Origin of the sequence: Kocuria tytonicola (genome assembly GCF_003687175.1) — a bacterium.
Classification (GTDB): domain Bacteria; phylum Actinomycetota; class Actinomycetes; order Actinomycetales; family Micrococcaceae; genus Kocuria; species Kocuria tytonicola.
Map to the genome: position 1 here is coordinate 57,672 of NZ_RDEX01000003.1, position 56,323 is coordinate 113,994.

A 56,323-nucleotide genomic window follows, 5' to 3' on the forward strand; every position below is an offset into this window, starting at 1 on the left:
GCGCCTGACCAAGGCCACTTTCACGTCCGTCCAGTCCATCACCGAGGCCGTGGAGGCGATCCGGAATGACTGAGTCCACCGTGCTGACAGAGGCACCCCGTGCACAGGACACGCCCGAGGACCGCGTCGAGCGCAATGCCGCCCGCGCGGAGGCAGTGGCCCGTGTGGCCCGCGAGCACGCCGAGTCCGTGGACGAGGAGGGCCGCTTCCCGCGGGAGGCGATCGACGAGGCCCGCGCCCAGGGCCTGCTGGCCGCTCCCGTGAGCGAGGCGGACGGCGGGCTGGGCTACAGCATCACCGAGCTGTGCCGCATGCTGGAGCGCGTGGGCCGCGAGTGCACGTCCACCGCGATGATCCTGGCCATGCACCATTCCCAGACGCTGTGCCTGACCCGGCACGCGGACACCGAGTACCTGCGCGAGTTCACACGACGGGTGGCCACCGAGGGGCTGCTGCTGGCCTCGGCCACCACCGAGGTGAACATCGGCGGCGACACCCGCACCTCCACGTGCGCGGTGCGCCCCATCGGGGATGGCCGCGTGCACCTGCACAAGACCTGCCCCGTGATCTCCTACGGCGCGTACGCGGACGCGATCCTGGTGACGGCGCGCGCGAGCGAGGACGCGGCGTCGAGCGACCAGGTGCTTCTGGTGGTGGAGGCCGCCCACCTGGAGCTGGAGCGCCAACGGGGCTGGGACGCCCTGGGCATGCGGGGCACGTGCTCCGAGTCCTTCGAACTGGACGCCACCACGCGTGCGGACGCCATGTTCGAGACCCTGTTCGAGACCATCTCCGCGCAGACCATGCTGCCGGGCGCCCACTGCCTGTGGGCCTCCGCGTGGCTCGGCATGGCCACCCAGGCCGGGCTGACCGCCCGTTCCGTGGTGCAGAAGGCCGCGCGCAAGACCCCGGGGACCACACCGCCGTCGGCCCTGCGCCTGGCCGAGCTGGAGGTCCAGCTGCAGGCCATGACGGACGTGGTGCGCTCCTCCGTGGCCCGCTACGAGGCCGCGTACGACGATCCCGCCGCGTGCGAGTCCATGCAGTTCGCGATCGCCATGAACACGCTGAAGGTCTCCGGGGCGGAGGCCGTGCGGCGGATCGTGGGGGACGCCCTGGTGATCGTGGGGATCACCGGGTTCGCGAACCGCTCGCCCGTGAGCCTGGCCCGGCTGTACCGGGACAGCATCGGGCCCTCGCTCATGGTCAACAACGACCGCATCCTGCAGCACACCGCCACCATGCAACTCGTCTCGAGGGGACAACGATGACCATCATGGACACCCACCAGGACCTCGCCACCCAGCAGGACACGTTCCGTGCCGGGCTCGAGGCCAACGACTGGCTGCTGCCCACCCTGGGCGACGGTGTGACGGGGCTCGGCCCGCAGGCCGAGGACGTGGTGCAGGGCATCGCCTCCGCTGCACGGCGGATCGCCGCGGAGCTCTCCCCCGAGGTGGGGACCCGCCGACTGCGCTTCCCACCGGTCAACGGCACGCGGCTGCTGGAGCGCACCGACTACGTGGCCTCCTTCCCGCAGCTGCTGGGCACCATCTCCGCGTTCGAGGGGGACAACACGGCGCACCGCAAGCTGCTCGCCATGTTCGAGGACGGCGGCGACTGGTCGGGCGAGCTCGCCCCGGCGGGCCACGCCCTGGTCCCGGCGGTGTGCCACCCGCTGTACGCGTACCTCGAGGGCTCGCAGGTGGACGGCACCGTCTTCGAGCTCACGGGCGAGTGCTACCGCCACGAGCCCAGCCCGGACCCCATGCGCTTCGTGACGTTCCGGATGTTCGAGGCCGTGCGCCTGGGCACCCCGGCCGAGGCCCGGGAGCACCGCGAGACGTGGCTCGCGGCGGGCACCGACCTGCTGCGCGCGCTGGGTCTCACGGTCGAGGCGGACACCGCGAACGACCCGTTCTTCGGCCGCGCGGGCAAGCTGCTCAGCGCCGGGCAGCGCGAGGCGCAGCTGAAGTTCGAGATCCTCACGGAGGTCTACCCGGGCCACCCCACGGCCATCGCCTCCGCGAACCTGCACGAGGACCACTTCGGCGAGGCCTTCCACATGCACACCGCCGACGGCGCCGTGGCCCACTCCGCGTGCTTCGGCTTCGGCCTGGAGCGCGTGGCCCTGGCGCTCGCCGCGCAGCACGGGTTCGACGTCGCCGCGTGGCCGGCCGCCGTGCGCCAGGAGCTGGGTCTGTCATGACCACGCTCACCGAGAACCGCGGTGGCGCGGCGGGACAGGAGCTCGCCGACGCACCGTTCGGCACCGAGGTCCTGGCCGTGCGGGGGTGCGAGTCGCTCACCGCGGTGGACGCACCCCGCTCCGTGCTGCACGATCCGGCGGAACCGTGGTCACCCACCAACTGCTACATGGACGTGTGGATCGGGCTCACCACGGTCCTCGGCCTGGACCCGGTCCCCATGCTGGGGGCCGCGTTCAGCGCGGACTTCCTGGGGGACCAGTGGGAGTTCCTGAAGCCTCGCCAGGAGGACATCGAGGTGCTCTACGGGCTGACGCTGGGCGAGTACGACACGTGGCGGCCCCTGGGCGAACACCTGCAGTGCGCCATGTCCCGGGGGGACGCGCTGGTGGTGGAGGTGGACGCGTTCCACCTCCCGGACACCGCGGGCGTGTCCTACCGCACGAGCCACACCAAGACCTCCATCGTGCCGCTGCGCCTGGACCCGGTGGCACGGGAGCTGGTCTACCTGCACAACGACGGCGTGCACGTCCTCTCCGGGGAGGACCTGGAGAACACGTTGGGCCCGGGGGCCCGCTCCGGCCTGGTGCCGTTCCCATACGTGGAGCTCGTGCGCACGCAGGACGTGAAGCGGCTCGAGCCGCGCGAGCTGTGGCAGTGCGCCACGGGGCTGGTGCGGGCGCACGTCCGCAGGGCTCCGGCCACGAGTCCCGCGCAGCGGCTGGTGGCGGCGATCCGCGCCGAGCTGCCCGCGCTCGCGGAGCGCGGCATGGACTACTTCCACGTGTACTCGTTCGCCACCACGCGCCAGGCCGGTCTCACGGCGGGTCTTGCGGCCCACGCGTGCCGCTACCTCGCCGAGGGCGCGGAGCGCTGGCCGAGCGATCTCGACGCGATGCAGCTGCTGGCCGCGGCCGAGTCCCTGGACGCCGCCGCCGCCGCGGCGAAGACCCTGCAGTTCCAGCTGGCGCGTGCGGCCCGCGGGCGGACCCCGCGGGTGGCCGCCTCCGCGGAGGCGTTCGTCACCGGCTACGACACGGGGATGCAGTGCGTCCGCGACGCGGTGGGCATGGGGGAGTGACTCCCGTGGCGCAGGACGTCCTGGCCCGCGCGTCGTGGCGGCTGCACCTCGTGGGTGCCGCTGCCGGGGGCGGCTGGGGTGACGGGGTGGCGCTCGACGCCGCAGCCTCCGGGGCGGAGGCGCCCCGCGAGGCGACGTCCCCGGGGCGCGACGCATGCCACCACGGTGGTCCTCGTCCCGGGGAGCAGGCTCCAGCCGGTGGACGGGCTGCCACGAGCGAGCGCCCGACGGCGACCTGGGGTGCCGCGCTCGCCGAGGGCATCACCGCCCGCGTGCCGGGCACCGTGACCGGGGCCCTGCGCGACGCCCTCGGCGAGCAGGCCGTGGACCGTGTTCTGCAGGCCGCCGGCCCCGACGCCGTGTGGGAGTACCGCACCCGCGTGAGCACCGCGGGCGGTCCCCACCGGTTCACCTCCACAGGGGTGGCCACCGTGGCCCGCCTGCTCGTGACAGGTCACGAGGTCCACGCCTGCGACACCGCGTTCCTGCCGTGGGACGTCACGGTGGAGCTGCCGCCCGGTCCCTGCGAGATCGTCCTGCGGCTGCTGCCGCTCGCCTCGGTGCCCGTGCCGCGCACACCGCGGGCCCGCTGGCTCTCGCCACTCGTGCCCGACCGCTCGTTGCGCTGGCGCCGCACGCCGCTCGTGGGTGCCATCGACTGGCCCGGCGCCCGTCCGGTCCTCGGTCCCTGGGGCGGGCTGAGCGCGCACCCTGAGCCCGCGCCCCACCACCCCGCGGCGCCGCCATGGCAGGAGGCCGCGTCGGACGACGCCGCCGCATCCGGTTCCCGGCACGCGGAACCCGTCGCGGTGCGCACCCGCGTGGCCGAGAACGGTGACGGCGTGGTCACCGTGCGGTGCGCCGGGGCGCGCCTTTTCCCGGGCAGGACATCCTCGAAGAACCGGGACGCCGCCCTGCGTGAGACTTCGGCACCGGAAGCACCGGAAGCACCGGAAGCACCGGCGGCACCGGCGACACCAGAGACACCGGAGCGGCCTGACGACGCCTCGGGTGCCGTCGGTGCGGTGGACCCCGGTGGGTCGTCGGTCCGGGTGCAGATCGACGTCACGAGAACAGGGAGCGGCGGCGTCACCGGGGCACTCTCAGACCCCCGATCCCGCGAGCCGAGCGCCGCGTCCGGGGACCAGGCTGCTGACGAGGCCGGCGTCTCGTGCGAGCACACCGTCTCCCCGGCGGACGTGGACGGCTCCGGGACCGTCACCTTCGAACTCACCGTGCCGCGCCCCGCGCTGTGGTGGCCCCACGGCATGGGGGAACAGCCCCTGTACCGGGTGCGCGTGCGGGCGGCAGGAGTGGAGCACACCGCGACCGTGGGGTTCCGTACCCTCGAGGCCGCATCTCGGGATGCCGGGCACCATGGGCTCGGCCTGGAGATCAACCGTGTTCCGTTGTTCGTACGCGGTGCCGTGTGGACCGGTGCGGACCCGTTCGAGGTCGCCGCGCCCGCGGACCGTCTCCGCGCGGTCCTCACGCGCCTGCGGGACGGCGGCGCCACGATGGTGCGGATCCCGGGCACCGGCTGCTACGAGACCGAGGACTTCCACCGGGCCTGCGACGAGCTGGGACTCCTGGTGTGGCAGGACGTGGCCCTCGGCCCCCTGGACCCGCCGGACGAGCCGGGCTGGCGTGCCGGGCTGCGGGACGAGGTGCGCGCGCTGGCCTCCCGGCTCGCCGTGCACCCCTCCACGGCGGTGGTCTCGGGCGGCACCGAGGTCATCCAGGCGCCCGTGCTCGCGGGGCGCCCCACCGAGCAGTGGGCTCCGGCTGCGGTCCTGCACGACGTCCCCACCGCCGTGGGAGAGGCGGACGCGGACGTGGTGGTGGTCCCGTCCTCGCCGTGCTCGGACGCGCACCTGGACACCGCCCACGCCGCCCACGACGCCGCCCGGCGCCGGGTGCACGAGGGGGACGTGGAGCCGGACAACGGAGTTTGCCCGGACGGCGCCGCAGGCACGGAGGAGGCCAGTGCGGCGTCGTCGAAGGGGATTCCGGACCGCTCTCCCGTGGACGCCGCGGACGGGGTGTGCCACTACTTCGGGGTGGGCGCGTACGGCCGCCCGCTGGAGGACGCGGTGACGCGCGGTGTGCGCTTCGCCGCCGAGTGCCTGGCGTTCGCGGTGCCGCCCGAGCCCGCCGTGGTGCGCGCGCAGTTCGGCACCGGGGGACCGCTGGACGCGGCGGAGTCCGCCGGGGCGTGGCGCCGCGGTCTGGCCCACGACCCCGGGGCGGCGTGGACGTTCGAGGAGACCACGGTGACCTACGTGCACCGGCTCTTCCTGGACCGGGACTCCGACCCCGACGCCGGACTGGCCCACCCGGCGCGACCGGCCCCGCAGGACGTCCTGGGGGACCACGAGCGGCTGCTGGAGCACGAGCGCGCGGCACTCTCCCACGTGTTCCAGCGGACCTTCACCCAGTGGCGTGCCTCGTCCTCCGCGTGCCGGGGTGCGCTCGTGCTCTCGGCCGCGTCCACCGCGCCGGGGGCGGGGTGGGGTGTGCTGGACGTGACCGGGCGTCCCACCGCGGCCTGGTACGGGATGCGCCGGGCGTGTGCGCCCGTGGCCCTGTCCTTCCTGCCCGCGGGCGGGGACGGGCTGGCCCTGCACGTGTTCAACGACGCCCCGCAGCCGCTGCACGGGAGCGTTCGGCTCACCGTGGCCACGGTCCGCGGCAGCAGCCAGCCGCCGCTCGACCTTCCGGTGGAGGTCCCCGCGCACGGCGAACTCAGGCTGCGCGCGGACCTGGCGGACGGCACGTTCCGGGACCTCGACCACGCCTACGGCTTCGGGGAGCGGGAGTACGACGCCGCCTCGGCCGTCCTGCTCGATGCCTCCGGCCGTGTGCTCGCCCGGGACGCCCACCTCAGCGGCGGACCCCGGCGCAACAGTCTCGGGGATCCCGGTCTCGCCGCCCGGTGGGAGTGCACGGAGGGTGACGCCTGGAGCGTCGCGGTCACCGCCGCGGGTCTCGCGCGGTTCGTGGCGCTGGACCTGCCCGTCAACGGGCCCTGCGGGGAGGGGGCAGCCGCGGCCGAGGACGGCTACGTGCACGTCCTGCCCGGCGAGACGGTGCACCTGCCCGTGAGTGGCGCGGTCACGGAGGCGGTGCGGCGGGCAACCCGCGTGCGGGCCCTGGACACCGAACCCGTGGTGGTGGGCCGCTGACCTCCCGCGCGGACCGGAGGCGGACCCGACACCCCGTGAGCGGGGCCGCGGGCCCGGCCGTGTTCGGGTCAGCGTCCCGCGGGCACCGGTGTGGAGACCTCGTCCACCACGTACCGGCACAGGGTGTCCCGGGAGGCGGTGGCGAACACCGAGTGGTCGAGCGGTTCCAACAGGACCAGGGCTGAGCGCGCGTCCTGGTGGGCGGCCGTGACACCGCAGTGGGCGGCGTCGGCGGGACCGAACACCGCCTTGACGGTGAGCCCGGGAATGCGTGCGAGCCGACGCAGCGCGGGCCGGGGAACGTCGATGATGCCCACGGTGGCCGCCAGGGAGTTCACGCGCGGTGAGGCGTCATGGGCCCTGGCGCGCGTGCCCCGCACCACGGTGCGGCCCACGGTTCCCACCCGCGAGACGAGCGTGCGTGCCAGGGAGCGGGAGGTCGGCGTGGAGCCGCCCTGCGCGTCCTGCGGCACGGGGGTGGGGGAGTCCTCGCCCGGCAGCCGGGGTGCGAGGGGCCCGCTGCGCAGGCCCTGGCGCCAGTACCGCCACGGTTCGCGCTGCCACGCCACGTTGTTGACCACCTGCAGGGTGAGCCGTCGCGTCACCTCTGCGGGGAGCTCGGGTGCGGCGGCCACGAGACCCCACGCACCCAGGCAGATGCCCGCCGCGGTGAGGGGGCCGTCCGTGAGGGCGGCCAGCTGCGTGACGATCTCCCGGCTCTCGGCCACCGTGTGCCGGGCGTAGGGGTTCGAGTCCCGGGTGAGGGACGCGTCCACCAGCTCACCGGTGTCCGTGCGCTCCGCCAGCAGGCAGACCGCCCCGCGGCTCGAGGCCAGCAGCGCGGTGCGCAGCCACAGCCCCCCGGCGGCCTCCATGACGTCCGAACCGGGGGACACCAGCGCGAGGCCGGGGGCCTCCGGGCTCCGTTCCACGGGTTCGGTGATGATGGCGGGGCGCTCGGCCACGCCGCACGTGGTGCGCGTGAGCCGCACGTCCGTTCCCCGGACGTCCAGGGTGATGGTCCGCGCGGGACGGGGCGTGGCGGCGTCGTGGGCCTGGGCGCCGCGCGTGGGTGCGTGCTCCCCGAGGGCCGCGACGACGGTGTCCGTGAGGCCGCTCGGCACGGTGGCCACCCGGGGGTGGACGTCCAGGGGCAGGGGCCCGGTGGCATCCTCCGTGAGCACACGGATGCAGCGCGCGGCGTCCTGCTCGGGGCCCGGAACGGCCTTGACCGCCGCGGCGCCCTCCGCCGAGAGCTGCAGGTCCATCAGCTCGGTGCCCTCCGTGACCCGGGGCGGCAGGTCCTTGCCGGCCATCCGCCGCAGGGCGCTCTGGTGGCGCAGCCACTGCTTGCCGGACACGGGCGCGAGCAGGAGGCGCTCGCTCCACCCGGAGTCCTCGTCGGCGGCCATGTACGCCCCCGCCACGCTGAAGGCGACGCCGCGCACGGGCTGGTCCGCACCGGCCCAGTCGCGCACCACGCGCAGGTCCTCGGCCCACAGCCGGGCGTCGCACGTGTCCTCGAGCGAGGGGCTCTGCCCGGTCCCGGACCAGTCGAAGCGCACCACACGCCAACCGGCAGCGGCGAGCGCGCGGGCGGTGTGCACCACGGTGCGGGTCATCGTGACCCGCTCCCGGCCGGGAGGGGCGGCCAGCACCACGGCGGCCCCGCGGGAGGGTTCGGAGGGTTCGTGGACGTCCACGGCGATCCAGCGGTCCGCCGCGGGGATCCACCCGTGGACCACGGTGGCGTGGGCGCTCGCGCCGGTGGTCCTCCCGGCCCCACGGGATGACCGCGGCGAGCGGTTCGGACGTGACAAGGTGCGCAATGAATTCTCCCCCATGGACGTTCTGTCCCCCGTGTCCGTGCCCGTGCCGCGTGGACCGCCGCCGTTCTCTCCCCGGGCGGCGGTGGCGCGTGTTCGGACACATGTACTTTCCCACCCTAACCGTCTGGTTCCAGGCGCGAGGAACGGATCGTCGCCCCCACTTTGGGGGTGAGGGGCCCACACCCGGGGGCGAGGACAGGGGGAGGTGACGACGCCGTGGGGGTGCCGTGGGCGGCGTCGGCGGGTGCCTGTGGTGACGGTGAGGGGCCCGTCCCCTAGGATCGGCCCATGGCCGCCGCGACGGCGCCAGCCCCTCCGCGGGGCGGGCGCGCGGGCGGTCCCGGCCCGCGGGCCGGCGCACACCACGACGGACTCACCGGGGACGGTCACACCATGAAGCACAGCGAATCACCGCGGCAGCCCGCGCAGTACCGGCGCCCGCCCGAGAAGGTCCAGGGCCGCCGCTCGGGTCTCGGCATGGACGTGGTGGAGAACATCTTCTTCGGGGTGGTGATGGTCCTCATCTTCGTCTTCGCCGTGGTGATCCTGCGCAGCGCGGGCAGTGCGTGGAGCCTGATCGGCTACAGCCTCGTGTTCTGGGCCCTCATGGCGTACCTGGCGCTTCCGCGGCTGCACCGCACGCTGACCTCCATCTACGTGCCCTCGTACTTCATCGGCCGCACCGTCACCCCGGACGGGCTGCTGGGGGATCCCGTGAACCTCGCCGTCAACGGGTCTGCGGAGCAGATCCACACGGCCATGAAGGCTGCGGGGTGGACCCTCGCGGATCCCGTCACGCTGGGTTCGAGCTGGGGGATCGTGAAGTCCTCGGTGACCCGCAAGAGCTACCCCGAAGCGCCCGTGAGCCCGCTGCTGCTCTTCGGGAGGATCCAGGAGTTCGCGTACCAGCAGGAGGTGGACGGCAACGCCGCGCAGCGCCACCACATCCGCTTCTGGCGCTGCCCCGAGGGCTGGCCCCTGCCCGGCGGCGGGCACCGCGTCCAGTGGCTGGCCGCGGGAACCTACGACCGCGCGGTGGGGCTGTCCCTGTTCACGCTGCAGGTGACCCACAAGATCGACGCGGACATCGACGTGGAGCGCGACTACGTGGTGGACTCCGTCCTGCACGCGGTCCCGGAGGCGGAGGTGGCCGTGATCGAGGACTTCTCCACGGGCTACCACAGCCGCAACGGCGGCGGGGACGCCGTGCGCACGGACGGCGACTTGCCCGTGCTGCAGCTCGAGGCGGTGCCCGTGACCCAGTCCGTTCCCGCGGCGTCGGACACGGCAGGGGCCGCGTCCGCGCACCCCAGCTCCGCGGAGGACGTGCTCAAGGACGTGGCGCGCCGCCCGTTCTCGATCGTCGCGGCGTGGGCGCTCATGCTCGTCTCCGCGCTCGCATTCGTGGCGGACCTGTTCCTGCACCCCACCGACATCACGGGCGAGATGGACCTGGACGGGCTGCCCGAGGGATCCACCACGGTCGTGACGACCCTGGCCATGGGGGTGGTGGTCGTGATGCTGCTGGCCATCCTGTTCCTGGCATGGCGCACGTTCCAGGGCAGCCAGCGCTCGCGGCTGATCCTGATCGCCATGGTCACGCTCTCCCAGGTGGTGCAGATGGCGGCGTTCTTCCAGGGCGGGCGACCGAGCGCCGGTGCCCTGCTCTCCTCGTCCCTGGACCTGCTCACGGTCTACGCCCTGACAAGTCTCTCGGCTCGCGCGTGGACGCGCGGCGGAGCGGAGCGCGCCCGCGGGGAGGGCGCTTCATGATTGTGGCGTTCTCCGTGGTCCTCCTCGTGGTGATCGTCTGGTCCGTGGTGGCCAAGCGGGTGGAATCGATGTTCATCACCCTCCCGGTTGCCCTGATTGCCGCAGGGGTGCTGGTGGGATGGGAGAGTTCCTCTGCGATCTTCGAGCACCTCAGTGACCCGCGGCTGGAGCGCTCGGTGGAGGTGCTGCTCGCCCTGCTGCTGTTCCTGGACGCCACGGAGGTCCGCGCGATCCACCGGTGGGACGTGGGCGTGCTGGTGCGCCTGGTGCTGGTGGGGGTTCCGCTGTCCCTGTTCACGGCCGCAGTGCTCACGGGCTGGCTGTACCCGGAGATGCGGGTGGCCCTGTGCTTCATCCTGGCCTGCGTGCTCGTCCCCACGGACATGGCTCCCGCGGCCTCGGTGGTCAAGGACCGGCGACTGCCCCGGCGGCTCCGGGATGTCCTCAACACGGAGAGCGGCTACAACGACGGCGTGGTGGCCCCCTTCTTCCTGGTGGGGGTCGCCTTCCTGGCCGGCGGTGTGGACGGCCCGGAGAAGGGCGCGGAGGCCCTGGTGGACATGCTCCCGGCGGCCCTGTGGGCCGTGGGCATCGGCGGGGTCGTGGGCGCGGGGGCCGCGTACCTCTCGCGCCTCTCGCAGCGCCACGGGTGGACGACGGCGCGCTGGCGCTCCCTCGGGATCCTCGCCACCCCGCTGCTCGCCTACACCCTCACCATCGCGGTGGACGGCAACGGTTTCGTGGCGGCGTTCGTGGCCGGTCTGGCACACCGGGCGGTGTCCGGGCCCGAGGCCCACGAGACCCTGGGGCTCTCGGAGGACGTGGCCGCGTTCGCGCAGATCGTGATGTGGTTCGTGTTCGGGCAGCTGCTGGAGTTCTCCGTCCGGGAGGGGCTGGATCCCCGGGTCCTGGTGCTGGCGGTGGCCGCCGTGACGGTGGTGCGGGTGCTGCCGGTGCTCTTGGTGCTGCTCGGCTCCACGGTGCGCTGGCGGGACCGGTTGCTGATCGGCTGGCTCGGTCCCCGCGGGATCGCCTCCATGGTGTTCGCGCTGCTGGCCATCCAGCACCTGGGTGGGGAGGACTCGGTGCTGCTGGTCCAGGTGATGAGCGTGACCGTGGTGCTGTCCGCGGTGGTGCACGGGATCTCCGCACCGCTGATTGCCCGGCGCCTCTCCCGCCGCGGTGGCAGGCGCGCGGCGGAACCCGCCGGGAACGGCGCCGCCCCCGCGCCAGGGCCCGGGCCCTCACCGGCACCAGGCGAGGGCGCGCACTCGAGCACGCCTGCGCGGTAATTCAACCGCCGTCAATTCGCAGGAAATGTAGCGAGTGAAACAAATTGCACGGTCCATCTTTTACCTTGTGTGAGTCCGGACATATTCCACCCTCTGCCGAATTACCCGCGTGCTAGCATTTCTTGTCCCCTCCTGACAAAAGGAAAGGAAAGCGAAGAATGCAGTTGAGCCACAAACTGCCCGCGGCGGCGCTGGCCGTGCTGGCCGCCGCCACGTGGGCGGTTCCCGCCGCGGTCGACAAGGTGGTGCCGGAACCGCAGTCGGTCACCACGGCCGCGGAGAAGGCCACGCTGGAGGCAACGGGCGGCTCCGTCCTGGAGTTCCATGCCCCCGAGGGCTGGTCCACCATGCCCACCCAGAACCGCGCCTCGGTGACCTACACCAAGCCCCAGGACGACCAGGAGCTGACGATCTCCGTGATCGACCAGAGCAAGAACTTCGACACCACCGCGGACCGCGTGCTGCGCCAGCAGGCCCTCGAGGGCACCTCCGCCGCGTTCGACGGCGGCACGGTCAGCTCCGCCGGCGGGTTCACCGGCAAGAGCTGCGTGGCCATCAAGCCGAACGACCAGGCCACCGGCAACTGTGCCGTGGTCCACAAGGACGACCTCGTGGTGGCCGTGACCGCCACGAGCTCCGGCAAGGACCAGGCGCCTGACCTGCAGCCCCTCGTGGACAGCTTCCGCGTGGTCACGAGTGACGAGAACCAGACGGACGGAGAGAGCGGAGCATGAGTTCAGTGAGCACGTCGTCCCCGACCGCCCCCGCTCCCGCGGCGAGCGCTCCGGTACCGGCGCGGACCACGCCCGGCTACCCGGCGTACGGCCGTGAGTTCTTTCAGCCGCGCTCGGCGGTGTGGTGGGTGTTCTGCGTCCTCGTGGCCCTGGGCGCACCCGGTGTCACCCTGGCGGTGGCCCAGTCCTTCACCGCGGCGAAGGACTCGCTGCTGACCATTGCACCGATTTTCCTGATCACCCTGGCGCTGTTCGCCGTGATCGTGCTGTGGGCGGACCCCTACCGCGCTCGCCGCGGCTGGATCCTGGTGGTGGCCACCGTCTTCGGGATCACGGTTCCCACGTGGCTCGGCATCCACGCGAACGGGCACCTGGGCTCGATCACCGCCAAGCTGCTGCCCAGCGGCATGGGTGCGGACTGGGGCGCGGCCGTGTCCGGTCCCACGAGCGAGGAGTTCGGCAAGATGCTGGGCGTGGTGATGATCATGCTGATCGCCTCGCACACGCTGCGCCGCCCCATGCACGGCCTGCTGGTCGGCGCTTTCGTGGGTCTGGGTTTTCAGATCTTCGAGAACGTGTCCTATGCCGCGAACAGTGCGCCGTCCAATGCCAACGACGACCTCACCGGTGCCTTCGGTGTGACCCTGCTGCGCAGTGCGATCGGCATTTCCTCGCACTGGCTGTATTCCGCGATCGTGGGGGTGGGTGTGGCTTTCCTGCTCGGCCGCACCGTGCAGCGTCTCTCCCTGGTCCAGCGCATTGCGGGATTCGTGGGATTCTTCGCGCTCGGATGGGGCCTGCACTTCTGGTGGAACTCCCCCTCGCCCCAGGCGGCGGCCGCCGTTCTCATGCTCGTGAAGATTCTGGTGGCCCTCACGTGCTTCATCCTGGTGGCGCGCCTCGCGTGGCGTCAGGAGCGGGAGTTCCTGTCCCGCGCGGACGGTGAGCTGCGGCAGTCCCCGCAGGCGCGCGGCGTCGCCGTGGACCTGGCGGACCCCGCGGTCACGAGCGCCGCCGGCACCCGCAGGCAGCGCAAGCAGGGTCTCAAGGAGGCCCGCAAGCGCGGCGGACGCGCCCTGAAGAAGAGCGTCAAGAAGGCCCGTCGGGTCTACCTCGACGCGTTGCAGGCGTGGGGCCGCCGCGGCACCGGGGTGGACGAGCTGCCCACGGTGTCCTGACGCCCCGAGCGTCACACGCACCACCGGGAGGAGCCCGGGTGGACCAGGAGGTCCACCCGGGCTTTCCTCATCTCACGTCGATGCCGAAGACCCGCTTGACCGCCGTGACCACGTGGCGTCCGTAGCGCTGGGAGGAGGGCGTGGAGGAGAACGGCAGGAACCGGCCGGGGACGTCCGGGTGGGTGATCTTCCCGTGCGTGGGTCCGGAGGTGGTCACCTCGAACCCCGCGGCGCGCAGCCGCGACAGCAGCTCACGGCGGTTGGTGGGGTAGCGGGTGCCGCCGCCACCGGGCTTCGCGCCCGTGCGCTCCAGGGAGTCGGGGGTGTCCGCCCAGGTCTCGTCCGGGCGGCGCGCCACGGCCCACCCGCTGCGGTAGATGCCCACCACGCGGTGCTCCGCGCGGGACACCTGCACGCACAGTCGCCCGCGCACGTAGTAGTCCGTGCGCCCGAGGTCCGCCGTCCAGGTGTCCTCGGGCTGGGCCACGACCGCCCGCAGCGCGTCCTCGGTCACGTTCCACACGCCCTGCACGTGCACCCCGTCCGCGGGAACCTCCAGCTCGTGGGCGCCGTCCCGCCCGGCGGAGTCCACCGTGTAGAACGCGTTCTGCGGTGTGGCGGTAACGGGGGTCACCCCGGCACGCAGCCGTTCCACGAACTCGAGCAGTTGCGGGTCCACGGTGAGCTTGCGGGCCGTGGCCTGCCGGGCGCTGTGCGGGGCGGCCGTGCCGCGGGGCCCCGGACCGGGTTTCGGAACCCCGCCGGGGGCCACGTGGGCCGCAGGGCCGGGCCGCGCGGACGACGCCGCTGCCTCGCCCGGCGCCGTCCGCCCACCAGCTGACCGCGGCGCGCCCCCGGCGGAGGCTGCGCCGCGCAGTGCTCGGGGGCCGGGAACCGGTGACCCGGTGGCGGAGAGTGCCGGGCTGCCGTCCTGCTGTCGGGCCGCGGGGCCCCCGCCCTCGGACGCGCTGGCACCGTCCCGAGCACCGGGGGAGGGGCGCCACGATGTGTAGTCCACGGGATGCACCCCCCGGGCGGGGTTCTGGCGGCCCCGCATCACGGCGGGGGTGGGGCGCGGGGTGCTCATGGCTGGTGTCCTCGAAGGTGGTCGGCGGCTGTCCCTGTCACGGTGCCACGATCCCCGGGGCCGCGCCACACGCGGACCGGGCGGGGCGGGACGGAAAGGGACGGCGCAGAAAAGGGTGAGGTGGCACAGGACGGGGCGCAGAGCCGTGCGGCGCGGTGGTGCCCCGGAGGGACGGGGCGCGGAGTCGGCCGTGCGGCGTCGTCGTGCCCCGGAGGAAAGGGCCCGGGGGCCACGCCGCCGTACACTCGGACGGGTGGAATGCGGATACTACGACCGGGACCTGTGCCGGTCCTGCACGGTCATCGAGGTGCCCTACGAGCAGCAGCTGGCGCGCAAGCAGGAGCTCGTCCGCGAGCTGGTCGGTGCGCACGGGGAGCCGCGCTGGCTGCCCCCGGTGGCGTCCGCGCAGGCGGGGTTCCGCAACAAGGCCAAGATGGTGGTGGCCGGGCGCGTGGGGGAGCCCACCCTGGGCATCCTGGACGGCACGCGCGGCGTGGACCTGCAGGACTGCCCGCTGTACCCCGAGCCCATCACCCGGGCGCTGCACGGGCTCGCGGAGTTCACTGCGCGGACCCGGCTGCTGCCGTACGACGTGGCGAAGGCGCGCGGCGAGCTCAAGCACGTGGTCGTCACGGCGAACCCGGCCGGGCGGCTCATGGTGCGCTTCGTGCTGCGCAGCACGCGGCAGCTGCCCAAGATCCAGGAGAACCTGGCCGAGCTGCGGCGCCTGGTGCCCGCGGCGGACGTGGTCTCCGTGAACCTGCAGCCCGAGCACAAGGCCGTGCTGGAGGGCCCCGAGGAGATCCTGCTGAGCGAGCAGGGAGAGCTGTCCATGCCGGTCAACGGGATCGACCTGCGCGTGCGGCCCCGCTCGTTCTTCCAGACCAACACGGGGGTCACGGCCCAGCTCTACCGCCAGGTGCGGGACTGGGTGGACGCCGTGGACCCCACCACCGTGTGGGACCTGTACTGCGGTGTGGGCGGATTCGCGCTGCACGTGGCGTGCCCGGACCGGGAGGTGGTGGGCACGGAGATCTCCGCCGAGGCCGTGGCCTCCGCCCGGGACACGGCCCGCGCCATGGGCCTGCCGCAGCGCGGGCCCGGTTCCGTGCGCTTCCTGGTGGCCGACGCCGCCGCGACCCCTGCGGACCTGCCCGGCACCCCGGACCTCGCCGTGGTGAACCCGCCGCGCCGGGGCCTGGACGCGAGCCTGTGCGCGTGGCTGGAGGGCTCCGGCGTGGGCCACGTGGTCTACTCCTCCTGCAACGCGAAGACCCTGGCCCGGGACCTCGCCCGGATGCCGTCCCTGGAGCCCGTGGAAGCCCGGCTGCTGGACATGTTCCCCCACACCGGGCACTACGAGGTGGCGGTGCTGCTGCGGCGCCGGTGACACCCGCGTGCCGGGCCCGTGCGGCCCGGGCCGAGCAGCACGGGCCAGTGGGGCTCAGGACTGCGCGGCGGAGAGCGCGCGCAGCCGGGTGACGGCCTCCCGGACCATGTCCGGCACGGGCTGGTCGATGTCCAGCACGTAGCCGCCCTCCTCCTGGGTGAGCGGTTCCAGGGTCTCGATCTGCGACTGCAGCAGCGTGGCCGGCATGAAGTGCCCGCTGCGGCCCTCGATGCGCCGCGTCAGCACCTTCAGGGTGCCGTCCAGGTGCAGGAACAGGGCCGAGGGTGCCTGGGAGCGGATGCGCTCCCGGTAGCTGCGCTTCAGGGCCGAGCACGCCACCACGAGGCCTTCGCGGCGCTCGCCGTACTCGTGCAGGGTGCGCCCCACGATCTCGAGCCAGGGCCAGCGGTCCCCGTCCTCCAGCGGGGTCCCTGCGGCCATCTTCTCCACGTTCTCGAGGGGGTGCAGGCTGTCCCCGTCGGTGAACTCCACCCCCAGCTCGTGCGCCACGAGCGTGCCGATGGTGGTCTTGCCGGAGCCCGAGACCCCCATGACCACCACGAGCGGCGGCAGCTCGGGGCGTGCCGCCCCGCTCATTCCGTGCCCTCCGCCGGTGCCGCGCGGTGCGCAGGGGTGGTGCTGGTGCGGCCGCGGGGGTGTCCCGCGAGCACCGGTGCGGTGCGGGAACGGCCCGCGCGGGCGTCGTCGTCGACGTGGTTCATGGTGGTCCTCTCCGGAAAACTGACCTGTGGGTCCGTGGAGAACGATGCCACGAGTGTCCGACCCCGCGCTGGGGGCCGGTGCCGGGCCGGCTCAGGCGCCGTCGTACCGGGTGCCCCGTTCCGCCCGGCTCCGGGTCCGGGAGGCAGCCCTTGCGGTGCGGGGGGACGACGGCGCCCGCGCGTGTCCCGCGGGGGCGCATACTGTGCGGGTGTTCACTCTCGTGCTCCTGCTGCTCGTCGTGGGATTCGTCTACGCCGTGGAGCACTCCTGGCCGGGATTCCACCGCATCGGCGCGTGGTGGGTGCGCCGCGGCGAACCGGTGAGGTGCTGGGTGCGGCGAGCACCGCTCACGTACGTGTACCTCACGGTGATCACGTTCACCACGTGGCTGCTCGCGAACACGAGCGAGCCGCTGCGCAAGGCGTTCCTGGCCGAGCAGTCCACCAACCTGCACGAGCTGAGCACCAACCCGGTGACCGTCCTGCTGCGCAGCGCCATGTACGTGTCCCCCGGGGAGCTGGTGGTCTGGTGGGTGGGGTTCAGCCTGGTGGTGGCGCCCCTGGAGCACCGCTTCGGGTGGCAGCGCGTGCTGGTGGGATTCTCAGTGGGGCACGTGCTGGCCACCGTGGCCGTGGCGTGGCTGCAGGTGTGGGCGATCCGGGCGCAGAACCACCCGAACCCCTCTCGTGTGCTGATCGACGTGGGGGCCAGCTACGGTTTCTCCGCGCTCGCGGCACTGGCCACGTACCAGGGTTCCCTGCGGCGTCGGCTGCTGTGGGCCGGGGGGATCGTGGTGCTGCTCGCGGCAGCCGTCGCCGTGGACCTGGACTGGGCCACCGTGGGCCACTGCGTGGCCGCGCTCGTGGGGTTCGCGAGCTTCCGGCTGGTGCGCCCCGACGCGGCGGTGCACCACGAGGCGCGCGTGCGGGCGCGGCGGATCTACGAGGCGGAGCTCTAGAGGGCATGCCCGGGCCGCCGTCGCGCGCGCCTGCACGGGTACCGACGGGGCCGCGTCGGACGGTTACCGGTGAGTTTTGTGACGCACCGCACCCTGCCCTAGCATGCAACGAGTACGAGCGGGGCCGCATGCACCGGCTCCGCGCGATCCCCGAGGGCAACAGCGAGGGAATGACGTCATGAGGTTGAAACCCTGGATGAGGGTCAGTTCCGCACTGCTCGCGGTGGCCTGGGGAGGCAACGAGTTCACCCCGTTGCTGGTCATGTACCGCACGGTGGAGGGCTACCAGCAGGTGGCCGTGGACATGCTCCTGGCGGCATACGTGCTGGGCATCGTCCCGGCGCTGCTGATCGGTGGGCCGCTCTCGGACCGCCACGGGCGGCGAACGCTGATGATTCCCGCGCCGGTGCTGGCCATGGTGGGGAGCATCCTGCTGGCCGTGGGCGCGGAGAGCCTGTTCATGCTGTTCGTGGGCCGCGTGTTCTCCGGGCTCGCCCTGGGCCTGGGCATGGCCGTGGGCACGTCCTGGATCAAGGAGCTCTCCGAGCGGCCGTACGAGGAGCACCCGGAGCGGGTCTCCGGTGCCCGCCGGGCGTCTCTCTCCCTGACGGCGGGCTTCGCGCTGGGCGCCGCGTTCGCAGCAGCTCTGGCGCAGTTCGCGCCGCTGCAGACCGTTCTGCCGTACATGATCAACCTGCTCATCTGCCTGCCCGCGGTGTTCCTGGTGGCCGGGACTCCAGAGACCCGCCGGGCCGGTGCGCCGCGGACCTCCCTGCTCTCGGACCTCAAGATCCCGGCCACCCGCCAGCACCGCTTCTGGTTCGTGGTGGCCCCCTCCGCGCCGTGGGTGTTCGGGTGCGCGGCGTCCGCGTACGCGATCCTGCCCGCGCTCATGGCGGATGTGGTGGGGCCCCGCTACGGCATCGCGTTCTCCGGGCTCATGTGCCTGGTGGGCCTGGGCTTCGGGTTCGTGATCCAGCCCCTGGGCAAGCGCCTGGACCGGGACGGCTCCATCCGTTCCCTCGCGGTGGGGATGTGTGCCGTGATCCTCGGCATGCTCGCCGCGGTGCTCGCCTCTGCGACCCTCAGCCTGCCGCTGGTTCTGCTGGCCTCCGCGGTGCTCGGCTGCGGCTACGGCCTGGTGATGGTCTCGGGGCTGCAGGAGGTGCAGCGGATCGCGCGCCCGGACGATCTCGCCGGGCTCACCGCCGTGTTCTACTCGCTGACCTACATCGGCTTCTTCGTGCCCATGGTGCTCGCGCTGGTCGCAGAGTTCACCACGTACCCGTGGCTCTTCGTCTCGGGCGCGGTAATCGCCACGGTGTGCCTGGGGATCATGGTCTACGGCCGCCGCCACGAGGTCCGGGACCTGGACCTGCTGGAAGCCCACGACGCCGCCCGGTCCTGACCTCCCCGCCGCTGCGCGCGTCCCTGCCCGCGGTGTCGGCCACTGTCGCACGGTGCGACGAGGGCCTGCCCCCCCGGTGTGCGGGTGGGGCCGGGCCCTCGCGAGGCGGCGTGCGGCGTCGTCGCCCGGGGAGTGGCGCGCCTCAGACGCGGGGCTCCTCCGACCTCTCGGCGCTCAGCGAGCGGTGGTGCGCCATGAGCCGCTTCTCGCGCGGCAGGACGCACAGCAGCAGCACGATGGTGAGCACCACGGAGATGGTGAGCAGCCCGTAGGTGGCGCCCCAGCCGAACTCGTGCACCACCCAGCCCACGCCCGTGGAGGCGAGCGTGGCACCGAAGACGTAGCCGAACAGACCGGTGAAGCCCGCCGCGGTGCCCGCCACGTGGCGCGCGGACATGTCCAGGGCCTGCAGGCCGATGAGCATCACGGGCCCGTAGATGAACGCGCCGATGAAGAACAGGAACACCATGAGCAGCCAGTACGGGGTGCCCACCGGGGCCAGCCAGTAGGCCACCAGGAACACGCCCACGCCCACCATGAAGGTGATTCCGGTCCAGCTACGGTTGCCGTGGAAGACCCTGTCCGAGACCCAGCCGCACGCGAGCGTGCCGAAGATCCCGGCGAGCTCGAACAGGGAGAAGCCCGCGATGCCCTGCGCGAGGGACATGCCGTGGTGGTCCGCCAGGTAGGTGGGGGCCCAGGAGAGCACGCCGTAGCGCAGGGAGTAGATGAACACGTTGGCCAGCGCCAGGAACACCATGGTGGGGTTCAGAAGCACGTGTTTGACGATGATCCGCCAGTAGGAGCTCTCCTGCAGCTCACCGAGGTCCGTCTCCACCTTGGGGGGATCGTTGCGGTACTCCTCGATCGGGGGCAGTCCCACGGCCTCGGGGCGGTCCCGGACCAGCACGAACGCGATCACGGCCACCACCAGGGCTCCAAGGGCGGGAACCCAGAACGCGGACTGCCACGAGTCGCCGGTGATCGCGAGACCGAGCGCGGCGAGCGCTCCCACGCCCATGCCGCCCACGTTGTGCGCCGTGTTCCAGATGGCGGTCTTCCAGCCGCGCTCGTTCGTGGAGAACCAGTGCACGAGCACTCGCCCGCACGGCGGCCAGCCCATGCCCTGCACCCAGCCGTTGAGGAACATCACCGTGGCGAACAGCGCGACCGATGCGGACACCGCGGGGACGAACGCGACCACCAGGTTTGCGACGGCGGACAGCGCCAGACCCACCGGCAGGAAGTACCGGGCGTTGGAGCGGTCCGAGATGGTGGCGGAGAAGAACTTGGAGAACCCGTAGGCCAGCAGCACGGCGTTGCCGATGATGCCGATGCCCACGGTGGTGATGGTGCCCTCGTCCAGCAGCAGCGGGGCGATGAGCGAGATGTTGTTGCGGATCAGGTAGAAGCCCGCGTAGCCCAGGAAGATGCCGATGAACACCTGCAGCCGCGGATAGCGGCGGCCGATCTCGGCCTCGGGCAGGCGCGGCGCCGCGGCGGGTGCCGCGAGCCAGCGCAGGCCCCGGCCGGGACGTCCGGCGGGGGCTGCCTCCGGTGCGGGGGGGGGAGTGGATGACGGGGAGAACATGCAGGACACCTCTCGGGGTCGTGAGCGAGTGGTGCGGCCCGGAGCGCCGGGTCGGCCGGGCCCGGGGTCCGCGGATCCCGCAGGAACCGCGGGAGAGACGTCCATGCTACTCACAGGCGGGCATGATGGGTCGGCGCGTTGCGCCCGACGCGGTGGTTCGCAGGCGGCCCGGGGCGCCCGACCCGCGTGCGCGGGGAGTGGCGTCGTCCCCTCAGCCCGCCAGCAGCGTGAGCGCCCCGCAGACCACCACGACGACGCCGCCCGCGGCCGCGAGCCCCATGGCCAGTCTCTGCGCGGTTGCCTTGCTCAGGTGGTGGGAAAGCCACGTCCCCACCGCGATGCCGGCCAGGACCGTGGCCACCAGGGCGGCCAGCGCCACCACGGCGGGGACCGGGAGGGAGAAGTGCACCCCGGCGGCGAGCTTGGAGGCCGTGGAGAGGGCACCCATGCCCATGAACACGGGCTGCATGGTGGCGACGAAGCGCACCTGGTCCCACCGGGTCACGCGCGAGTAGATCACCATGGCCGGTGCCGCCACACCGGCGGTGGCGTTGAAGAAGCCGCCGACCACCCCGGCGGGAACCGCCGTGGCCCGGCGGGAGGCGTACGGGGTGGCGGGGGAGAACTTCGTGATCGCGAGCCCGGCGAGCACCACCAGGCCCACGGCCACCTGCAGCCACCCGGCGGGCACCACCCGCACCACGAAGGCACCCGCCACGATGCCGGGCACCGCGGCGGCCACGAGGACGGCGGCGTGGCGCCACTCCACGAGCTTCCGCACGGACAGGGTGATGAGGAAGCCCGAGCACGTGGTGGCCGCGTTGGTGGCGAGGACGCCCGCGCCGGGTCCCATGAGCAGGGACAGCACCGGCGCGACCACCAGGCCCACCCCCGTTCCGGACACCCGTTGCAGCACGGCGCCCACGAGGACCGCGGTCAGTGCCAGCAGCAGGACGGTCACGGGTGCTCCTCGTGGATGCGCAGTGGGAAATGTGGTGCGGGTGTCTTGTACCCGCCCACCAGGGCCTTACCCTCGGCGCCGGGCGCACCGGTGCCTGCGGGACGGACGAGGATGGGGCTGCGTTCATGGTGCCAGATCCCGGGCCCCGTAGCCTGGGGGCATGGTGGAGCAGAGCAAGTGGATGGCCCAGGTGGAGCGCAATCCCGGGCACTCGCAGTGGTACATCGACAGGTTCAGGACCATGGCGGAACGGGGCGAGGACGTGGTGGGCGAGGCCCGCCTGGTGGACGCCATGGTGCCGCGCGGCGCCCGGATCCTGGACGCCGGGTGCGGTGCCGGGCGGCTCTCCGGGTACCTGCACTCCGCCGGGCACCGCGTGGTGGGCGTGGACGTGGACCCCGCGCTCGTTCGGGCCGCCCGCGAGGACCATCCCGGCCCCGACTACCGCACCGCCGACCTGGCCACCCTGCCGGAGCTCGAGCTGGGCGCGCCGTTCGACGTGATCCTCTGCGCCGGGAACGTGGTCACGTTCCTCGCGGAGAGCACCCGCCGGGACGTGCTGTGCGGGTTCCGCGCGCACCTGGCCCCGGACGGTCGCGCGGTGGTGGGCTTCGGCACGGGCCGCGGCTATCCCGTCGAGGACTTCCTCGCCGACGCCGCCGCGGCGGGTCTCACACCCCAGCTCACCCTGGCGGGCTGGGACCTGCGGCTGTGGCATGAGGGCAGTGACTTCCTGGTGGCGGTGCTGGGTCATGAGACCAGCTCGCCTGGACGACCCACTCCTTGGCCCTCGCCCTCTGCATTATGAGGTGACGCGCTCCACGGCGGCCCGCAACTGGTCGCTCAGACCGTAGATCTCTTCCAGCGCAGCAATGGGATTCCTGGTCTCGGCCTTGTTCTCATCCAGGATCCCCACATACTTCTGGCTGCGGTTGAAGTGCAGACGAGCAATGGTTTTCCGGTTGTTGTTGTCCAGGAGGATCGCGCAGTACGACTTCGCGTCTCGGTAGGAAACCCTGGACATGTCCACCTGGTTGCAGACAATGGCGCGAACAATGTTGAACGCTGTCAGTTCCTCTGCCGTGGTCACGATGTCATCCTGCGCCTCGATGAGGTCGCGCTCCGCTTCCTCCCGACTGCTGATGCCGTCCGCGGCATCATCTGCAGGGGGCAGGGACGGGGGTACGGAGCTCGCCCCGAGGGCGGTCGTCAACCGGTTGTTGACCTGTTCGTTGAGGAACTGCTGAGAGGCCTTGTTGACCAGGGGCGTGAACTGTTCCCGCACCTTCTGCGTGAAAGCACCTTCGTAGACCCGGTTGGTGAAGAACCGGACCCAGTCGTCCGAAGGCTCCTTGAACTCCGCTGCGATGGCTCGCTTGATCTGCCCCACGTACTTGAGCTCGCCAGCGGCGCTGATAATCGAGTCCAGGTCGAACTCGTTCTTGCTGAGCTTGAGAAGTTCGGGGATGAGAGTCGCGTCGATGTCCGTAAGGTCGAGCACCAGGAACGGCTTGGCGTCCATCCGGTTCGGCGCATCGAGGTCCGTGTAGAAATGGTACTTCTCACCGTTGGTGAGGATGGCAATGCGGGCGTTGGTCACAGCGAAGTACCGGTACAGCTGCGAGGCATGTTCCAGGGACAGGGGTGCCCCGATGTGCTTGCACTCGATGAGCATCTGGATCTGCCCGTCCTGGACAATCGCGTAGTCGATCTTCTCACCCTTTTTCACGCCTACGTCGGCCGTGAACTCTGGGACGACCTCGGCGGGATCGAAGACGTCGTACCCGAGGATCGTCGAGATGAAGGGCATGACGAACGCGTTCTTGGTGGCCTCTTCGGTCTCGATGGAGGCTTTCTGGTGCGTGACCTTGCTGGCCAATGCGGCCAAGCGTTCTGTGAATTCCATGTTTTCTCCTCGGGAGCTGAGGCAGAATCGCGCAAGGGCGCCGTGCCTCTCCAGCTGCTGGATCGTGTGCAATCGAAGCCACTTTACAGAGGTGAATGCATGTCGCGGCATGACCCGCCGCGCACGCCGCAACATCCGCGCTTCGGACGACAGTTTGCTGTGGTGGGTGGACCTGGGCCAGGACTGCCAATCAGGTAGTTGCGCGGTGCATGGCGTTGCATGGAGATGATGGCAGGAAGCGCGCTGAGGCTGGGCGGTGGAGCCTCTACCCTTGACTTCACAGATCCATAAGACCAAGCGTAAAGAGGTACTCGCATGTCCGCTGGACTTGCCGCACTGCTGGACGACATCGCCGCGCTGGCCAAGCTCACGGCCGCGAGCGTGGACGACGTCGCTGGGGCCGCCGGGCGCGCGAGCGCCAAGGCTGCGGGCGTGGTGGTGGACGACGCCGCCGTCGCCCCCCGGTTCGTGGAGGGGGTCACGCCCAACCGCGAGCTGCCGATCATCAAGAAGATCACCATCGGGTCGCTGATCAACAAGATCGTCATCATCCTGCCGGTGGCTCTGCTGCTGAGCCAGTTCGCACCCTGGGCCCTCACCCCCCTGCTCATGCTGGGCGGCACCTACCTGTGCTTCGAGGGGGCGGAGAAGATCATCGAGCACTTCTCGCCAGGGGAGCACGGGGAGGACAAGCCTGCTCCGGACCGCGGCCCGGAGGCGGAGAAGAAGATCGTCTCGGGTGCCGTGCGCACGGACCTCATCCTGAGCGCGGAGATCATGGTGATCTCGCTCAACGAGGTGTCCCACGAGCCGTTGCTGGCCCGCACGATCATCCTCATCGCGGTGGCCATCCTCATCACCATCGGCGTGTACGGCGTGGTGGGTCTCATCGTGAAGATGGACGACATCGGGGTGGCCATGGCCCGCAAGGACTCCGCGGGCGCCCAGAAGTTCGGCCTGGGGCTGGTGAAGGCCATGCCCAAGGTGCTCGCCGTGATCTCCGTGGTGGGGGTCATCGCCATGCTCTGGGTGGGTGGGCACATCATCCTCACCGGCATGGCGAACCTGGGCTTCGGCCTGCCCTACGAGTGGGTGCACCACCTCAGCGAGGGCGTCCACCACGTTCCGGCCGTGGGCGCCGCTCTGGCCTGGCTCGTGGAGACGTTCTTCTCGTTCGTGCTGGGTCTCGCGTGGGGCGCAGTGATCGTGGGCATCGTCCACGTGCTGCCCTTCGGGAAGAAGCACGAGGGCGAGGCAGCCGAGGGCGGGAGCGGCGTCGAGCCCGGAGGCAAGACCGCGCCCGCCGGGGCCGAGGGCACGGGGCCGACGGCAGGCGCGACACCGAACGCCGAACACCACGCAGAAGGTGGCGGATCCACCGCAGCGACGAGCCCGGACAAGGGCTGATCTGCGAGGCGGGCGTCGAAACCCGCAGACGAAGGAGGATGCCGTGAACGACAACCAGCGCAGTGGATCGCGCGGATGGCTGCTCGCCTCCTACGCGTCGATCCCGCTGGTCGTGCTGCTGACCCTCGCGCTGCTCGACTGGGACGGCACAGGGACACCGCGGCCGTTCGTGATGTTCTTCCTTCCTGCCCTCGTGGGAGTGCTCGGAGGACTGGCCGGTGCCAAGGCCGGGCGCCCGGCCCTGGCGGTGTGCGTGGGGCTGCTCGGGATCGTTGCGGTGCCGACGGCCCTGCAGGTGGTGTTGCTGGTCGAGGGGCCGTGACGTCGGGGGAGGCGCGCGCACGGTGCGCGGCGAACGGCCAGCGGACGGTCGGGAGAACACCGTGAACGGCAGCGACGCATCGGAATGGCGGATTGCGGACATCGACGTCCCCGCCTACCTCGCCGCCCTGGGCATCGAGGCGGAGGCACCAAGCCTCGACCTGCTGGAACGTCTGCACCGCGCGCACGTTCTCACGTTCCCCTTCAGCAACGTGGAGGTGCTGCTCGGCCACCACCCGGGGGTGGCTCCGGCCGCGGTCTTCGACCAGCTCGTGACGCGCCGTCGCGGTGGGTACTGCTTCGAGCACGCGCAGCTCTTCGCCGCCGCACTGGAGGCACTGGGCTTCACGGTGCGTCGCGCCCTGGGCCGGGTGCGGTCCCTGCAGAGCGCGCGAACCCACATGACCGTCCTGGTGGAGCTCGTGGGCGTGCGGTACCTGTGCGATCCCGGCTTCGGGTTCAGCATCACCGGGCCCGTCCCGCTGCACGACGGCGCTCGCCGCGTGGACACGGGCCAGGCCTTCACCGTGGGCCGGGTCCTGGACGAGGGCTGGCCGCTGTGGTCCCTGTCCCGCAACGGCTCGCTGGAGCACGTCCTGGACGAGTCCACGGTGCACCCGGCGGACGTGCGGATGGGCCACCTCATGACCTCCACGGCGGAGGACTCCGTGTTCCGTCACCACCTCATGGTCATGCGCCACACACCCGAGGGGCACGTGACGGTCACGGAGCGCGGCGTGACGGAACGGGCGGCCGGGCAGCGCACCAGTCAGCAGGACCTCACCGCCTCCGAGGTGGTGGGCCGGGTCCGCGACCTGGGGGTGTCGCTCTCGGAGGGCGAGGCGGAGCGGCTCACCTCGGTGGTGCGGGGTCTGCGGAACCAGTGAGATGATCGTGGCGAGGCCGGCCCCTTCCCCCGGGGTGCCCGGATTTCGCCGTGTCCGGAGCGGAGCTGACCGGGCGGGGCGCAACTGCACACCCCCCACCCCCGAAAGAGCACCCCCATGCCCTTCCCCCGGTCCTTCACCGTGCCCGCGGCCGCCACGAGCACGGCGGTTCTGCTGACCCTCCTGACCGGTTCGCCGGCCGCCGTCGCGGCCCCGCAGCCGGGCCCCCGACCCCACCGGCAGCACAGCCGACGACGTCGCCGGTCCGACCTCCCGTGCAGGCCCCGGCGACGCCCGTGGCGGGTGCCACCGCGCCCACCACCGCGTTCCACCAGACGTTCAGCGCGGCGGGGAAGACCTCCACGTACCACCTCTACGCGGACGGCATCGACCGTTCGAAGGCGGTGGGGGTGGTGTACTACCTGGGCGGCGACTACAGGAAACCCCAGGACTCCTGGGCGGGCCGCCCCGACGGGCCCGAGCTGCGCGCGATGGCCGCGGAGGCCCGGAAGAAGAACATGGTCCTGGTGGTCCCACTGTCCCCGGACCACGATGCGTATGGCGACGGCATCACCTGGTGGGAGGACGCGGACGGCAACGGCGACTGGTTCCGAGCGCTCCAGGCCTCGCTCACGAGCCGCCACGGGCTGGACACCTCCCGCGTGTGGCTCGCCGGCTACTCGGGCGGCGCCGAGTTCATCACGTACGAGCTGCTCGCGGACCGGCAGAGTTGGATCCGGGGCGGTGGTGCCACGATCATCGGCGGGGGTGGCTCGTACGGCATGCAGAGCGCCCCCGGCGCGGCGGTGCGCGGCCTGCCGCTCACCTGGCACGTGGGGTCGAAGGACGGCCCCGGCAGCACCAATCCGCCCATCTGGTCCGCGCTCACGGCCGCCCGGACGGGTCAGAAGCACTACGCGGCGGACGGGTTCACGCGCACGCGCCTGTCCACGCTGCCGGGGCTGGACCACGAGGACTACGACATCGTGGGCCTGCTGCGCCAGGACCTCGCCTCCCTGCCCGCCGCCCCGACGACGCCGCCCGCGTCCTGGCTGCGCGGCGCCATCCGCACCGACTACCTCGCCACGGGCGGGGCCGCCGTTTACGGGCAGCCCACCTCGCCGGAGAAGTCCACGGGCCACCTCGGCGGGATGCACCAGGGCTTCACCCGGAACTGGACCTACTACTGGAGCCCGCAGACCGGCGCCCACCCCGTGAAGTGGGGCAGCGGCATCGGCAACGCCTACCGTGCCGCGGGACTGGAGTGCGCGTGGGGCTATCCCGTGATGGCGGAGCGGGCACTGCCGCGCGGGGCCTACCAGGACTTCCGGAACGGGGGCGCCAGGTTCCGCGCCATGTACTCCCCGCGCACGGGAACGCACGTGGTCAAACTGAGCGGGGGAATCGGCTCGGCGTGGCAGAGGGCCGGGCACGAGCACGGCTGGGGGTACCCCGTGACGGACGAGTACGCCGTGGCCGGGGGACTGGCGCAGAAGTTCTCCAACGGGTACGTGGCCACGTGGCACCGCGCCACCGGGAAGGTCACCGTCACACGGGGCTGAGACCGCACCGGCCCGCCCTGCGGAGAAAGGCGGTGCCCCTGCGCCCGGAGACCGTGGTCCAGGCTCGGGAGCCCCGCCTCCGCCTCACCTTTGGCAGGGTCAGGAGCGCTCCGGCTCCGCGGCCTGCGCGCGGCTGGCCGGCATGAGAAACCTCCAGGGGCTCTGCTCCAGGGACAGCGGCATGGGGACCTCGATGACCGTGGGCCGCTTCGCGCGGATGGCCTGCTCGATCGCCGGTCCCAGCTCGGAGGGGGAGGTGGCCCGCAGGCCCAGTGCCCCGAAGGATTCCGCCATGGCCACGAAGTCCGGGTTCACCAGCTCGGTGGCCGAGCCGTGGCCGTAGATCCGTACCTGGTCCGCCTGCACGTTGCCGAAGGCGTTGTTGGTGAAGACCACCGTGACCACGTTCAGCCCGAACTGCACGGCCGTGGCCAGATCCTGCACGCCGTACATGAACCCGCCGTCACCGGTCACGGAGACCACCACGGCGTCCCGGTGGGCGGCCTGCACACCAAGTGCCGTGGGGAAGCCGTAGCCCAGGTTGCCCTGGTAGCCGCCCGTGATGAAGTGCCGGGGCTCGTAGACGTCCAGCGCGAAGTAGGAGGCGAAGCCGATCTGCGAGACCTCCTCCACCAAGTAGCCGTCCCGGGGCAGGGCCCCGCGGATTGCGGCGAGGTACTCGCTGTGCGGGGTGAGCCGCGCGATCTCCGCGCGGGCCCGCTCCTTGGCCGCTGCGAGCTCGGCCACGCGGGACTCCCGTGGGGGCGTACCCTCCAGTGCGTCGAGCAGCTGCCGCGCCACGGTTCGGGCGTCACCCGTGAGGGCCACGTCCGGGGTGAGCCGGTCCTGCTGGGCGGGGTCGATGTCCACGTTGATGGTGCGCAGACCGTCGGGGGTGTCCGGCCAGCGGAACCACACCAGCTCCTGGCGGGTCCCGATGCCCAGCAGCACGTCCGTGTCCGCCCAACGCTCGAAGCCCTCCGCGCACGTGAACCCCAGGGGGTCCTCGTCCGAGACGATGCCTCGGCCGCCCCGCAGCGAGACCACCGGCGCCTGCAGCTTCTCGGCCAGCGCCAGCACCTCGGCGCCGGCGTGCCGGGCACCGCTGCCCACCATGACCATGGGGTTGCGCGCCCCGGCCAGCACCCGGGCCGCACGCTCCACGGCACGCGCGTCCGCGGCCGGCGTGGCCGGTACGGGTGCGGCGGCCGGTGCCATCCGCGCCTTCTGCGTGAGCACATCCCACGGAATGGCGACGACGGCGGGCCCGGGCCTGCCGCTCGTGGCCTCCGTGAACGCCTCCGCCACGGCGGCGGGAACCTCTGCGGGGTCCGTCACGGTGGTGGCCCACTTGGTGAACGAGGACACCGTGGCCAGCTGGTCCGGCATCTCGTGCAGGTGCCCCATGCCCCTGCCCATGAACTCGGTGGGGATCTCGCTCGTGAGGCACACCGTGGGCGTGCTCGTGGCGAGCGAGGTGAGCATGCCCGCACTGGCATTGAGCACGCCCGGGCCCGGCACCACGCTGTAGACCCCCGGGCGCCCGGTGGACTGTGCGTAGCCCAGGGCCATGTACGCGCAGGCCTGTTCGTGGCGGGCCCCGATGACCTCGATCCCCTCCTCCCGCCGCAGGGCGTCGAAGAGCTCGTAGGTCTGCACCCCGGGGATGCCGAACACGGTGTCCACCCCGTGCTCCCGCAACCCCGCCACCGCGGCCTGGCCGGCGGTGAGTTCGGAGGATGCGGACGCGGCGTCGTCGTGCGTGCTCACGGGCGTGCTCCTACTCGTGCGTGTCCGCGTGGACCGCGGTGGGCTGCTCGGTGCGGCGCGTCACGAAGATGCCGGTCAGCGCGATCAGGATCGTGGCGGTGACGGTGAGGAGCAGCTGGGTGCGGGTGGCGGGGTCCAGCATGGCCACCACGATGATCAGCACCAGCAGCGCCACGGTGAGGTAGGACAGGAAGGGGAACAGCGGCATCCGGTACGTGGTGGACTTCACCCCGGGGTTCTCGCGCTCCCGGCGGTGGCGCAGCGTGATCTGCGAGGCCGACACGGAGATCCAGACCATGATGATGGTGGAGCCCACGATGGACAGCAGCGTCTCCAGGACCTTGCCGGGGAAGATCGCCTCCAGGATGCTCGCGATGAAGCCGAAGGACACGGTCAGCAGCACCGCGCGGCGGGGCACGCTGTTGCTCGCGGTGCGCTTGATGGCCGCGGGGGCGTAGTTGCGCTGCGCCAGCGAGTGCATCATGCGCGAGGCGGCATAGATGTTCGCGTTCAGGGCGCTGAGCAGCGCGAACACGGCGATCAGGGCCATGATGCTGCCCGCGGCGGGCAGACCCGCCACGTTGAGTACGGCCGCGAAGGGCCCCTCGGGGGCGTCCGCCTGGGAGGGCTTGAGGATGGCCACGATGATGAACACGGTGCCGATGTAGAACAGGACGATGCGCCACGCCACGGTGCGGATGGCCGTGGCCACGCTCTTCTGCGGGTCAGCGGTCTCACCCGCGGCGATGGCGACGATCTCGGTGCCGCCGAACGCGAAGATCACGATGAGCAGACCGGCGCCCACCCCGGCGATGCCGGTGGGGGCAAAGTCCGTGAAGTTGGACAACCCGCCCTCGTGGCCGGGGAGCACCCCGAGCAGCATGAGGATGCCCACCACCAGGAACGCGAGGATCACGCCCACCTTGAGGAACGCGAACCAGAACTCGAACTCGCCGTACTTGCTCACCGCGAACATGTTGACGACCGTGAAGACCGCCATGAAGACCACGCTCAGCACCCAGGTGGGCGGGACGGCGATTCCGACCACACTCTCACCCAGGATCCCGGTGAGGATGGTGGCGGCACCGTTGGCCTCGGCCGCGGTGACCACCGCCAGCTGGACCCAGTACAACCAGCCCACGGTGTAACCGGCCACGGGACCGAACGCGTTCTGGGCGTGGGCGGAGAACGCGCCGCTGGTGGGGTTCGCGGCGGAGAGCTCGCCGATCATCCACATCACGAGCACCACGAGCGCGCCGGCGACGATGTAGGAGATCAGGATGGCGGGCCCGGCCACGGCCACGCCCTTGCCGCTGCCCAGGAACAGCCCGGCGCCGATCGCGCCGCCCAGGCCCATCATGGTGAGCTGGCGGGGCTTGAGTCCGCGCACGGTGGCGGTGGAGACGTCCGGGGTCCGTTCCGGCATCTGCGAAGTGGTGGTGCTCATGTCTGGGTCAGCTCCCGTTCGACGGCGTCGTTGCCGCATTGAGGTGGTTCAGCACGTCCTGCGCCGCCACGATGAAGGTCTGGTTGCCCGCGGGGGAGCCGATGCTCCCCCGGATGCCCTCGCCCGCGAACGCGCGGACGATCACGCCGTGACGGGCGAAGATCTGCTCCGCCTCCTCCGTGTGCTCGCCGGTGCGCAGCCACACGAAGTTCGCCTGGGACTCCACGACGTCCCAGCCCTGCTCGGTGAGCTGCTGGTGCACGTGGTCGCGCTGCTCCACGAGGGCGGTGATCCGCTCCTCCACCTCGGACTCGGCGGCCAGGCTGGCCAGCGCGGCCTGCTGCGCGAGGTTGCTCACGCCGAAGGGGATGGCCACCGCACGCAGGGCCGCGCTGATGTAGTCCGGGGCGATCGCGTAGCCGATCCGCAGCCCGGCCAGGCCGTAGGCCTTGGAGAACGTGTGCAGGACCACCACGTTGGGGTACTCGCGGAAGAAGTCGATGCCGCGGGCGGCGGCCGGGTCCACGTTGAAGTGCACGTAGGCCTCGTCCACCACCACGAGCACGTTGCTGGGCACCCGTGCCATGAACTCGTGCAGCTCGTCCGCGGTCACGGAGGTGCCGGTGGGGTTGTTCGGCGTGCACACCAGCACCACCTTGGTGCGTTCCGTGACGGCGGCGGCCATGGCCGGCAGGTCGTGCCGCTCGTCCGCGGTCAGCGGCACCTTCACGGCCGTGGCGCCGGCCAGCCCGGTGAGGATCGGGTAGGCCTCGAAGGAGCGCCACGCGAAGACCACCTCGTCACCCTCGTCGCACACCGCGCGGATGATCTGGGAGGCCACCTCCACGGATCCGCTGCCGAAGCTCACGGCGGACGGTTCCACGCCCCACCGGTTCGCCACGGCCTCCGTGACGGCCTGGCAGGTCATGTCCGGGTAGAGGTTCATCTGCGGGGACACCTGGTTCACGGCGTCCAGGACGGACGGCAGCGGCGGGTACGGGTTCTCGTTCGAGGAGAGCTTGTACTGGACGACGTCCGACGACGCCGCGGACTTCCCCGGCTTGTACGGGGGAAGGGACTGCAGCGCGGATCGCAGGGACACGGCGGATCGGCCCGCGTCCTCCGAGGCATGGTGAGACACGTATGACTCCTTGAGGGATGTGTGGTGGCAGTCACAGTGACACGGAGCACGAGAGTGCACAACCGGTTCATCCTATGATGAGCACAATGCCCACTTTTCGCAGGCTCTGCGGCTGTTCCCTGCACAATGTGTCAGGGGAAGAACCCGTGCGGCGACGCCGGGCCCGTGCTCAGTCAGGGGAATCGGAGATGAAGATCGACGAGCTCGACGTCCGGATCGTGCAGCTGTTCACGGAGGATTCGGGGATCGGGGTGCTGGCCGCCTCGCGTGCCCTGGGGGTGGCGCGGCCCACCGTGCAGGCCCGGCTGGACAAGCTCAGGGCCGCGGGTGTGATCCAGGGTGTCGCACCCGCCCTGAACCCGGCCAGGTTCGGCTATCCCGTCATGGCGATCGTCTCCATCGAGATCAGCCAGGGGGTGGGCCACGTTCCCGTGGGGGAGGCGCTGCGCGAGATCCCCGAGGTGATCGAGATGTACACGGTCTCGGGCGACCACGACGTGATGGTCCGGGTGGTCGCCCGCTCCAACGACGACCTCCAGCGCGTTCTCGACGCGATCAACGCCACCGGCGCCGTGAACCGGACCCGCAGTGTCGTGGTGCTGCAGACCCACTTCCAGAACCGCGTGCTGCCGCTGTTCGCTCAGGTGGGCGGGGTGGGTGCCAAGCCGTCCGGTCAGGAGCCGGAATGATGAAAGTCCCGCCCGACCATCCGGTCGAACGGGACTTCCTGCGGTGCGCGAGGGGGGAGTTGAACCCCCACGCCCTCTCGGGCACACGGACCTGAACCGTGCGCGTCTGCCTATTCCGCCACTCGCGCTCGTTGTCCCACTCGGCTTTCGCCCGTGAGCAACGTCGAAAAGCCTACCCCACGCCCGCCGGGTTGGCGAATCGGGGGTCTCACACGCTCACGGTGAGCCCCGCCCAGGAGATGGCGGCGCAGAACAGTCCCGCCAGCGCGTACAGCGTGACGGGCACGAGCAGCAGGATCTCCCTGCCGGACCCGGCGTTGCCCAGCAGGGGGAGCCGCACGAACGCGCGCCGCCGGTAGAGGCCCGTGGGCAGGGGCAGCCGCGGTCGCAGGGGCCAGAGCAGGTGGATGCCCTGCGTGGTGAGGAGGTCCCCCAGCATGTGCACGGCCCAGCCCAGGGACACGGCCACCACGAACCAGCGGGGGTCCTCGGGCGGGTGCGTGGCCACGAACGCCCCCAGCAGGATCCCCACCACCCAGTTCGCGTGGGAGAGCCGGTCCGGCACGAACGCCAGGACCTTCACGGCGCACGCGATCAGCAGGACGGACAGCACCGCCGCGAGCGGCCACACCTGCCCGGGCAGCGACGACGCCGCGTCCCCCGCGAGCGCTGCGCTCCCCGGTGGCCCACCACCGCCGGTCAGCCCGGCAGCACCCGCCAGCTGCGTGGCACGCGACGAGCCAGTCCCGGCGGGCAGACCTGCCGCGGCGGCGTCGCGCGCCGTGCTCCACCGCAGGGCGTCTCCCACCGGCACCGAGACCCGCTGGGAGAGCACGGCCAGCCCTGTCACCACGAGCAGCCCCACCAGCGAGTGGGTGCCGTGGCGGTGGCCGCCGCCCACCCTGCTCACGCCCCGGGCCAGCCACCTGGACAGCGGCGGGAGGGAGCGAGCCACCGTACCCCCGGGGTGGTCCATGTCCGGGAGCAGGGCGGCTCCCGCGCAGATCAGCGCACCCGTGATGACCCCCGGGTCTCCCACGGACATGAGGCTGAGGCCCACGGGCAGGGAGGTGTCCGCGAGGTGCACGGTGTAGCTGCCGGTCAGCGCCACCCACGCGGCGGCACCGCACGCGGCGTGGCTGGGGCCCATCATCGGGGCGTCCTGGGCATGGGGATGGTCCTTTCCAGACCTCGGGGAAGAAGCGAATCCCCAGGTTAGGAACGGGTTCCGACCCGCATAAGCGCCCGCCGGCTCAGCCTCCGGAGACGGTCAGTCCGCGGACTTCGGGTTGCCCGGCAGCTGCTGGTCGCAGCCCGGGGTGAGCCACGCCTTGACGTAGCCGGCGCTCTGGTGGAGGTACTGGGTGAACAGGCTCCTGCCGGACAGCTGGAAGTCCACGGCGGCCATGCGCAGCTCGCCCGGGTAGCAGCGCTCCAGGATCAGCCGGGAGCGGGAGATGTGCTGGGTGAACGTCACCGCGGTCACGGTGTCCCAGCCGCGCTGCTCGGAGAGCTCCTTGAGCTTGATGGCCTCGCCCTGCGTGGTGGAGGGATCCGGTTTGAAGCAGATCACCTCCACGCCGTCGCGGGGTTCGCAGAAGGAGCGGGCGGTGTAGTACTTCACCATCTCCGGCGGGTCGAACGGCTGCGCGTCCGGCGTGGAGATCACCAGGGTGTCCGCTACGTGCTGGTGGTAGACCAGGTCCTCCGCGTACTCGATGCGTGTGGGGTCCGGGGGACCCAGCACGAGCAGGGCGTCGGAACGGGCGGGGGGATCCACGCGCGGGGAGTCCAGCACCGCGTGGCACACCGCGAGCCAGAGCGCGGCCAGCAGGGCCAGGACGGTCAGCACCACGAGGGGCCAGCGACGCTTCAGGGCGGGGGTGCGCCCCGGGGGCGTGTCTGCCACGGATGTCCTCTCGGTGAGACGGCTCGGCGGGGATGCCGCCGATATCATCTCACCCAGTGCCACGGCATCCGTCGCCCCCGCGTCCCGACGGTCAAACACCCAGCAAGGAGACAGTGCATGCGAACGAATGATGATCCCGGCCGCGCGGTGGTCTGCGCCGTGCCGCTGCGCTGGGGGGACATGGACCCCTACGGCCACGTGAACAACGTGGAGGTCATCCGCGTGCTGGAGGAGGCGCGGATCGCGGCCTTCGGCGTGCCGGTGGGCACGGGCGAGCAGGTGGTCCCGCCCCAGATCCCGCTGTTCTCAGTGCTCCCAGAGGGCACCCAGGCGCTGATCGCGGAGCACCGCGTGAAGTACCTGCGCCCGCTCGAGTACCGCAACGTCCCGGTGGACGTGCGCGTGTGGGTGGTCGCGGCGAAGGCCGCCACCCTGGTGCTGGGGTTCGAGATCCTGGACTCCGCCGACGGCGCCGCCTGCGTCCGTGCCCAGACCCAGCTCGCGTTCTTCGTGCCGGACTCGCGCACCGTCCTGCGGATCACCCGGGAGCAACGCGAGCTGCTGGAACCCTTCACGGGGCCGTCCCCGTTCTGAGGACGGCGGGCCCGCCCCGCGACCGGCGGCGCCGGCCACAGGGAGGGCTCAGGCGGCCAGGGGCGGGGCGGTGCTCAGCTGCAGCGCCGAGCGCGTGCGCAGGACGAAGCCGCTCTCCGGCAGCACCCGCCACGTCCACCACAGCAGCTGGCCGGTCTCGGTGGCCGGGTGGCACGCCGCGGCGGTGACGGCGGCGGGCTCCTCGGGGTCCTGCACGCAGACCGCCAGGGGAGCGTTCTCGAGCGTCTCGTGGATGCGCCGCAGCTCCTTGCGCAGTCCGCGCGGGGAGTGCTCGGTGACGGTGCACCCCACGTCCACGTGGGACGCGAACGGCGTGGGCCGGGCGATGCTGCGCAGGGTGGGCAGCTCGGCGGCGTCGTCGAAGACCCCCACGCTCTCCACCCACTGCTGCCCCGCGTGGCTGATTACGATCTGGTGCCTGCCGGGCCCCACCCGCAGCTGCACCCCGGTGCGCTCGTCCACGGACAGCGAGCGCGTGGCGGGTGCGTCGAGCACCTCGAGATCGGTGCGGTAGCCGAACTGCTCCGGGCGGCAGACGACGTGCCCCGGCACGGCGGTGAGCCAGGTGTGCTCCATGGTCCATGTCTTCCTGTTGGTGTCACGGCAGCCCGCCGCACCCTCTTCACACATGAAAATATCCCCGCTCCTGGGGACAGGCAAGCACCGGAACATCACCGTCCGGTGACGACGCCGCGCAGTCGCGGGATCAGGGCAGGGGCCCACCGCGCGCGGCGGTCCACAGCGCGTACCAGTCCTCGTGGGTCATCAGCTCGGCGGCCCGCGGGGCCTGCGCGCACGCGGCGATCCGCTGCGGGTCCAGTGTTCCCACCACGGGACGGATGCCATACGGGTGGCGCAGCAGCCACCCCACCACCACGGCCTCGCGCGGCACGTCCATGCGCCGGGCCAGCCGCTCCACGAGTGCGCTCGTGCGCTCGCGCGGCGTGGGGTCCGACGACGCCGCCGCGCCGGTCTGCGCCGGGGTCTCCCCGGGTGCGGGGGCGCCCGAGTAGATCCCTCCGGCCAGGGCACCCCACGCCTGCAGCTCGATCTCCTCGGCCACGCACTGCGCGAGCAGCCCGCTGGGGAACGCGAACCCGGTGCCGGCCGGGTGGTTGGCGAGCACCTGGGACTCCACGAAGTCGCGGTGGGCCAGGCTCATCTGCAGCTGCACGGCGGTCACGGGCGTGCGCATGAGGTGCTGGAGCCCCGCCACGTGGTGGGAGGTCATGTTGGACAACCCCACGGAGTTGATCAGGCCCTCGTCGTGCAGCTCGTCCAGGGCGGCCGCCGTGACCCGCAGGGGAGTCAGCGGGTCCGGGCGGTGCACGAACAGCCGCTCCACCCGGTCCACGCCGAGCCGCTGCAGCGATCCCTCGAGGGAGGACCGGATGGTGTCCCGGTCCAGGCGGTAGTGGGCCACCGCGTCCGCCGGCCCGGTGCTCCCGGGCAGCCGGATCCCGCACTTGGTCTGGATTTGCACTGCGGCCCGCAGCTCCGGGTCCTCGGCCAGGAGGTGCCCGAAGACCGTCTCCGAGTCCCCTCCGATGTAGATGTCCGCGTGGTCGAAGAGGGTGAACCCCGCGCGGTGCGCGGCGTGGATGGCGGCACGGGCGGCGTCGTACCGGGAAGCGGGGATGCGGTCCTGGCCCCACGCCCCACCCAGGGTCATGCAGCCGTAGACCAGGGGAGAGCTCACGAGTGCCCGTCCTGCTGCTCGGCGGCGCGGCGGAGTCGGGCGGCCTCGGCGAAGGCCGCGGCGGACTCGTCCAGCTTGCCCATGCCCTCGTAGAGCGCGCCGAGCTCCGTGAAGCAGTCGGAGCGGTCGCGGAACGAGTCCGGGTCCTCCTCGTAGAAGTCCACCGCCCGGTTGTACGCGGTGACGGCCTGTGCGTGGCGGCGGGTCTCGCGGTAGACCCGCGCGAGGTTGATGTAGCAGTCGGCCTGGTCCCGCGGGTCGTGCGGGGCGTCCAGGTACTGGCCGAGGGCGTCGAGCAGCTGGGTCTCGGCGGCCTGCAGGTCACCGGTCTCCACGAGCAGGGACCCCAGGATGAGGTGGGCCCGCGCCCTGTGCCTGCCGCTGCCACCGAGCCGCGAGAAGTGCTCCAGGGCGGTGCGGTACTCCTCCACGGCCCTGCTGGTGCGCTCCTGGAGCACGTGGATGTGCCCCAGGTTGTAGTGGCAGGCCGCTAGCTCCTTGTCCGCCGGCCCCGACTCCTGGAACAGCTCGATGGCCTGCCGGTACGCGGTCTCCGCCTGGGCGTGGTCACCACGGTCCTCGGCGTCCAGGGCGCGGGTGAAGAAGCCGTTTCCGTCGTCCGAGTAACTCATCAGCACGTCCTCCCGGTGTGCGTGGACAGTGTCCCCATGTTACTCGGTGGGTGAGAGCCGTCACCCGGCTGATGATCGCTGATAATCTCAGTCCCACACTCTCTCAGGAGGCCACGATGGCAGTTCAGAACACCGCGCCGGGGCAGGACCCGCGCGATCCGCGCCGTGCCGCATCCCAGGACGACGACCGCGCGTCCGTGATCCGGCACGAGGAGCGCCTGGTGATCAACCGCGAGCAGCAGGAGACGGGCCGCGCCCGCCTGCGCAAGTACGTGGTCACCGAACCCGTCCGCCAGGAGGTCACCGTGGGCTCCGAGGAGCCGGACCTGGTGCGCACCCCCATCACCGCCGAGGAGCGCCAGGCGTTCCTGGACGGCCGCGAGCTGCCGCTCGGCGAGGACGAGGTCATCCTGTACCGCTCCGAGCCCGTGGTGCAGACCGTGCGCGTGCCCTACCAGCGCGTGCGCCTCGTGGCCCGGCGCGTGGAGCGCACCGAGGTCGTGGAGGAGACCCTGCGCAAGGAGCGCGTGGACATCGAGACCCTGGACGAGCCCCGGGGCTGATCCCGCTCGCGCCGCTGCGCACCGACGACGACGCCGCGTCCCCACCGCACGGGGGCGCGGCGTCGTCCGTCCGAGCACCCGCGCACCGGGGGCGGACAGAGCGCCGCACGCGGGAACGGCACCGTGAAGACCTGGGCGCCGGCGCGCCGGGGGTAGGTTGGACGGGTGAGTGAAACGACCCTGACCCTGATCCGCCACGGACAGACGGACTGGAACCTGCAGCGCCGGCTGCAGGGCCGTTCCGACATCCCCCTCAACGACACCGGCCGGGAGCAGGCCCGCACGGTGGGCCGGGAGCTCGCGGCCTCCGGGGAGCACTGGGACGTGCTGGTCTCCTCCCCGCTGAAGCGCGCGCGGGAGACCGCGGAGATCATCGGGGAGCAGATCGGGCTGAGCCTCTCCCGCACCTACGACGACCTCGTGGAGCGTGCCTTCGGGGACGTGGAGGGCCGGGACTGCACGGGCACGAGCGACGACGAGCGCCACGCCCTGATGGAGCAGCACGGTGAGGCCACGGAGGACGTGGTGCAGCGGGGGCTCTCGGTGCTGCGCCGGATCACCGAGGACTTCTCCGGGCAGGACGTGATGGTGGTGGCCCACGGCACGCTCATCCGCCTGACGCTGGACCGGGTGCTGGACACCGAGCTCCCCAGCTTGGAGAACGGACAGGTCCTCACGGTCACCGCGGACCAGGTGCTCGCCGCCCGCTGACGGCACCGCCCACCGGCGGCTCTGTCCACTGACGGCCCCGCCTCACTGGCAGCTCCGCCCGCCGACGGCGCCCCCGAGATCCCGTTCGTGAGCAGGGCCCCCCGCACCGCTGGGTGCGAGGGGCCCTGCCGCGTCCGCGTGCGTCACGCGGCAGGCACCACGTGCTCGTTGCTCAGCGGGTGGATCCCCGCTCAGGAGCAACGCCCCGCGGGGAAGTGGTGCCCCGTGCGGAGCCGGTGGCGGGTGCGGAGGCGGTGGCGGGAGCGGAGGGGGCGGCAGCGGCGGCGTCGTCCGAAGGGGTCGCGGCGGAGCGGGCAGGACGGTGGGCGTGCATCAGGGCCAGGCCCGTGAAGACGAAGCCGCCCACCATGTTGCCCAGCAGCACGGGGATCTGGTTCCAGAGCCACCAGTCCCCGAAGGAGACGTCCGCGCCCATGAGCATGCCCATGGGGATCACGAAGAAGTTGACCACGGCGTGCTCGAAGCCCAGGCCGAAGAACGCCATGACGGGCAGCCAGATGGCGGCGATCTTGCCGATCGTGTCCTTGGAGACCATGCCCATGAACACGCCCAGGCACACGAGCCAGTTGCACAGCACGGCCTTGGTGAACACCGTGGCCATGCCCGCGAGGCCCATGCCCTGGTAGGCGGTGGTCTTGGCGGCCGCCGTCTCCGCGAGCTTGGTGCCGAGGGCGCCGGCCTCGTGCGTGCCGAAGCCCGTGAGCACGCCCGCGTAGAGCAGGGCGAACGCGAGCGCCCCGATGACGTGGCCCACGACGACCATGAGGCAGTAGCGGCCCACGGCGGACCAGGGGACGAGGCCGCGCAGTGCGGCCATGGGGGTCAGGGCGAACCCGCCGGTGACCAGCTCCATGCCCATGAGGATCACGATGGTGATCCCGGCCGGGAACAGCAGCGCGCCCACCACGGGGGAGCCGCTGCTCACGGTGGCGGACACGGCGAACGTGGTGGTGGCCGCGAGGACCGCGCCGCCCAGGACGCCGCGCAGCACGAGTGTGCCGGAGGGTGCTGTGGCCTTGGCCTGACCGGAGGCGATGGCGTCCGCCACCACGTCCGCGGGTTTCACAGTGGTCATGGGTCCTGCTCCTTCGTTCTCGGGCCGTGGTGCGTCCCCGGGTCGGGACGGGGGCACCGCGGAGCCCCGCGCCGGGTGCGGTGCAAGGGGGGGAATGCGGAAAATGTGCGACCGCACGAGTGTAGAACCCTGCAACGCAGGCTCCGACAACACACTGCGTCTGGCTCCCGTGCGAGCTGGGTCATAGGGTTGGGGAGACATGCGGCAGTGTGGCCGCGGGCGGTGCAGCCGTACCGGATCCCTGAACGGGTCCGAGGGCTGCCCGCAGACACCCGACCGGGTTTCGCGCGCCACGCCGTGGAGTTCCATCCCGACTCAACGACAGCTAAGGCGTGATGCAGCAGTGACCTCTCCTCAAGCCACCCAGATCATTCCCTCGGTCTGGCAGCGACCGCAGTGGAGCGGCGCACAGGCGTGGATCAACGAGTACTACCGTTCCGTTCCGGACGCGGACATGGCAGGCGCGCGGGACGGCGTGCTCACCGAGCGTGCCGAGGCCCACCGCGAGGTGGGGCGCACCCGCCGCGCGGACGAGCTGTGCATCGAGGTCCAGGAGGACCACGGGGACACCGTCCTGTACATGGTCACCACGGACATGCCGTTCCTGGTGTCCACGCTGACCACGGAGATCGCCGCCAACTGGGGCGGCGCCAAGCTGGTGGTCCACCCCCTGCTGCTCGCCGCGCGCGACGCCTCCTCCCACGAGCTCACGTCCCTGGGCGAGGTGCCGAACATCTCGGCGGTCTCCTCCGGTGACACCACCTCCATCCCCATCACGGACGAGCTGCTCGGGGACGCGCCCGCGGACCGCGGCTCCCAGACGGCCGTGGAGTCCTGGATCCGCATGGAGCTGCACCGCTCCCTGGACGCGGACTCGCGCGCCGAGCTGCAGCAGCACATTGCGGACCTCGTGGCGGACGTGCGCCGCGTGGCCGAGGACCAGGAAGCCATGCACCGTGAGGCGCAGGCCATCGCGGACGCCCTGACCCCGCTGGAGGACCTCACCCTCCCGGACGGCTCCCGCCTGCCGGACGTCCGTGCCTCCCAGGAGTTCCTGGAGTGGCTCGAGGACGGCAACTTCGTGTTCATGGGCATCAAGCGCTACGACCTCGAGGCGGACGGCGAGGACGCCGTGCTGCACTCCCGCCCGGACACGGGCCTGGGGCTGCTGCGGGAGCAGGGCACGCAGGGCCACGCCCAGAAGCTCACCGGCCTGGGCAGCGAGCACGCCCGGGACCACCAGGTGGTGTTCGTGACCAAGGCGAACCGCCGCTCCTCGATCCACCGCCGCGAGTACCTGGACTACATCGGTGTGCGCACGTTCGCCGAGAACGGGGACGTGGACGGGGAGTACCTGATCCTGGGTCTGTTCTCCCGTCACGCCTACTCCGTGCCCGCGCAGCAGACCCCGCTCGTGCGGGAGAAGGTGGAGCGCGTGGTCGAGCGCTTCGGCTTCCTCCCGGACTCGCACTCCGCGCGGGACCTCATGGGGATCATCGAGGACTACCCGCGGGACGAGCTGTTCCACATGTCCGCGGAGAAGCTCTACGAGACGGCCGGTGGCGTGCTGGGGCTCAACGAGCGCCGCCAGACCCGCCTGTTCCTGCGCCAGGACACCTTCGGGCGGTTCATGTCCGCGGTGGTGTTCCTGCCCAGGGACCGCTACAACACCTCGGTGCGTCAGCGCATCGAGACCCAGCTGTTCGAGGTCTTCGACGCCGAGGCCATCGACTTCGAGGTGCGCCTGACCTCCTCCTCCCTGGCCCGCCTGTTCTTCCGCATCCGGCTGCCCTACACGGGCGAGGTGCGGGACTTCGACCACGAGGACCTCGAGTCCCGCCTGCGCGCCGCGGTGCGCTCCTGGCCCGAGTCCCTGGGCCGCGCGATCGGCCAGGAGTTCGAGGACGAGAAGGCCGGCGCGCTGGGCCCCGTGTGGGCGGACGCGTTCCCGGGCTCGTACCGCGAGGACTACGAGATCGAGGAGGCCATCCAGGACCTCAAGCGCTGCGAGGAGCTGTGGGGCCGCGACCCGGACCTGCCCGCCGAGGTCCGTGTGGCGCAGACCGAGGACGGCCAGGTCCGGCTGAACATCTACCTCACGCAGTCCCTGTCCCTCACCGAGCTGCTGCCCCTGCTGCACAACATGGGCCTGCGCGTGCTGGACCAGCGCCCCTACACGGTCACCCCTGCGGACGGCCGCGAGTTCCAGCTCTACGACTTCGGCGTGGAGCTGCCCGAGGGCGTGGACCCCGAGGGCCCCGAGGACGCCAAGACGGAGGACCTCATCGAGGACACCCTGTGCGCGGTGCTCTCCAACCGCTCCGAGTCCGACAGCATGGACCGCCTGGTGCTCACCGAGCGCATGGGCTGGCGCACCGTGGCCGTGATGCGCGCCTACGTGCGCTACCTGCTGCAGCTGAACTACCCCAACTCGTTCGAGTTCATCGCGGACACCCTGGTGGACCACCCGCAGGCCACGCACGAGCTCGCCGAGCTGTTCTCCGCGAGCTTCGACCCCTCCCGCTTCACGGACGACGACGCCGCCCGCGGCCAGGCGCGCGAGGCCGCCCTCCAGCGGCTGGCCGAGGTGCTGGAGAGCGTTCCCAGCCTGGACGCGGACCGCCTGTTCCGGGCGCTCGCGAACGTGGTCACGGCCACCCTGCGCACCAACGTGTTCCAGAACCGCCCCACCATGGCGTTCAAGCTGGACCCCGCGGCCATCCCCGCGGCACCGCAGCCGCGCCCGGCCTTCGAGATCTGGGTGTGGTCCCCGCGCGTGGAGGGCACGCACCTGCGCTTCGGCCAGGTGGCCCGCGGCGGTCTGCGCTGGTCCGACCGCCGCGAGGACTTCCGCACCGAGGTGCTGGGCCTGGTCAAGGCCCAGATGGTCAAGAACGCCGTGATCGTGCCCACGGGCGCGAAGGGCGGGTTCTTCCCCAAGCAGCTGCCGGACCCCGCGACGGACCGCGAGGGCTGGCTGACCGAGGGGCGCGAGGCCTACAAGCTGTTCATCGCGTCCCTGCTGGACGTCACCGACAACATCGTGCGCGAGGCGGAGACCGGTGCCGGCCAGGAGGTCACCGCGCAGAACGGGACGGACGAGACCGGGCAGGGTGCGGCGTCGTCGTCCCGCGGGGATGCCACCCCGGGTGCCGAGGGCGGTGCGAGCGGTTCCGCCGAGACCTCCGGCGAGGCCGGGGACACCGTGGTGCACCCCGAGAACGTGGTGCGCCGCGACGGCGACGACTCCTACCTGGTGGTCGCGGCTGACAAGGGCACGGCGGCGTTCTCCGACACCGCGAACGCGATCTCCCTGGACCGCGGCTTCTGGCTCGGGGACGCGTTCGCGTCCGGCGGCTCCGTGGGCTACGACCACAAGGCCATGGGCATCACCGCCCGCGGTGCGTGGGAGTCCGTGAAGCGCCACTTCTTCGAGCTCGGCGTGGACACCCAGTCCGAGGCGTTCACCGTGGTGGGCGTGGGGGACATGTCCGGGGACGTGTTCGGCAACGGCATGCTGCTGTCCGAGCACATCCACCTGATTGCCGCGTTCGACCACCGGGACATCTTCCTGGACCCCACCCCGGACGCCGCGGCCTCCTACAAGGAGCGCGAGCGGCTGTTCAGCGCCGGGCGCACCTCGTGGCAGGACTTCGACCGCAGCGTGATCTCCGAGGGCGGCGGCGTGTACTCCCGCCAGGAGAAGTCCATCCCGCTCACCCCGCAGGTGCGTGAGGCGCTGGGCATCGAGGACGGTGTGGAGGCCCTCAGTCCCCAGGAGCTCGTGCGCCGCGTGCTGCTGGCCCCGGCGGACCTGCTCTACAACGGCGGCATCGGCACCTACGTGAAGGCGGCCTCGGAGACCCACCAGCAGGTGGGGGACAAAGCCAACGACGCGATCCGTGTGAACGGCGAGGACCTCCGGGTGAAGGTGATCGGCGAGGGCGGCAACCTGGGAGCCACCCAGCTGGGCCGCATCGAGGCCGCTCTGAACGGGGTCCTGGTCAACACGGACGCGATCGACAACTCCGGCGGTGTGGAGTCCTCCGACCGCGAGGTCAACATCAAGATCCTCGTGGACGGCATGGTCCAGGCCGGGCTGCTGGGCCAGGACGAGCGCGCCGAGTTCATCGAGTCCATGACGGACGAGGTGGCCGATCTCGTGCTGCGCACCAACGTGGCGCAGAACGTGCTGCTCACCACCGAGCGCGCCCGCGGGGTGTCCTTCACCGAGATGTTCATCCGGCTCATGCACTGGCTCGAGGACACCGCGGACCTCAACCGCGAGCTGGAGTTCCTGCCCTCGGACACGCAGCTGCGGGAGCGGGCCACCCAGGACCAGCCCCTGACCGGACCGGAGCTGTCGGTGCTCACCGCGTACGCGAAGATCCAGCTCACGGCGGCGCTCGTGGACAGCGACCTCGCGGACGACCCGTGGTTCCACCGCACCCTGTCCCAGTACTTCCCGGCGCAGATCCGGGAGCGCTTCGGGGACCAGCTGGACACCCACCCGCTGCGCAAGGAGATCATCTCCACCGTGGTGGCCAACCAGATCATCAACTACGGCGGCATCGCGTTCGCGTACCGCGTGGTGGACGACTCCGGTTCGGAGCTCGCGGACGTGGCCCGCGCGTTCACGGCGGCCATGGAGATCTTCGAGCTGGAGAGCTACGCCGCCCGCCACGCCCAGCTGGGCGCGGACGTGCCCCTGGAGCTCTGGAACCGGATGTCCCTGCGCATGCGACGGCTGCTGGACCGCGTGGTCCGGTGGTTCCTGCACCGCCAGGAGACGGACTCGGACATCCAGGAGCTCGTGGACACGTACCGGCCCATCGTGGCGCTGCGCTTCGGCTCCGAGCAGCTCATGGCGCAGGACTCCCAGGAGCGCACCCAGGCGGAGGCGGAACTCGCCGAGCGCCAGGGCGTGCCCCGGGACCTCGCCGTGGAGTGGGCCGAGCTGTTGGACGCGTTCGCGCTGCTGGACGTCGCCCGCCTGGCCCAGTCCCAGGGCATCACGGCCCTGGAGCCGGAGGAGGCCGGGGCGCGGGGCGGTGCCGCGGCGTCGTCGTCCGCGCACAGCCTCGCGGAGGACACGGACGAGAACGGCACCAGCGTGCGCATGATCGCGCGCGTCTACTTCGCCCTGTACGACCGCTACGGGCTGGAGAACCTGCTCAACCGCATCAGTGCCCTGCCCCAGACCACCCGGTGGGAGAACATGGCGCGGATCGCGATGCGCGAGGACCTGTACTCCACGCTCGTGGCGCTCGCCGCCCAGGCCCTGCAGCACCCGGGCGCCAACGCCCAGGAGAAGGTCCAGGCGTGGGAGCAGGAGAACGCGGACCGGCTGGAGCGGCTGCGCGAGGTCCTGGACGAGATCGAGTCCATGTCCGGCGACGACACCGGTGGCGAGCTCGCCGCCCTGTCCGTGGCCCTGCGGACCCTGCGCGGGGCGCTCATGGACTGACGGTCCCGTCGGCGGCTGCTGCACTGCTCTCGGCGCTCTTCGGCGCCGCACTCCGCCGACGCCGTTGCCGCGCCCCCGCGGCTCTGCTCACCTCACGGTGGGGGAGCCGCGGGGGCGCGGTCGTTCGGGGCTCAGGCCGGGGTCCGCGGTGGGAACCCGTGGGCGGGGGAGCCGCGCCTCACGCCGTACGATGGGCCCGTGACCGCAGAGACCATCGCCACCGTCGTGACCGCGCTCCTCTTCATCGTGGGCTGCGTGGGGATCGTGGTCCCCGTGCTGCCCGGATCGATCGTCGCGCTGATCGGCCTCGTCATCTGGGCCGTGGTGGTGCAGGCACCCGAGGGGTGGGTGGTCCTCGCCCTGGGCGGCACCCTGCTGATCGCCGGCCTGTCGTCCAGCCTGGTGCTCACCGGGAGCAGGCTCAAGCGCCGGGAGATCCCCAACCGCACCCTGCTCTTCGGGGTGGTCGGTGCGGTGATCGGGATGTTCGTGATCCCCGTGGTGGGGCTCTTCCTCGGCTTCCTGGTGGGACTGCTGCTCTCCGAGACGGTGCGCAACCGCAACCTCAGCACGGCGCTGGCCAGCTCCTGGGTGGCCGCGAAGGCCATGGGGCTGGGGATCCTGGTGGAGCTCTCGTGCGCGCTGCTGGCGGCCCTCACGTTCATCGTGGGGGCGATCATCTTCTTCGTGACGGCGTAATCCATTCCCCCGCCGCACACGCTGTGAAGTGGAGCAAACGCATCCTGAACCGTCTCAGAGTGCATTTGCTCCACTTCACAGCACCGCATGACAGAGCACCGGGCTGCGCCGCACGGCAGCTCGCCTCAGCACGGGGCGGGTGCGGAGAGTGGCGGAGCCGGGGTCACGCCCTCCAGGGCAGCGGGATGACCTCCATGTCCTGCCCCGGCTGCATCCCGTCCTCGGGGACCACCAGCAGCACATCGGCGTGGGCCAGCCCGGAGAGCATGGCCGGGCCCACCGTGGGCTCGGGGAGCACCCGGCCGTCCTGCAGGTAGGCGGGGATCACACGGGTGCGGCCCAGCGGCTCCAGCGCGCGCCCGGCGGTGATCCGGCGGGTGGCGGGCAGCCCCTCCCCGGTGGCCCCGGCGATCAGCGCGTGGCCCACGGTGAGCAGCCCGGTCATGGCGCTCAGGGGTGAGCCGGGCAGGGCGAGCACCACGGGCCCGTCCTCCGGGAGCTTCGCCAGGATCACGCCGTGCGCGGGTTCCTGGGCCACCCCGTCCAGAACGAGGTGGGCGCCCAGCTCGGCCAGTGCCTGGCGCACGTGGTCGTCCTCGCCGTGCCCGGTGCCCCCGGTGGTGACCACCATCTCCGCGCGGGCGTCCAGCAACGAGGTGGCGCCCATGGGGGACTCGGTCAGCGCGGAGACCATGCCCTCGCAGCCGTCGGCCACTCGACGGACCTGGTCCACGTTCGCCCCGAGCTCCTTGAGCACGGCGGGCAGCTGCAGGCTCAATGAGTCGCGCACCTCACCGGGGCCGGGGATGCCGTCCTCCACCACGTTGGCGTAGCCCAGCAGCACGGTGACGCGCGGGCGGCGTCGTACGGGCAGCATGTCGTGACCGGCGCTCGCCGCGAGTCCCAGGTGCACGGGGTTGAGCTTGCGTCCGGCGCGCAGCAGCAGATCCCCCTGCTGGATCTCCTCACCCACGGCGCGGACGTCCTGGTTCTTGACCAGCGGAGCGGCGGGGGTGGCGTCCTCCAGGGTGTCCCCCTCCACGGCCCTGCGGCCGTGCTCGGTGCTGGCCGGCGCTTCCACGGACGGGTCCGCGGGGACCACGTGCCCCCGGTGGGCCTCCAGCAGCGCGGTGGTGCCGAAGGGGACGGCGTCCCCGGAGTTCACGTGGGTGGCCTCGCCCGCGGCGAGCTCCACCACGGGGAGCATCCGTTTCTCCGGCGGCAGGGTCAGCAGCAGGCGCTCGTCCGTCTCCGCGGGCTGCGGCGTGCGGATCCGCCAGGGGCCCTCGCCGGCCACGGCCCAGCCGTCCGCGGCGGCGGAGGCGTAGTGGGGCACGGGCATCTCGGCGGTCACGGACTCCGCGAGGGTCTCGTCCTGGCACTGCGCGAGCGGCAGCAGGATGTTGGGCAGCGGCTGGGGGATCCCGTAGGCAATGCGCCGGGCCTCGTCCCACGGGGCCCACTGCACGGCGGGTTCGCGGGCGTCGTCGTGGGTGCCCGGCTGTCCCTGGTCCTCGTGGTCGGCGGGATCGTGCAGGTGTGGAAGTCCGGGCATCATGTCTCCTCAGCGTGCTGATTCAGTCCAGTTCGAGCCTATGGACATCTTCCCACGTGTCCACGTCCGCGGTGCTTCCCCCGGGCACCGTGACCTCGTCCCAGCGCAGGTGGCGCCACACCGAGCGCAGCGCCGCATCCCGCGTGGGCACCGTGGCGAGCACCCGCTCCAGGGCGGCGGTGCGCACCACCACGGCCAGGTTCTCGCGCCGCCCCTCCCGGGACAGCGCCATCACGCCGTCCACGTCCGACGCCGCCCGCGCAGCCCCCGCGAGCAGCACCGGCAGCGCGTGGTCCACCCGCGGCATGTCGCACGCGAGCACGGCGGTCCACGGTGCGCGCCCGCGCAGGTCCCGGAGGGCGACGGCGCCCGCGGCCACGGCGGCTGCGGGCCCGGAGAACGGCGGGTCCTCCCGTGCGGTCAGCACCTCCGGGGGCAGCGCGGGGTCCTCGGGCCCCACGACCACCACGGCACCCAGCGGCAGCACGGCCTCCACGGTGCGGGAGAGCAGCGTGCCGCCCGCCACGGGCAGCTGGGCCTTGGGGGTTCCGCCGAGCCGGGAGGAGCGGCCCCCGGCCACCACCACGGTGTCCACGGACGGGCCGCTCAGGGGCGCGGGGTGAGCCGCGTGGGAGGTGGGCACGGGCTCAGAGGGCGGCGTCGGCGTCGTCGTCCAGCTCCGGGTCCGCGGGGCGCTCCTTCTTGGGCAGCCCGGCGATCCGCAGGCCGCACTCCACCACGAGCAGGACGAACGCGAGGTAGTACAGGATCATCGTGGGGTAGAAGTACGGCAGCTGCTGGCTCATGCCCACCAGGGACAGCACCACCAGGACCACGGACAGGATCAGCACGAGCATGTGCGCCATGCCGAAGACCCCCGGGCGGCCCCTGCGGGAGAGGTACATGGCCGTGAGCGCGAACAGGATGGGGAACAGCAGCTGCCCCGCGAGCGTGATGCCGTCCTGCACGTAGGGGAAGACCCCCATGGCCTGGACGACGGCGGTGATCACGAGCAGCACGGGGGCGACGAACGACTTCATGGGGCACCAGTCTAGGTGTGGTGGCTCGGCGATCGGTGCGCGCCGGACCCACTCCGGGCGGCGCGCAACGGCACCGGACCCGAGCACCCGCCGCGGGGTCACGACGACGCGGTGCAGGGCCCCGGCACGCGCGTCGCCGGAGCCGTGTCACGCTCCCACGCGCTTGGCCACCGCCCGCTCCACCAGCGCCACGCACTCCTCGGGGGTGCAGTGCAGCTCGCCGAGCACCACGTCCACGTACCGGGACGCGGCCTGGGCCGCGGCGGCCTCGCGGTCGTCCCGGCCCTGGGCGATGAACGTGCCCTTGCGCCCGCGCGTCTCGATGACACCGCGGGTCTCCATCTCGCGGTACGCCTTGGCCACGGTTCCGGCCGCCAGGCCCAGGTCCGCGGCGAGCGTGCGCACCGGCGGGATCCGGTCGCCCACCACGAGCTCCCCGGCGGAGACGTCCCGCAGGACGCACTCCACGAGCTGCTCGTACACCGGGGTGGTGGAGTGCGGGTCGACCGTGAACATGCCCGTGCCTTTCGTCGTGAACCCTCATCGTAGGTCCCGCCGAGAACCACCTTCGGGTGCAGCGCTGCGGGGTGGCACGCCACGTAGGCTGATGGTCGTGTCCGCGCATGCAGAGCTTCCCCTCCCGCCGACCCCCGTGGCCGATCCGCAGGCCGTGCGGCATTTCGTCGACCACGCCCTGGACCGGGCCCGCGCTCTCGGCGCTGAGCTGCCCTGCCCCGGGGAGGGCCGCACCGCGGCGCTGTGGCGTGAGCTGAGCGCCCTGGGCCGCACCGACCTCGCGTACGCCCGGATCATCGAGCCGCACCTGGACGCCCTCGCGATCCTGCGCCAGGCCGGGCGCGAGGACCTCCTCACCCCGCGGGACACGTGGGCCGTGTGGGCTGCGGAGGGTCCCGGTGAGCCGCTGCTGGCCACGCCGACGCCGCCCGGCCGGGACCGTGCGCCGGGACAGGATCACACCACCCACCAGCGAAGCGCGGTGGGCCAGAGCGGTGCCCCGGGACAGAACGGTGACAGCGCGGCGTCGTCGTCCACCTGGACGCTGTCCGGCACCAAGCCGTGGTGCTCGCTCGCGGACTCCGTGACCCGCGCGGTCGTCACGGCGCACGTGACGGACGAGGACGGCGAGCGCACCGGGCACCGCCGCGCGTTCGTGGTCTCCACCGACCACCCCGGGTTCCGGCCCGCGCCCGTGGCGCAGTGGACCTCGCACGGGCTCGCGGAGGTCGTGACCGTGCCCGTGACCTTCGAGGACGTCGCGGCGCAGCCGCTCGGCAGCGACGAGTGGTACCTGACCCGGCCCGGTTTCGCGTGGGGCGGCATGGGAGTGGCTGCCGTGTGGCTGGGCGGCGCGCAGGCCGTCGCGGACCTGCTGTGGCGCCAGCTGCGCCACCCCCGCCGCCCCGTGGACGACGCCGCGCACACCGCCCTCGGGCAGCTGGACCTCACGCTCGGGACGGCCCGGGCGGTGCTGGAACGCGCCGCGGCGGCCGTGGACGGTGGCGACGCCGACGGGCAGGCCGGTGCCGCCTGGGCCCTGCGGGTGCGCCGCACCGTGGCCGACGCCGCCGAGACCGTGATCCGCGTGGTCTCCCGCGCCACGGGGCCGGGCCCGCTCACGGGGGACCCGGAGCACATCCGCCGCGTGGAGTCCCTGCAGGTCTACATCCGTCAGGACCACGCCGAGCGGGACACCGCCGCGCTGGGACGGGCCCTGCTGGCGCTCGCGGAGGATGCGGAGCAGGAGGGACAGGCCGCCCCCGCCCGGAGCCGGCCACAGACCACCGGCACCGGGACCGCGGGTGCGGGTCACCCCGATCCCGGGAGGACCGAGGGCGTTCCCCCGACCGGGCCTGCGCACCCCGAGGACACCCCGTGGTGACCTTCGACCACCGGGACCCCGGAACCCCCGAGGCGGACTGGGCACGCTGCGGTGCCCTGCACCGCGCACCGGAGCTGGAGCTCGCGGGCGTGGACCGCGCCGTCGTGTTCGCGGCCCATCCGGACGACGAGACGCTCGGCGCGGGCGGCACGGTGCACCGGCTCGTCCGGCAGGGCACCGAGGTGCGGGTGGTCGTGGCGACCCTGGGGGAGAACTCCCACCCGGACTCCACCACGTTCACGCCGCAGCAGCTGGCGGCCCTGCGCCGCGAAGAGATGGCCGCTGCGGTGCATGCGCTGACCGGGGAGGGCACGAGCCCGGTCTTTCTCTCCCTCGCGGACGGTGCGCTCACCGAGGAGCAGCTGCGGGAGCCCGTGGCAGAGCACCTGGCGTGGGTGGAGCAGGGGGAGAAGCCCCTGGCGGTCTGCACGTGGGAGCGGGACGGGCACACCGACCACGAGGTGCTCGCCCGCACGGTGGCCCGCGCCGCCGGGGCCCGGGGCGTGCGCTGCGTGCAGTACCCCGTCTGGTACTGGCACTGGGGCTCGCCCTCCCGCCTGCCCCGCGGCCTGGTGCGCGTTCCGCTCGGGGACGCGGACCGGCGGGCCAAGAAGGACGCCCTGGCCCACCACGTCACGCAGGTGCGCCCCCTCTCGCAGCGCCCGGGGGACGAGGTGCTGCTGGGGGAGCACGTGCTGGCCCACTTCGCCCGGGACTCCGAGCACTTCGTGGTCTCCGCCCCGGACCAGGCGGCCGTGTTCGACCGCGTGCACTCCGACTCCGAGGACCCCTGGGCCGTGGACACCTCCTGGTACGAGCAGCGCAAGCGGGAGGTGCTCCTCGGCTGCCTGCCGCGCCCGCACTACGAGCGCGTGCTGGACCTCGGCTGCTCCACGGGGGCACTGACCGCGGCACTGGCGCGGCGAGCGGGGAGCGTGACCGCGGTGGACGCGAGCGACGTCGCCCTGCGTGCCGCCCGCGCCCGCCTGGACGACGACGCCGCCGCGAACGTCGAACTCGTGCGCGCCGTGCTGCCCGCGGGCTGGCGGGATGAGTGGGCTCCCCGGGACCTGATCGTGGTGAGCGAGATGGGGTACTTCTGCTCGCCCGAGCAGTGGGACGAGCTGCTGGAGCGCTGCGCTACTGCCTTGGACCCGGAGGGCCACCTGGTGCTGTGCCACTGGCGCCACCCCATCCAGGACTGGCCCCTGGACGGGGCGGACGTGCACCGCGAGGCGCGCCGCCGCCCGGACCTGCGGCGCGTGGTGAGCCACCGGGAACGGGACTTCGAGCTGGAGATCTTCGAACCCGTGCCGCGGGAGCAGGGATGATCCGGCGGGTCGCGGTGGTGGTCCCGGCCTGCAACGAGGAGGAGCGGGTGGGGCGGTGCATGGCGTCCGTGGCCGCGGCGGTCGCCCACCTGCGTGCCGGCTCGCCGGTGGAACCGCCGAGCGTGGACGTGGTGCTCGCCGCGGACTCGTGCACCGACCGGACGGTGGAGCGGGCGTGGGCGGCCTGGGGGGCGTCGTGCCTGCCGGAGGGCGCCGCACGACTGGGCGTGCTGAGCGGGCAGTGGCGCAGCGCAGGCGGTGCGCGGGCCGCGGCGGCGCGGCACGCGCTCGCGGCGAGCCCGCGCCCCGGGTGGATCGCCTCCACGGACGCGGACACCGCCGTCCCGCCCCACTGGCTCAGCCACCAGCTGGAACGTGCGGCGCACGGGGTGGACGCCGTGCTCGGAACCGTGGAGCCGGATCCCGCGGAGTGCCCCGAGGCGGTCTACCGGCTGTGGCAGAGCGAGCACACCCTCGCGGAGGGGCATCCGCACATCCACGCCGCGAACATGGGCGTGCGCGCGCAGAGCTACGAGCGGGCGGGCGGGTTCCCCCCGCTGGAGTGCAGCGAGGACGAGGCACTCGTGGCGGGTCTGCACCACACGGGCGCGCGGGTGGAGGCCACGGACCGGATCCGCGCCATCACCTCCGCGCGGCTCGAGGGGCGGGCGGAACTCGGATTCGCCCACCACCTGCTGAGCCTCGCGCACCTGGCCGGGCAGCCGATCCCGACCCCGGATGCCGGGGTCTCGGCGGGGGCTGCGGAGCGCGGGCGTGGTCCCCGGCACTTCGCCCCTCGCGGAAACGCTTGAACCCCCACCCCCGGTCCTGACTACCGTGGACACGAACGCACCAACGACACGGGAGGTACTTTCGTGAAAGCCACGCACATCGACGCCAGCCGCCTCATCGACGCCCCGGCCAAGGACATCTTCGAGGTCCTGACCCTGCCCGCCAAGCACGCGCAGATCGACGGCTCCGGGACCGTGGTCTCCGGCACCGACCAGCGCATCCAGAAGGTCGGGGACGTGTTCGTGATGAACATGAACGCCGAGAAGATGGGCGGCGACTACACCATGGACAACCACGTCACCGGCTTCGAGCACGACAAGCTCCTCGCCTGGAAGCCCTGCCCGCAGGGCACCTCCGTGGAGGACAACGGCTGGGAGTGGATGTACGAGCTGCAGCCCGAGGGCTCGGACCGCACCACCGTGACGCTCACCTACTCGTGGGAGCACGCCAACCCGGCCATCCTCAAGAAGCTGAGCTTCCCGGTCTTCGACACGGACGTCCTCAAGGACTCCCTCGAGAAGCTCGCCGCGGCCGTCTCGGGTTCCTGACCCGCCCGCGGGGCTCGCGTCCCGCACGCAGGCACGTTCGCCCGCGTCCTCCTCCGGGAGGGCGCGGGCGTCGTCGTGTGCGGGTGGTTGCGTTGCCGGGCGACCCGAGCCCGGGTGCGCCGGTGGACGACGCCGCTGGGCCCACCACCGTGGGGCCGGTCGCGGCCAGCGCGTGGGAGCCGTCTCGGACCGGCGTAGCCTGGCCGGGGCCGCGCACACGGTGCGGCCGGGCCGGGCGGCGCACGATCCCGGGCCGCACAGGAGCCGCAGCAGGAGGGCCCGGGCATGGCATCGTCACGCAACGTGTGGGAGGGCTACGACAGGGGCAGCTCCGGCTACCGGCGCATCCTCGTGGCGCTGCTGTGCGCGGGGGTGGCCACCTTCGCGCAGCTGTACTCGGTGCAGGGCGTGCTGCCCATCATGGCCGAGAACCTGGGAGTTGACGCGGCCCAGTCCGCACTCGCGGTCTCCGCGGCCACCCTGGGCCTCGCCGTGGGGGTGATCCCGTGGTCCCTCGTCTCGGACCGCTGGGGACGACGCCGCGCGATGGTCGCCGCGGTCTCCGCCGCCACGTGCCTTGGCATCGTCATGGGGTTCATGCCCACGTTCGAGTCCCTCGTGGCTTTGCGTTTCGTGGAGGGCGTGGCGCTCGGGGGAATCCCCGCGGTGGCCATGGCCTACCTCTCCGAAGAGGTCAATCCGCGCTACGGCGCCGTGGCCGCCGGCACCTACATCTCCGGGACGAGCCTGGGTGGTCTCTCGGGGCGCATTGTCGCCGCCCCCGTGGCGGACTTCTTCGGCTGGCGGGTGGGCACGTCCGTCGTCGCGGTGATGGCCGCCGTGGCGGCCATCGTGTTCATCCTGCTGGCCCCACGGCAGCGCGGCTTCACGCCGCAGCCCGTGCGCATCACCGGGGAGCCCGGGCTGCTCGACCACCTGGGGCACAACCTCCGGGACCGGCGGCTGCTCACCCTGTACCTGCAGGGGTTCCTGCTCATGGGCGGTTTCGTGGCGGTCTACAACTACATCGGCTTCCACCTGGGGGAGGAGCCGTTCCACGTCCCGCAGAGCGTGATCTCGGTGCTGTTCCTGGCCTACCTCTCCGGCACGTGGTCCTCCGCGAAGGCCGGAGGCCTGGCGATCCGGCGCGGCAGGAAGCCCGTACTGATCGGCTCCGCACTGATCATGCTCGCCGGCCTGCTCCTGACCGCCGTCCCGTGTCTGCCCGCGATCGTCGTGGGGCTGCTGGTCTTCACCGCCGGGTTCTTCGCCGCGCACTCCGTGGCCAACGGGTGGGTCCCAGCCCTCGCAACGGAGGGTCGCGCCCAGGCGTCGTCGCTGTACACGCTGCTCTACTACGGCGGTTCGGCGGTGCTCGGCTACGCGGTGGGGGTGCCCTTCACCGCCGCCGGGTGGAACGGGGCGGTGCTGTGCATTGCGGGACTCATCGCCGTTGCCGTCGCTCTCGCGGCGACCTTCCTCCCTGGGGAGCGTGTCCGCGGGGGCGCAGGTGGTGAATAGGCAGGAACGTGCCGTTTGCCGGGGTGATCCCCTCCCTGCAGCTGGTTTCGACCCTTTTCGGCAGGATCTTGCCGTTTCCAGGATGCTCGGGAGAGCATCAGGGATGCGGGCGCCCAGACCGGCAAGATCATGCCTGAGAGGGGAGCGAGATGGATGACGGCATCGCACTGGGCCGTGCCCTGCGTTCGGCCCGGACGTGCCTGGGCCTCACCCAGCGAGATCTGGCAGAACTCGCGGGCGTCTCGGAGCGGACGGTGAGGTCCCTTGAGACGGCCACGGGCAATCCCTCGGTGGGAGCACTCATGAGTGTGGCAAACGCGGTCGGTCTGCACCTGGAGCTCAGGTGAGCCCCGTCAGGCAGGGGATGGGGAACTGCCGCTGAACGGGCCCCGCGAATCGCCCCTGATGTGATCTGCATCTACCCTGGGACAGGACCCTGCACGCCACCGCGCGCCCACGTTCCCCGAAGCCACCCGTACGAGGTCCAGGACGGGCGGCGCAGTCTAGGAGAGACCCCATGAGCGACATCCTCACCGTCCGCCACCTGTTCGGCCCCGGCCCCACCAACCCGTACCCGGAGGCCACCGAGGCGCTGGCCCGCCCGCTGCTGGGCCACCTGGACCCCCAGTTCCTGGCCGTCATGGACAGCGCGTGCGACGGTCTGCGGAAGGTGTGGGGCACCGAGAACCGCCGCACGCTGCCGCTCTCGGCCACGGGCTCCGCGGGCATGGAGGCCGCGTTCGTGAACTTCGTGAACCCGGGGGATCCCGTGGTGATCGCGGTCAACGGCCTGTTCGGGGAGCGCATGTGCGACGTCGCCGAGCGCTGCGGTGCCGAGGTCACCCGCGTGGACTTCCCGTTCGGTGAGCCCGTGGATGCCCAGAAGGTTGCCGCCGCCCACCCCGCACCGAAGATCATTGCCGCGGTGCACGCGGAGACCTCCACGGGCGTCCGCTCGGACATCGCCGCCCTGGGTGCGGTGAAGGGTGACGCCCTGCTGCTCGTGGACGCCGTGACCTCCATCGGCGGCATTGAGCTCAAGGCGGACGAGTGGGGGATCGACATCGGTTACGCCGGCACCCAGAAGTGCCTGGGCGTGGCCCCCGGTCTGGCGCCGTTCACCGTCTCGGACCGCGCGTGGGAGCGCCGCGTGGAGAAGCCCCGCTCGTGGTACCTGGACCTCGGCATGCTCGGCGGCTACGTGGGGGAGGCCTCCGGAGCCACCCGCACCTACCACCACACCGCGCCCGTGGCGATGGTCGCCTCCCTGGAGGCCGGTCTGCGCCGCGTGCTGGCGGAGGGGCTCGACGCCGTCCGCGCCCGCCACGAGGCCGCGGGCCGGGCGCTGCAGGACGGTCTGGAGGAGATGGGCCTCGAGCTGTTCGCCCGCGAGGGCCACCGGTTGCCGGAGCTCACCACGGTGAAGGTCCCCGAGGGTGTGGACTCGGCGGCCGTGCGCAAGGAACTGCTGGAGACCTACAACATCGAGATCGGCCCCGGCGTGAAGGAGTACGCGAGCACTGTGTGGCGCATCGGCCTCATGGGCCCGAACGCGTGCCCCGAGTCGGTGACCCTCATCCTCGGCGCGCTGAAGAACGTGCTGGGCCGCTGACCCGACCCCACGAGAACGGCGGGCCCCACCTCCACGGTGGGGCCCGCCGTCGTCGTGCGGTGCGCGTGGCGGATCAGGCCGTGAGCTGGTCCTCGATGGCGCCCAC

At 72.1% G+C, this 56,323-nt stretch carries 51 protein-coding genes and 1 tRNA gene (2 of these 52 only partly in view); 30 read left to right on the top strand and 22 right to left on the bottom strand.

Annotated features, from left to right (window positions below):
• The 5 genes in view from EAE32_RS10105 to EAE32_RS10125 are tightly spaced (at most 5 nt apart) and all read left to right on the top strand, a layout consistent with a single transcriptional unit that may run on beyond the window.
• A protein-coding gene (locus EAE32_RS10105) for an acyl carrier protein (RefSeq protein ID WP_121865070.1) crosses the window boundary here: on the top strand, positions 1 to 73 show its 3' end. The gene continues 182 nt to the left of window position 1, outside the view; only the last 73 of its 255 coding nucleotides appear in the window; its start codon lies off the left edge, out of view; its stop codon occupies positions 71 to 73.
• Positions 66 to 1,271, top strand: coding sequence for an acyl-CoA dehydrogenase family protein (locus EAE32_RS10110; protein ID WP_121845584.1), 1,206 nt, complete (start codon positions 66 to 68; stop codon positions 1,269 to 1,271). Before EAE32_RS10105 ends, EAE32_RS10110 begins: the two co-directional genes overlap by 8 nt.
• Before the next feature lie 5 nt (positions 1,272 to 1,276).
• Positions 1,277 to 2,209, top strand: coding sequence for a class-II aminoacyl-tRNA synthetase family protein (locus tag EAE32_RS10115; RefSeq protein ID WP_243635675.1), 933 nt, complete (start codon positions 1,277 to 1,279; stop codon positions 2,207 to 2,209).
• Positions 2,206 to 3,288, top strand: a complete 1,083-nt coding sequence (locus EAE32_RS10120; RefSeq protein WP_121865072.1) for a DUF1839 family protein — start codon at positions 2,206 to 2,208, stop codon at positions 3,286 to 3,288. The genes EAE32_RS10115 and EAE32_RS10120 overlap by 4 nt, the downstream gene beginning before the upstream one ends.
• A 5-nt stretch (positions 3,289 to 3,293) precedes the next feature.
• Positions 3,294 to 6,473: a glycoside hydrolase family 2 protein gene (locus tag EAE32_RS10125; RefSeq protein ID WP_243635676.1), complete on the top strand. Its 3,180-nt coding sequence runs from the start codon at positions 3,294 to 3,296 to the stop codon at positions 6,471 to 6,473.
• 68 nt (positions 6,474 to 6,541) lie between these two features.
• Here the strand turns inward: EAE32_RS10125 and EAE32_RS10130 are convergent, their stop codons facing one another.
• Positions 6,542 to 8,293 (bottom strand): alpha/beta hydrolase family protein, encoded by a 1,752-nt coding sequence (locus tag EAE32_RS10130; RefSeq protein ID WP_240625043.1) that lies wholly within the window; start codon positions 8,291 to 8,293, stop codon positions 6,542 to 6,544.
• A 402-nt stretch (positions 8,294 to 8,695) separates the two neighbouring features.
• On the opposite strand from EAE32_RS10130, the gene EAE32_RS10135 reads away from it, so the two are divergent.
• The 4 genes from EAE32_RS10135 to EAE32_RS10150 all read left to right on the top strand — a co-directional run bounded on the left by EAE32_RS10135 (position 8,696) and on the right by EAE32_RS10150 (position 13,279).
• Positions 8,696 to 10,075, top strand: a complete 1,380-nt coding sequence (locus EAE32_RS10135; RefSeq protein ID WP_121865197.1) for an LssY C-terminal domain-containing protein — start codon at positions 8,696 to 8,698, stop codon at positions 10,073 to 10,075.
• Complete coding sequence (locus EAE32_RS10140; RefSeq protein ID WP_121846715.1) at positions 10,072 to 11,367, top strand: cation:proton antiporter domain-containing protein; 1,296 nt, start codon at positions 10,072 to 10,074, stop codon at positions 11,365 to 11,367. The genes EAE32_RS10135 and EAE32_RS10140 overlap by 4 nt, the downstream gene beginning before the upstream one ends.
• Positions 11,368 to 11,525: 158 nt before the next feature.
• Entirely contained in the window at positions 11,526 to 12,101 is a 576-nt protein-coding gene (locus tag EAE32_RS11830) for a hypothetical protein (protein ID WP_165860502.1), read from the top strand.
• Positions 12,098 to 13,279: a PrsW family intramembrane metalloprotease gene (locus tag EAE32_RS10150; protein WP_121846716.1), complete on the top strand. Its 1,182-nt coding sequence runs from the start codon at positions 12,098 to 12,100 to the stop codon at positions 13,277 to 13,279. The genes EAE32_RS11830 and EAE32_RS10150 overlap by 4 nt, the downstream gene beginning before the upstream one ends.
• Before the next feature lie 67 nt (positions 13,280 to 13,346).
• Here EAE32_RS10150 and EAE32_RS12055 read toward each other — a convergent pair whose 3' ends face one another.
• Positions 13,347 to 14,366 carry a hypothetical protein gene (locus tag EAE32_RS12055; protein ID WP_243635677.1) on the bottom strand — a complete coding sequence of 340 codons (1,020 nt, stop codon included), beginning with the start codon at positions 14,364 to 14,366 and terminating at the stop codon, positions 13,347 to 13,349.
• A gap of 253 nt (positions 14,367 to 14,619) precedes the next feature.
• Here EAE32_RS12055 and rlmC point away from each other — a divergent pair, with 253 nt between their 5' ends.
• Positions 14,620 to 15,756, top strand: a complete 1,137-nt coding sequence (gene rlmC / locus EAE32_RS10160; protein WP_121865074.1) for a 23S rRNA (uracil(747)-C(5))-methyltransferase RlmC — start codon at positions 14,620 to 14,622, stop codon at positions 15,754 to 15,756.
• Positions 15,757 to 15,810: 54 nt separating this feature from the next.
• Here the strand turns inward: rlmC and EAE32_RS10165 are convergent, their stop codons facing one another.
• Positions 15,811 to 16,353, bottom strand: coding sequence for a gluconokinase (locus tag EAE32_RS10165; protein WP_121865075.1), 543 nt, complete (start codon positions 16,351 to 16,353; stop codon positions 15,811 to 15,813).
• Positions 16,350 to 16,478, bottom strand: a complete 129-nt coding sequence (locus tag EAE32_RS12125) for a hypothetical protein (protein ID WP_276309579.1) — start codon at positions 16,476 to 16,478, stop codon at positions 16,350 to 16,352. Before EAE32_RS12125 ends, EAE32_RS10165 begins: the two co-directional genes overlap by 4 nt.
• A gap of 209 nt (positions 16,479 to 16,687) precedes the next feature.
• Between EAE32_RS12125 and EAE32_RS10170 the strand changes: the two genes are divergently transcribed.
• Positions 16,688 to 17,437, top strand: coding sequence for a rhomboid-like protein (locus EAE32_RS10170; RefSeq protein ID WP_121865199.1), 750 nt, complete (start codon positions 16,688 to 16,690; stop codon positions 17,435 to 17,437).
• 178 nt (positions 17,438 to 17,615) lie between these two features.
• Positions 17,616 to 18,845 carry an MFS transporter gene (locus EAE32_RS10175; protein WP_121846667.1) on the top strand — a complete coding sequence of 410 codons (1,230 nt, stop codon included), beginning with the start codon at positions 17,616 to 17,618 and terminating at the stop codon, positions 18,843 to 18,845.
• A gap of 142 nt (positions 18,846 to 18,987) precedes the next feature.
• Here the strand turns inward: EAE32_RS10175 and EAE32_RS10180 are convergent, their stop codons facing one another.
• Both EAE32_RS10180 and EAE32_RS10185 read right to left on the bottom strand, forming a co-directional pair.
• Positions 18,988 to 20,436: an MFS transporter gene (locus tag EAE32_RS10180; RefSeq protein WP_243635678.1), complete on the bottom strand. Its 1,449-nt coding sequence runs from the start codon at positions 20,434 to 20,436 to the stop codon at positions 18,988 to 18,990.
• Between the two features lie 211 nt (positions 20,437 to 20,647).
• Positions 20,648 to 21,397, bottom strand: coding sequence for a sulfite exporter TauE/SafE family protein (locus EAE32_RS10185; protein ID WP_121865076.1), 750 nt, complete (start codon positions 21,395 to 21,397; stop codon positions 20,648 to 20,650).
• Between the two features lie 160 nt (positions 21,398 to 21,557).
• Between EAE32_RS10185 and EAE32_RS10190 the strand changes: the two genes are divergently transcribed.
• The gene (locus EAE32_RS10190; protein ID WP_121865077.1) at positions 21,558 to 22,205 is read left to right on the top strand and encodes a class I SAM-dependent methyltransferase; all 648 of its coding nucleotides are present in this window, start codon (positions 21,558 to 21,560) and stop codon (positions 22,203 to 22,205) included.
• Here the strand turns inward: EAE32_RS10190 and EAE32_RS10195 are convergent.
• A complete protein-coding gene (locus EAE32_RS10195) occupies positions 22,200 to 23,303 on the bottom strand; it encodes a type I restriction endonuclease (RefSeq protein WP_121865078.1) in 1,104 nt (367 codons plus the stop codon). The genes EAE32_RS10190 and EAE32_RS10195 overlap by 6 nt on opposite strands.
• A 315-nt stretch (positions 23,304 to 23,618) precedes the next feature.
• Between EAE32_RS10195 and EAE32_RS10200 the strand changes: the two genes are divergently transcribed.
• The 4 genes from EAE32_RS10200 to EAE32_RS10210 all read left to right on the top strand — a co-directional run bounded on the left by EAE32_RS10200 (position 23,619) and on the right by EAE32_RS10210 (position 27,480).
• Positions 23,619 to 24,710 (top strand): DUF808 domain-containing protein, encoded by a 1,092-nt coding sequence (locus tag EAE32_RS10200; RefSeq protein WP_121865079.1) that lies wholly within the window; start codon positions 23,619 to 23,621, stop codon positions 24,708 to 24,710.
• Positions 24,711 to 24,753: 43 nt separating this feature from the next.
• Positions 24,754 to 25,032: a hypothetical protein gene (locus EAE32_RS11835; RefSeq protein WP_165860503.1), complete on the top strand. Its 279-nt coding sequence runs from the start codon at positions 24,754 to 24,756 to the stop codon at positions 25,030 to 25,032.
• 61 nt (positions 25,033 to 25,093) lie between these two features.
• On the top strand, positions 25,094 to 25,918 hold the full coding sequence (locus EAE32_RS10205) for an arylamine N-acetyltransferase family protein (protein ID WP_165860504.1): 825 nt from the start codon (positions 25,094 to 25,096) through the stop codon (positions 25,916 to 25,918).
• Between the two features lie 275 nt (positions 25,919 to 26,193).
• Complete coding sequence (locus tag EAE32_RS10210; RefSeq protein ID WP_121865081.1) at positions 26,194 to 27,480, top strand: hypothetical protein; 1,287 nt, start codon at positions 26,194 to 26,196, stop codon at positions 27,478 to 27,480.
• Between the two features lie 99 nt (positions 27,481 to 27,579).
• Here the strand turns inward: EAE32_RS10210 and EAE32_RS10215 are convergent, their stop codons facing one another.
• Genes EAE32_RS10215 through hisC form a run of 3 tightly spaced genes read right to left on the bottom strand, consistent with a single transcriptional unit; the run spans position 27,580 to position 31,838 of the window.
• Positions 27,580 to 29,250 carry a thiamine pyrophosphate-dependent enzyme gene (locus EAE32_RS10215; protein ID WP_121865082.1) on the bottom strand — a complete coding sequence of 557 codons (1,671 nt, stop codon included), beginning with the start codon at positions 29,248 to 29,250 and terminating at the stop codon, positions 27,580 to 27,582.
• A gap of 10 nt (positions 29,251 to 29,260) precedes the next feature.
• Positions 29,261 to 30,697, bottom strand: coding sequence for an amino acid permease (locus EAE32_RS10220; protein ID WP_243635679.1), 1,437 nt, complete (start codon positions 30,695 to 30,697; stop codon positions 29,261 to 29,263).
• 7 nt (positions 30,698 to 30,704) lie between these two features.
• Positions 30,705 to 31,838: a histidinol-phosphate transaminase gene (hisC, locus tag EAE32_RS10225; protein ID WP_121865083.1), complete on the bottom strand. Its 1,134-nt coding sequence runs from the start codon at positions 31,836 to 31,838 to the stop codon at positions 30,705 to 30,707.
• A gap of 188 nt (positions 31,839 to 32,026) precedes the next feature.
• Here hisC and EAE32_RS10230 point away from each other — a divergent pair, with 188 nt between their 5' ends.
• Positions 32,027 to 32,527, top strand: coding sequence for an Lrp/AsnC family transcriptional regulator (locus EAE32_RS10230; RefSeq protein ID WP_121865084.1), 501 nt, complete (start codon positions 32,027 to 32,029; stop codon positions 32,525 to 32,527).
• Between the two features lie 44 nt (positions 32,528 to 32,571).
• Here EAE32_RS10230 and EAE32_RS10235 read toward each other — a convergent pair.
• The 3 genes from EAE32_RS10235 to EAE32_RS10245 form a co-directional block, all read right to left on the bottom strand.
• Positions 32,572 to 32,655: transfer RNA gene (locus EAE32_RS10235), tRNA-Leu, on the bottom strand.
• Positions 32,656 to 32,735: 80 nt separating this feature from the next.
• Positions 32,736 to 33,680, bottom strand: a complete 945-nt coding sequence (locus EAE32_RS10240) for a metal-dependent hydrolase (RefSeq protein WP_121865085.1) — start codon at positions 33,678 to 33,680, stop codon at positions 32,736 to 32,738.
• 117 nt (positions 33,681 to 33,797) lie between these two features.
• A complete protein-coding gene (locus tag EAE32_RS10245; RefSeq protein WP_243635680.1) occupies positions 33,798 to 34,436 on the bottom strand; it encodes a YdcF family protein in 639 nt (212 codons plus the stop codon).
• 117 nt (positions 34,437 to 34,553) lie between these two features.
• On the opposite strand from EAE32_RS10245, the gene EAE32_RS10250 reads away from it, so the two are divergent.
• Positions 34,554 to 35,030, top strand: coding sequence for an acyl-CoA thioesterase (locus EAE32_RS10250; RefSeq protein ID WP_121865086.1), 477 nt, complete (start codon positions 34,554 to 34,556; stop codon positions 35,028 to 35,030).
• A gap of 48 nt (positions 35,031 to 35,078) precedes the next feature.
• On the opposite strand, the gene EAE32_RS10255 is transcribed toward EAE32_RS10250, so the two are convergent.
• The 3 genes from EAE32_RS10255 to EAE32_RS10265 form a co-directional block, all read right to left on the bottom strand.
• Positions 35,079 to 35,627, bottom strand: coding sequence for a DUF2617 family protein (locus EAE32_RS10255; protein WP_121865087.1), 549 nt, complete (start codon positions 35,625 to 35,627; stop codon positions 35,079 to 35,081).
• Positions 35,628 to 35,757: 130 nt separating this feature from the next.
• Complete coding sequence (locus tag EAE32_RS10260) at positions 35,758 to 36,750, bottom strand: aldo/keto reductase (RefSeq protein WP_121865088.1); 993 nt, start codon at positions 36,748 to 36,750, stop codon at positions 35,758 to 35,760.
• Positions 36,747 to 37,382 carry a tetratricopeptide repeat protein gene (locus EAE32_RS10265; protein ID WP_121865089.1) on the bottom strand — a complete coding sequence of 212 codons (636 nt, stop codon included), beginning with the start codon at positions 37,380 to 37,382 and terminating at the stop codon, positions 36,747 to 36,749. The genes EAE32_RS10260 and EAE32_RS10265 overlap by 4 nt, the downstream gene beginning before the upstream one ends.
• 116 nt (positions 37,383 to 37,498) lie before the next feature.
• Between EAE32_RS10265 and EAE32_RS10270 the strand changes: the two genes are divergently transcribed.
• Entirely contained in the window at positions 37,499 to 37,945 is a 447-nt protein-coding gene (locus tag EAE32_RS10270) for a YsnF/AvaK domain-containing protein (protein WP_121865090.1), read from the top strand.
• A gap of 165 nt (positions 37,946 to 38,110) precedes the next feature.
• Complete coding sequence (locus EAE32_RS10275; protein ID WP_121865091.1) at positions 38,111 to 38,656, top strand: histidine phosphatase family protein; 546 nt, start codon at positions 38,111 to 38,113, stop codon at positions 38,654 to 38,656.
• A gap of 172 nt (positions 38,657 to 38,828) precedes the next feature.
• Here the strand turns inward: EAE32_RS10275 and EAE32_RS10280 are convergent, their stop codons facing one another.
• Positions 38,829 to 39,752, bottom strand: a complete 924-nt coding sequence (locus tag EAE32_RS10280; RefSeq protein ID WP_121865092.1) for a formate/nitrite transporter family protein — start codon at positions 39,750 to 39,752, stop codon at positions 38,829 to 38,831.
• Positions 39,753 to 40,095: 343 nt separating this feature from the next.
• Between EAE32_RS10280 and EAE32_RS10285 the strand changes: the two genes are divergently transcribed.
• Together EAE32_RS10285 and EAE32_RS10290 are read left to right on the top strand one after the other, a co-directional pair.
• Positions 40,096 to 45,219 (top strand): NAD-glutamate dehydrogenase, encoded by a 5,124-nt coding sequence (locus tag EAE32_RS10285; RefSeq protein ID WP_121865093.1) that lies wholly within the window; start codon positions 40,096 to 40,098, stop codon positions 45,217 to 45,219.
• 198 nt (positions 45,220 to 45,417) lie between these two features.
• Positions 45,418 to 45,918: a DUF456 domain-containing protein gene (locus EAE32_RS10290; RefSeq protein ID WP_121865094.1), complete on the top strand. Its 501-nt coding sequence runs from the start codon at positions 45,418 to 45,420 to the stop codon at positions 45,916 to 45,918.
• A gap of 163 nt (positions 45,919 to 46,081) precedes the next feature.
• Here EAE32_RS10290 and EAE32_RS10295 read toward each other — a convergent pair whose 3' ends face one another.
• From EAE32_RS10295 to EAE32_RS10310, 4 genes are all read right to left on the bottom strand, one after another.
• Positions 46,082 to 47,476, bottom strand: a complete 1,395-nt coding sequence (locus tag EAE32_RS10295) for a molybdopterin molybdotransferase MoeA (protein ID WP_243635681.1) — start codon at positions 47,474 to 47,476, stop codon at positions 46,082 to 46,084.
• Positions 47,477 to 47,495: 19 nt separating this feature from the next.
• Entirely contained in the window at positions 47,496 to 48,116 is a 621-nt protein-coding gene (gene mobA / locus EAE32_RS10300) for a molybdenum cofactor guanylyltransferase (protein ID WP_121865096.1), read from the bottom strand.
• Positions 48,117 to 48,120: 4 nt separating this feature from the next.
• A complete protein-coding gene (locus tag EAE32_RS10305; RefSeq protein ID WP_121865097.1) occupies positions 48,121 to 48,513 on the bottom strand; it encodes a hypothetical protein in 393 nt (130 codons plus the stop codon).
• 147 nt (positions 48,514 to 48,660) lie between these two features.
• Positions 48,661 to 49,029 (bottom strand): GntR family transcriptional regulator, encoded by a 369-nt coding sequence (locus tag EAE32_RS10310; RefSeq protein ID WP_121865098.1) that lies wholly within the window; start codon positions 49,027 to 49,029, stop codon positions 48,661 to 48,663.
• A gap of 91 nt (positions 49,030 to 49,120) precedes the next feature.
• Here EAE32_RS10310 and EAE32_RS10315 point away from each other — a divergent pair, with 91 nt between their 5' ends.
• The 7 genes from EAE32_RS10315 (at position 49,121) to EAE32_RS10345 (ending at position 56,217) form a co-directional block, all read left to right on the top strand.
• A complete protein-coding gene (locus EAE32_RS10315) occupies positions 49,121 to 50,413 on the top strand; it encodes an acyl-CoA dehydrogenase family protein (protein WP_243635682.1) in 1,293 nt (430 codons plus the stop codon).
• The gene (locus EAE32_RS10320) at positions 50,407 to 51,744 is read left to right on the top strand and encodes a bifunctional PIG-L family deacetylase/class I SAM-dependent methyltransferase (protein WP_121845234.1); all 1,338 of its coding nucleotides are present in this window, start codon (positions 50,407 to 50,409) and stop codon (positions 51,742 to 51,744) included. Before EAE32_RS10315 ends, EAE32_RS10320 begins: the two co-directional genes overlap by 7 nt.
• A complete protein-coding gene (locus EAE32_RS10325) occupies positions 51,741 to 52,556 on the top strand; it encodes a glycosyltransferase family 2 protein (protein WP_121865099.1) in 816 nt (271 codons plus the stop codon). The genes EAE32_RS10320 and EAE32_RS10325 overlap by 4 nt, the downstream gene beginning before the upstream one ends.
• Before the next feature lie 63 nt (positions 52,557 to 52,619).
• Positions 52,620 to 53,084, top strand: coding sequence for an SRPBCC family protein (locus EAE32_RS10330; protein WP_121845236.1), 465 nt, complete (start codon positions 52,620 to 52,622; stop codon positions 53,082 to 53,084).
• Positions 53,085 to 53,369: 285 nt separating this feature from the next.
• Positions 53,370 to 54,605, top strand: coding sequence for an MFS transporter (locus EAE32_RS10335; RefSeq protein ID WP_121865100.1), 1,236 nt, complete (start codon positions 53,370 to 53,372; stop codon positions 54,603 to 54,605).
• 149 nt (positions 54,606 to 54,754) lie between these two features.
• Positions 54,755 to 54,952, top strand: coding sequence for a helix-turn-helix transcriptional regulator (locus EAE32_RS10340; protein ID WP_121865101.1), 198 nt, complete (start codon positions 54,755 to 54,757; stop codon positions 54,950 to 54,952).
• 170 nt (positions 54,953 to 55,122) lie between these two features.
• Positions 55,123 to 56,217, top strand: a complete 1,095-nt coding sequence (locus EAE32_RS10345; RefSeq protein ID WP_121865102.1) for a pyridoxal-phosphate-dependent aminotransferase family protein — start codon at positions 55,123 to 55,125, stop codon at positions 56,215 to 56,217.
• A 73-nt stretch (positions 56,218 to 56,290) separates the two neighbouring features.
• On the opposite strand, the gene EAE32_RS10350 is transcribed toward EAE32_RS10345, so the two are convergent.
• Positions 56,291 to 56,323 carry the final stretch of a type 1 glutamine amidotransferase domain-containing protein gene (locus EAE32_RS10350; protein ID WP_121865103.1) on the bottom strand. Its footprint extends 522 nt past the window's final position, so only the last 33 of its 555 coding nucleotides appear in the window; its start codon lies off the right edge, out of view; its stop codon occupies positions 56,291 to 56,293.

What these genes read in the sequence shown, in the direction of transcription:
- EAE32_RS10295 (WP_243635681.1), bottom strand. Translation starts at nt 47,476, where the DNA reads ATGATGCCCGGACTTCCACACCTGCACGATCCCGCCGACCACGAGGAC.
- EAE32_RS12125 (WP_276309579.1), bottom strand. Translation starts at nt 16,478, where the DNA reads ATGAACCACGTCGACGACGACGCCCGCGCGGGCCGTTCCCGCACCGCA.
- EAE32_RS10335 (WP_121865100.1), top strand. Translation starts at nt 53,370, where the DNA reads ATGGCATCGTCACGCAACGTGTGGGAGGGCTACGACAGGGGCAGCTCC.
- EAE32_RS10180 (WP_243635678.1), bottom strand. Translation starts at nt 20,436, where the DNA reads ATGTTCTCCCCGTCATCCACTCCCCCCCCCGCACCGGAGGCAGCCCCC.
- EAE32_RS10325 (WP_121865099.1), top strand. Translation starts at nt 51,741, where the DNA reads ATGATCCGGCGGGTCGCGGTGGTGGTCCCGGCCTGCAACGAGGAGGAG.
- EAE32_RS11830 (WP_165860502.1), top strand. Translation starts at nt 11,526, where the DNA reads ATGCAGTTGAGCCACAAACTGCCCGCGGCGGCGCTGGCCGTGCTGGCC.
- EAE32_RS10220 (WP_243635679.1), bottom strand. Translation starts at nt 30,697, where the DNA reads ATGAGCACCACCACTTCGCAGATGCCGGAACGGACCCCGGACGTCTCC.
- EAE32_RS10280 (WP_121865092.1), bottom strand. Translation starts at nt 39,752, where the DNA reads ATGACCACTGTGAAACCCGCGGACGTGGTGGCGGACGCCATCGCCTCC.
- EAE32_RS10255 (WP_121865087.1), bottom strand. Translation starts at nt 35,627, where the DNA reads ATGGAGCACACCTGGCTCACCGCCGTGCCGGGGCACGTCGTCTGCCGC.
- EAE32_RS10310 (WP_121865098.1), bottom strand. Translation starts at nt 49,029, where the DNA reads ATGTTCACGGTCGACCCGCACTCCACCACCCCGGTGTACGAGCAGCTC.
- EAE32_RS10120 (WP_121865072.1), top strand. Translation starts at nt 2,206, where the DNA reads ATGACCACGCTCACCGAGAACCGCGGTGGCGCGGCGGGACAGGAGCTC.
- EAE32_RS10115 (WP_243635675.1), top strand. Translation starts at nt 1,277, where the DNA reads ATGGACACCCACCAGGACCTCGCCACCCAGCAGGACACGTTCCGTGCC.
- EAE32_RS10140 (WP_121846715.1), top strand. Translation starts at nt 10,072, where the DNA reads ATGATTGTGGCGTTCTCCGTGGTCCTCCTCGTGGTGATCGTCTGGTCC.
- EAE32_RS10250 (WP_121865086.1), top strand. Translation starts at nt 34,554, where the DNA reads ATGCGAACGAATGATGATCCCGGCCGCGCGGTGGTCTGCGCCGTGCCG.
- EAE32_RS10340 (WP_121865101.1), top strand. Translation starts at nt 54,755, where the DNA reads ATGGATGACGGCATCGCACTGGGCCGTGCCCTGCGTTCGGCCCGGACG.
- EAE32_RS10265 (WP_121865089.1), bottom strand. Translation starts at nt 37,382, where the DNA reads ATGAGTTACTCGGACGACGGAAACGGCTTCTTCACCCGCGCCCTGGAC.
- EAE32_RS10175 (WP_121846667.1), top strand. Translation starts at nt 17,616, where the DNA reads ATGAGGTTGAAACCCTGGATGAGGGTCAGTTCCGCACTGCTCGCGGTG.
- EAE32_RS10240 (WP_121865085.1), bottom strand. Translation starts at nt 33,680, where the DNA reads ATGATGGGCCCCAGCCACGCCGCGTGCGGTGCCGCCGCGTGGGTGGCG.
- EAE32_RS10315 (WP_243635682.1), top strand. Translation starts at nt 49,121, where the DNA reads ATGGTCGTGTCCGCGCATGCAGAGCTTCCCCTCCCGCCGACCCCCGTG.
- EAE32_RS10165 (WP_121865075.1), bottom strand. Translation starts at nt 16,353, where the DNA reads ATGAGCGGGGCGGCACGCCCCGAGCTGCCGCCGCTCGTGGTGGTCATG.
- EAE32_RS10195 (WP_121865078.1), bottom strand. Translation starts at nt 23,303, where the DNA reads ATGGAATTCACAGAACGCTTGGCCGCATTGGCCAGCAAGGTCACGCAC.
- EAE32_RS10200 (WP_121865079.1), top strand. Translation starts at nt 23,619, where the DNA reads ATGTCCGCTGGACTTGCCGCACTGCTGGACGACATCGCCGCGCTGGCC.
- EAE32_RS10190 (WP_121865077.1), top strand. Translation starts at nt 21,558, where the DNA reads ATGGTGGAGCAGAGCAAGTGGATGGCCCAGGTGGAGCGCAATCCCGGG.
- EAE32_RS10135 (WP_121865197.1), top strand. Translation starts at nt 8,696, where the DNA reads ATGAAGCACAGCGAATCACCGCGGCAGCCCGCGCAGTACCGGCGCCCG.
- EAE32_RS10110 (WP_121845584.1), top strand. Translation starts at nt 66, where the DNA reads ATGACTGAGTCCACCGTGCTGACAGAGGCACCCCGTGCACAGGACACG.
- EAE32_RS10345 (WP_121865102.1), top strand. Translation starts at nt 55,123, where the DNA reads ATGAGCGACATCCTCACCGTCCGCCACCTGTTCGGCCCCGGCCCCACC.
- EAE32_RS10150 (WP_121846716.1), top strand. Translation starts at nt 12,098, where the DNA reads ATGAGTTCAGTGAGCACGTCGTCCCCGACCGCCCCCGCTCCCGCGGCG.
- EAE32_RS10230 (WP_121865084.1), top strand. Translation starts at nt 32,027, where the DNA reads ATGAAGATCGACGAGCTCGACGTCCGGATCGTGCAGCTGTTCACGGAG.
- EAE32_RS12055 (WP_243635677.1), bottom strand. Translation starts at nt 14,366, where the DNA reads ATGAGCACCCCGCGCCCCACCCCCGCCGTGATGCGGGGCCGCCAGAAC.
- EAE32_RS10305 (WP_121865097.1), bottom strand. Translation starts at nt 48,513, where the DNA reads ATGAAGTCGTTCGTCGCCCCCGTGCTGCTCGTGATCACCGCCGTCGTC.
- EAE32_RS10270 (WP_121865090.1), top strand. Translation starts at nt 37,499, where the DNA reads ATGGCAGTTCAGAACACCGCGCCGGGGCAGGACCCGCGCGATCCGCGC.